Source organism: Sphingomonas sp. GW821-FHT10F09 (genome assembly GCF_058809195.1).
In genome coordinates, this window is the sequence record NZ_JBXASI010000004.1 from 383,266 (window position 1) to 431,032 (window position 47,767).

Genomic DNA, 47,767 nt, shown 5'->3' on the forward strand with positions numbered 1-47,767 from the left:
CCCCAGGTCGCCGAACATGCTGCTGACGAGGTTGGCGCCGCGATCATGGCCGTCCTGGCCCATTTTGGCGACGAGCATGCGCGGCTTGCGGCCAAGGCGGCGTTCGGTCGCAGCGACGCCGTCCGCCAGCCGTTCCCAGCGTATGTCGTCGGCATAGGCGCCGCCATAGATGCCCTTCACCGGCGTCGGCTGCGTCCCGAACCGGCCGAAGACGTCCTCCATCGCGCTGCTGATCTCGCCCAGCGTCGCGCGCGCCCGCGCCGCGTCGACCGCGAGCGCGAGCAGGTTGCCCGAACCGCGCGCGCCCTCGCGCAGCGCATCCAGCGCCGCCCGGCACGCCGCCGCGTCGCGCGTCGCCTTGACCCGCTCGATCCGGCGGATCTGCGCCTCGCGCACCGCGACATTGTCGACGTCGAGGATGTCGATCGGGTCCTCGTCCGCCTTGCGGTACCGGTTGACGCCGACGATCACGTCCTCGCCGCGATCGACGCGTGCGGCGCGTGCGGCGGACGCCTCCTCGATCATCGCCTTGGGCCAGCCCGCGGCGACCGCCTTGGCCATGCCGCCCTCCGCCTGCACCCGTTCGATGATCTCCCACGCGCCATCGACGAGGCTCTGCGTCAGGCTCTCAACATAGTAGGAGCCGCCGAGCGGATCGACGACCTTGGTCATCCCCGTCTCTTCCTGGATCACGATCTGCGTGTTGCGCGCGATTCGGGCGGAGAAATCGGTGGGCAGCGCGATCGCCTCGTCGAGCGCATTGGTGTGCAGCGACTGGGTGCCGCCGAGCATCGCCGCCATCGCCTCGATCGTCGTGCGCATGACGTTGTTGTACGGGTCCTGCTCGGTCAGCGACACGCCCGAGGTCTGGCAATGCGTGCGCAGCATCTTGGACCGCTCGTCCTGCGCGCCCAATTGCGTCATCGCGCGATGCCACAATACCCGCGCCGCACGCAGCTTGGCGATCTCCATGAAGAAGTTCATGCCGATCGCGAAGAAGAACGACAGACGCCCGGCGAATTTGTCGATATCCAGACCCGATGCGACGCCGTATTTCACATATTCCATGCCGTCGGCGATGGTGAAGGCGAGCTCGTGGAGCTGCGTCGCCCCCGCCTCCTGCATGTGATAGCCGCTGATCGAGATGCTGTTGAACTTGGGCATCTCGCGCGACGTATAGCCAAAGATGTCGCTGATGATCCGCATGCTCGGTTCGGGCGGGTAGATATAAGTGTTGCGGACCATGAACTCCTTGAGGATGTCGTTCTGGATGGTCCCGTCGAGCAGCTTGCGGTCGACGCCCTGTTCCTCGCCCGCGACGATGAAGAAGGCAAGGATCGGGATCACCGCGCCGTTCATCGTCATGCTGACGCTCATCTGGTCGAGCGGAATGCCGTCGAACAGGATCTTCATGTCCTCGACGCTGTCGATCGCGACGCCCGCCTTGCCGACGTCGCCGGTGACACGCGGATGGTCGCTGTCATAGCCCCGGTGCGTGGCGAGATCGAACGCGACCGACAGCCCCTTCTGCCCGGCCGCGAGATTCCGGCGGTAGAAGGCGTTCGATTCCTCCGCGGTCGAGAAGCCGGCGTACTGGCGGATCGTCCACGGCCGCCCGGCATACATCGACGCGCGCACGCCGCGGGTGAACGGTGCGAAACCGGGCAGGCCCGGGTCCACCGGCGCGTCCTCGGCGGTGTAGAGCGGCTTGACCGCGATCCCCTCGGGCGTCGCCCAGATGAGATCCTTGCCCTTCACCTCCTTCGCCGCGGCCGCCTGCCAGTCGGCGAGGGTCGGCTGCGGCGTCGGCTCGGGCGTCACGGGCAGGGCGGGCGCGGCGCCGCTGTCCTCGCCTGTGTTGGTTTCAATGATCGCCATCAGGCGTCTCCATCAGTTCGACGAGCACGCCGCCCATGTCCTTCGGATGCACGAACACGATCGGCGTGCCATGCGCCCCGATCCGCGGTTCGCCGAGCACGCGCGCGCCCGTCGCCTTGAGGTCGGCGACCGCGGCGTGGATGTCGGGCACCTCGAAACAGACGTGATGCTGCCCGCCGGCGGGATTGCTGCGCAGGAAGCCGGCGATCGGCGAGGCATCGTCATAGGGTTCGATCAGCTCGATCTGCGTGTTGGGCGTATCGATGAAGCACACCTTCACCCCCTGCGCCGGCAGGTCGAACGGTTCGCCGATGACGGTCGCACCCAGCAGGGTGCGGTAGGTCTCGATCGACTGTGCGATCGACGGCGTTGCGATGCCGACGTGATTGAGGCGGCCGAGGGTCATGCGTGCTCTCCTCCCGTCATTGCGAGCGCAGCGCGGCAACCGAGGGCAACGCGCGGGACTCTGGATTGCTTCGCTGCGCTCGCAATGACGGCACAGGTGGGTGTGTCAGCCATGCATGATCTGCTCGTAAAGGTCGTACCAGCAAGGATTCGTCGCTTCGATCAGCGCGAGCTTTTTCGCGCGCGATCCGGCCTTGATCTGTTTCTCGCGCAGGATCGCCGCCTCCATCGTATCCGCCGCTTCGAACCAGACGAGCAGCTTGCAGCCGTAACGCCTGGTGAAGCCGTCCATCATCCCTTCGCGATGCTCCCACGCTCGCCGCGGCAGGTTCGACGTCACGCCGACGTAGATCGTGCCGTTGCGGCCGCTCGCCATGATGTAAATCGCGGGGTGCATCACCCATGCCCTTCATCGTCATTGCGAGCGCAGCGAAGCAATCCAGAGCGTCCGGTCGTGGGACTCTGGATTGCTTTGCTACGCTCGCAATGACGGTCGGCTCACAACGGAATGTTGTCATGCTTCTTCCACGGATTCTCGAGGCTCTTGCCCTTGAGCTTGCGCAGTCCCAGCGCGATCCGCCGCCGGGTGGAGTGCGGCTGGATCACCTCGTCGATGAAGCCCTTGCTCGCCGCGACGAAGGGGTTGGCGAAGCGTGCCTCATATTCCGCGGTACGCTCGGCGATCTCCTCGGGCGTGCGGCCGCGGAAGATGATCTCGACGGCGCCCTTCGCGCCCATCACCGCGATCTCGGCGGTGGGCCAGGCGTAGTTGAGGTCGCCGCGCAGGTGCTTCGACGCCATCACGTCATAGGCGCCGCCATAGGCCTTGCGGGTGATGACGGTGATCTTGGGCACGGTCGCCTCGGCATAGGCGAACAGCAGCTTCGCGCCATGCTTGATGATGCCGTTATGCTCCTGGCTGGTTCCCGGCAGGAAACCGGGGACGTCGACGAAGGTTACGATGGGAATGTCGAACGCGTCGCAGAAGCGCACGAACCGTGCCGCCTTTTTCGAGGAATTGATGTCGAGTACGCCCGCCAGCACCATCGGCTGGTTGGCGACGAAGCCGACCGTGCGCCCCTCGATCCGGCCGAAGCCGGTGATGATGTTGCCCGCATGCGCCGGCTGCGTCTCGAAGAAATCGCCTTCGTCGACGACCTTCCGGATCAGCTCGTGCATGTCATAGGGCTGGTTGGCGCTCGCCGGCACCAATGTGTCGAGGCTCGGCTCCAGCCGGTCCCACGCGTCCGCGGTCGGGCGTTCCGGTACGGGTTCGCGGTTCGAGGCGGGCAGGAAGTCGATGAAGTCGCGCGCCGCCAGCAACGCCTCGATATCGTTTTCGAACGCATTGTCGGCGACCGACGTCTTGGTGGTGTGCGTCACCGCGCCGCCCAGCGCCTCCTGCGTCACCACCTCGTTGGTCACCGTCTTGACCACGTCGGGGCCAGTGACGAACATGTAGCTCGAATCTTTCACCATGAAGATGAAGTCGGTCATCGCCGGCGAATAGACCGCGCCGCCCGCGCACGGCCCCATGATGAGGCTCAATTGCGGCACGACCCCCGACGCGAGCACGTTGCGCTGGAACACCTCGGCATAGCCGCCGAGGCTGGCGACGCCCTCCTGGATGCGCGCGCCGCCCGAATCGTTGAGGCCGATCACCGGTGCGCCGACCTTCAGCGCGGTGTCCATCACCTTGCAGATCTTCTGCGCGTGGCGTTCGGACAGCGACCCGCCGAAGACGGTGAAATCCTGGCTGAAGACATAGACCAGCCGGCCGTTGATCGTCCCCGATCCGGTGACGACGCCGTCGCCGGGGATGATCTGGTCCGCCATGCCGAAATCGACGCAATTGTGCTCGACGTACATGTCGATCTCTTCGAACGACCCTTCGTCGAGGAGGACGTCGAGGCGTTCGCGTGCGGTCAGCTTGCCCTTGGCGTGCTGCGCGGCGACGCGTTTCTCGCCACCTCCGGCTCGGGCAGCGGTACGACGGCGTTCGAGTTCGTTCAGCGTGGATGACATACAGGCTCCTGCTCGTCTCTCTCGCCCCGTGTAGCCGGATGCCGCAACTGTGGTTTTGCAAAATTGCAACCATGGGGTTTGCAAAGTAGGGCGGGGCAATGGCCGACGCTCCCCGCCCCCGTATCTTCGCCGGCGACCGCGTGCGGGCGCTGCGCGCGCGCCTGTCGCTCAGCCAGACCGCGCTCAGCCGCCGGCTCGGCATCTCGACCAGCTATCTGTCGCAGATCGAAAGCGGCGACCGGCCGATCACCGGCGGCGTGCTGGGGGCGCTCGCCCGCGCCTTTCCGCTCGACTGGGTCGATGTCGCGCCGGAGGACGACAGCGCCGCGCTGATCGGCGCGCTGGAGGCGGGGACCGATCCGTCCGTCCCCGCCGCGCTGCTCGACGAGGACGCCATCCTGCGTGGGCTGAAGCAGCAGCCGCTGGTGACGCGGCGGATGACCGCGCTCCACGCCGCGCTGCGCCGCTCGCAGGAGCAGCTGCGCGTGCTCGACGACCGCGTCGACGCCAGCCAGCCGACGCTGCTGCCGTGGGAGGAGGTGCGCGACTGGTTCCAGGGCAGCGGCAATTACATCGACCCGCTCGACCGCTTCGCCGAAGCGCTGGCCGACGCCCTGCCCGGCACGCGGTCGACCGCGACCCTGCTGACCGAACGGCTGCGCGACGCGCACGGCATCGTGGTGGTCGAGGACGGCAGCGCGCTGCGCGCCTATGACGCCGCCCGCTCCACCCTGCTGATCGACGGGGCGCAGCCGATCGAGACGCGGCATTTCCAGCTCGCCCACCAGCTGATCCGGCTGGAGGCGGATGCGCTGATCGAGGGGATCGTCGCCGCCGCACCGCTGCGCTCGGACGCCGCGCGCGAACTGCTGCGCGTCGGCCTCGCCAATTACGGTGCCGGCGCGTTGCTGATGCCCTATGCCCGCTTCCGCGCCGAGGCCCGCCGGTGCCGCCACGACGTCGATGCGCTGCGCCAGCGGTTCGGCGTCAGCTTCGAACAGATCTGCCACCGCCTGTCGACGCTGCAGCGGCCCGGTGCGCCCGGCATCCCCTTCTTCTTCTGCCGCATCGACATGGCGGGCAACATCACCAAGCGCCATTCCGCCACCCGGCTGCAATTCGCGCAATATGGCGGCGCCTGTCCGCTGTGGGTGGCGCATGAGGCGGTCGCCATCTCCGACCGCATCCTCGTCCAGGTCGCCGAGATGCCCGACGGCGCGCGCTACGTGTCGATGGCGAAGGGGCTGGTGAAGGCGACCGCCAGCTACCGCCGCACGCCGCGCCGCTATGCGGTGGTGCTGGGGTGCGAAGTCGAGCATGCCGGCGACTTCGTCTATGGCGACGGCCTCGACGTGGGGGGCGCGGACAGCGCCACCCCGATCGGTCCGTCCTGCCGCATCTGCCCCCGCCGCGACTGCGACCAGCGCGCCTTCCCCCCGGCGGGCCGCGAATTGCTGATCGACCCCGACCGCCGCACGATCGTACCCTATGCGTTCGAGTGATATACGCGCCGGATGACGATACGAATCGGGATCGGCGGCTGGACCTACGAGCCGTGGCGCGGGACCTTCTATCCCGCCAAATGGCCGCAGAAGCGCGAGCTCGAATATGCCGCGTCGCAGCTGTCGGCGATCGAGATCAACGGCACCTATTATTCGAGCTTCAAGCCCGCCAGCTTCGCCAATTGGGCGGCGGCGGTGCCGGACGGCTTCGTCTTCGCGGTCAAGGCGTCGCGCTATTGCACCAACCGCAAGGTGCTGGCCGAGGCGGGGGACTCGATCGAGCGCTTCGTCGGGCAGGGGATCGTCGAACTGGGCGACAGGCTCGGCCCGATCCTGTGGCAGTTCATGGCGACCAAGAGGTTCGACGCGGACGACATGGCCGCGTTCCTCAAGCTGCTGCCCGCGCAGCACGCCGGCGTGCCGCTGCGCCATGCAGTGCAGGTGCGGCACGAGAGTTTCGCCGATCCCGCCTTCGTCGCAATGGCCCGCGCGGCGAACGTCGCGATCGTCCATGCCGATTCGACCGACCATCCGGCGATCGCCGACGTCACCGCCGACTTCGTCTATGCCCGGCTGGAAGCGGCGGCGGAGGAGAACCCCGCGGGCTACACCGACGCCGCGCTCGACGACTGGGCGAAGGCGGCGCGGACGTGGCAGGCGGGCGGATCACCCGACGGCCTGCCCTATGTCACCCCCGACAGGCCCGCGAAGGCGCAACGCGACACGTTCGTCTTCTTCATCAACGGCGCGAAGGTGCGTGCGCCCCATGGTGCGATGGCGCTGATCGAGCGGGTGTCGGTGTGAAAAGGCCGTACGCGCGTGGCATCTGAAAGCGAACAGCGCGATGCTATTTGCGGAATTCGAGTTTGGTGGTACATTCGCTTAATAAGGAGCAGATCATGTTACTTATTGCGTTGATGGTGGCGGTGTCAGCAGCCTCTGTTCCGGGCCAGGTCGCAGCGCATAGTGCAGACGTTCCTGTAGTTCTTCCTGATGCGTCCTCGGCCGACGATATCATCGTTACCGCTTTACGGATACCGCGCGAAAAACTTCCGACCGGCGTTTATTGGAACTATCAATCGCTGCTTCCGAACAGGATTGCCCGTGAAAACGCACAGATGTTTTTACGGTGTGCGATTGGATCGAATGTCTCGCAATCGGTTCGAACTGTGGTGGACGGTGAACCCAATAGCGCTACCGCGCGCTTTGCTCAGGGTTGGATCAGGGAGAGGCACCGTGGCTGCTACCCGCCGACAGCTTTGGCCGGGTACACGACGACCCCCATGTCCAACACGATCAGCGACGCAGGGCTATCTGTAATGGATCGCGGCGTCATCATTGAGACAGTGCTGAAAACGTATGCTTCCGATGCGGCATTGACGCCGGATCTGACCTCAGATCCAAAAGTGCAAAGTCGATTCCAGTGGCGCGAGGGCTTTCGCAATCGTTTCAGGCTTCCGACCGATCGCGACGCGCTAGTCTATGCGACTTGCCTTGTAAGACAACAACCTGTGCTGGCCACTCGGTTGTTCCGTTCTGAGCCGGGCTCTTTATTGGAGCGTGGGTTGACCCAAGCACTAGTCGTGGAGGGGCGGCAATGCATCGGGCGTGCCAGCCGCGTCACGGTCGACCCTAGCTTGATGCGCGTTTACATCATGGACGCATTTTACCGATGGGTTGTAGCAGCTCGTGGTGTGGACAGCCTTATTCCCGATGCGGGATAAACCGCAGTCGGTTGTCGTGGAAGGTATGTCGCCCACCACGTCCAGACGTCTGCGTTATCCTATGTCGCAGCAAATGCCACGTGCTCGACCGCTGTGTTTCAGGCGCCGGACGATCGTGAAGGACGCTCAGGATACCCCCTCCCCGTCAATCCACCCTGAACAGGCGCAGCGGCGAATCCTTCGGCAGCGGTAGCGGGGTCAGCCACGCCGGCAGCTCGCCATGCGCCAGCTGGTCGTAGAAGCCGCCGGGATCGCGGGCGCGATAATTGGTCGATTCCGAATGGTTCGGACATAGCATCAGCATCGTCGCGCCATGGCGGCGGATGATCGCATGCGCTTCGTCCGCCGACCGGCCGAAGGCGTGCTGGACGTCGAGGATCGCGGCGCCGTTGCGATGATATGGTCCGGCGATCGCATCGTGATGCGTCACGGTGATGAGCCGTGGCCCCAGGTCGACGAAGGTGAAGATCGTCTGCGCCGGATAGCGGTCGAGCGCCTTCAGCACCGTGTAGCGCACGCAATTGCCGGTCGAGCCGTTGACCCGCTTCGTATAGGCGTTGGGCCGGTCGACGGGCAGATATTTGATGATGAGCCCGGCGAACAGGCCGGAGACGAGCAGGAACGCCGCCACCGTGCCGCCGATGCGCACCGGCATCGCGGGGTGGCCGAGCAGCCACGGCAGCACGATCCAGCCGAGCAGCGTCGCGCCCGGCACCGCGAGCAGCTGCGCGGCGGGGCCGGCGCGCACCTGCCACAGCAGCATCAGGCAGGCGAAGGTGACGAACAGCGCCACCGCGGTCCAGCCGATCAGCGCCTTCGTCCCGCGCGCACGCCACGCGCCGAGCAGGACGCCGACGACGCCGACGACCGGCAGCGCCGCGATCGGGAAGCCGAGGCGGAAGGCATGCTTGTAGATCGGCTTGGCCTCGCGGACGTTGTTCAGCCAGTTCTTCTCCAGCTCCGGCGAGACGCCCTCGGGCCGGGCAAGGCATTGCGGGAAGAAATGGACGAAGCCCGCGACGATCACCGCGCCGGCGAGCACCGACAGGCCGAGGCGCAGGTTGCGCGCCGCCGGGTCGAGCCGGGCGAGCAGGAACAGCAGCGCACCCGCCGCGACGCAGACGCTCAGCCATACCGGGGTCAGCGCATCGCAGCGCATCGCATGGTTGGCGTCCGATGCGAACGCCGCGAAGCCGATCGCGCTGCCGCCGCCGAGGCTGAGGGCATAGGCCTGCAACCGCGTCGATTCGACCCGGTCCCAGACCCAGCGCAGCGCGAGGATCGCGCCCGCCATCGCGCAATAGGGCAGCATCTCCAGCCCGATCGACAGGCTGACCGCGCTGGCGAGGCCGACCATCAGCCCGCCGCGTGCGCCCCTGGGATCGCACAGGCCGGCGACGGTCAGGCTCAGCATCGCGAGCTGCCAGCCGTGATGGTCGATCCGTTCGGGCAGGAACATCAGCATCGTCGCCGAGGTGCCGAGCAGGAAGACCAGCGCCAGCGGCCAGGCGCGCGGATCGATCAGCCGCCGCACCGTCGCCGCGACCCCGAGCATCGCGATCGACAGGGGCAGCAGCGGCGCGATCCCGCAGGCGAGCCGTTCCGCCCAGAAGTTGCTGGTGAACAGGCGAAAGAACAGGATCAGCCCGGCGATCGGCAGGTCGACGATGCGGCTCCAGTGGATGTCGAACCCGACCGGCGGATTGAGCCGATAGTTGCGCAGGTCGTACCAGGGCTGGCCCGCCAGCCAGGCGCGCACCTGCATCAGCCGCATATTGTCGTCGGTGTCGCCCAGCGACAGCCAGCGCACCAGGTTCCAGTCGCTCCACACGTACCAGACCGCCACCGCCAGCCAGGCGATCAGGGTCAGCGCGATCCAGTGCCTGTCGATGGCGTCGACGAGGCGACCGCGTGCCGTGGGAGCGGGGGGGAAAGTGTTCAACTGCTGCGACCCTTGAATTACCGTTCCGTTCCCGGCCCATTGCCTTTAGGGCGGGCAGGATGGCGAGGGAAGCACCGGCACGACTGGCAGGATTGCGCGACAGCGGCATGCTCGGGCAGATCGTCCGCTTCGGTATCGCCGGGGGCCTGTCGACGCTGATCTATTCGGCCGTCTACCTGCCGCTGACCATCTGGGTCTTTCCCCGCGAACATGCCGTCTACGCCGTCCCGTTCGCCTTTGCCGTGGCGGTCACCGCCGGCTATGTCCTGCACAGCCGCTGGAGCTTCCGGGACCATGGGTCTGGCAGCCGCGGCCGGCGGCAACAGGCGCAGTTCGTCGGCGTGCAGGCGTCGGGCATGGCGCTGAACGCCGTCATCACCTGGATCGGCACCGCGCTGCTCGGCCTGCCGGCCTGGGCGCCGCTGCTGCCCGCGGTGGCGCTCGCCACCATCTTCACCTTCATCCTCAACCGCTGGCTGGTGTTCGCGTAACTATGGATCGCATCGTCTACGACCGGATGGCCGCGCATGATTCCACCCATTGGTGGTATCGCGCGCGCCGCGACATCCTGAGCGACTATCTGACCCGCTACGGCCGCATGCCGCAGGACGCGCGCATCCTCGAGATCGGCTGCGGCACCGGCCACAACCTGCCGATGCTCGCCGCGTTCGGCGACGTCGATGCGATCGAGATCGATCCCGCCGCGCGGGACATCGCCAGCGCGCGGCTCGGCAAGCCGGTCGGCGATGCGCCCCTGCCCGACCTGCCCGGCGTGCCGCGCGGCAGCTACGATCTCGTCGCGGTGCTCGACGTCGTCGAACATATCGCCGACGACGTCGCCGCGCTGAAGGGGATGGCGAGCCTGCTCAAGCCCGGCGGCAAGATCCTGATCGCGGTGCCGGCGCATCAATGGCTGTGGAGCGCGCACGACGTGGTGAACCACCACCACCGCCGCTATTCCAAGGCGACGCTGACGAAGGCGATCGGGGCGGCGGGGCTGACGCCGCGCAAGCTCACCTATTTCAACTCGCTGCTGTTCCCGCTGGCGGCGGCGGCACGCATCGCGGGGCGGCTGACCGGCCGCGACGACAGCGACGATTCGCCCCCCGCCAAACCCCTCAACGCGCTGTTCGAGACGATCTTCCGCCTCGAACGCCACGCGGTCGGCCGCGTCCCGCTGACGCCCGGCGTCTCGATCGTGACGCTCGCCGAACCGAAATAGGCCGAGCCTCCTCTCCCCGCCGGGGAGAGGGAGGAAGGGTCACTCGGCCGCGCGCCGCTCCTCGGCGTCGGCCACCTCGAACTCGGGCGAGGGTTCGGCGGCGTTGAATCCCAGCGTCGAATGGCCCTTCACCGGCCCGGCGATGTCCGCGACCAGATAGAGCGGCCGCCGCTTCGATTCGATGTACAGTCGCCCGAGATACTCGCCGATCATGCCGAGGACGAACATCTGCACCGCGCTCAGCACGGTCACGACCAGCATCGTCGAGGTCCAGCCCTGCACCGGCGACCCCTCGAAGAACCCCCACAGGATGTAGAAGAGCAGCAGCAGCGACGCGCCGGCGAGGATCACCGAGGCATGGCTGGCGAAGCGCAACGGCGCGGTCGAGAAGCCGGTGACCGCATCGAAGGCGAGGCGCATCATCTTGCCGAGCGGATAATTGGTTTCGCCCGCGTGCCGCTCGGCGCGGTCATAGGGGAAGGGGACCTGGCGGAACCCCACCCAGGCGACCATGCCGCGGATGAAGCGCGCCTGTTCGGGCAGCGACAGCAGCGCGTCGAGCGCGCGGCGGCTCATCAGCCGGAAATCGCCGGTGTCGAGCGGGATCGGCGTATCGGTGACGCGGTCGAGCACGCGATAGAAAGCGGCCGCGGTCGCCTTCTTGAAGATCGTCTCGCCCTGACGCTTGCGGCGCACCGCATAGACGACGTCCGCCGCCTGCGCCGCCATCGTCGCGCGCATGTCGGTGAGCAGTTCGGGCGGATCCTGCAGATCGGCGTCGATGATGAGGATCTGCGCGCCCGAACACAGGTCCAGCCCCGCGGTCAGTGCCAGCTGGTGGCCGTGGTTGCGCGACAGGTTGATCGCCACCAGCCGCGGGTCGGCCGCGGACAGGCGCTGCATCACCGCCCAGCTGTCGTCGCGGCTGCCGTCGTTGATGAGCACGATCTCGTGATCGTCGCCCACCGCCGCCTTCGCCGCCGCCGACACGCGTGCGTGCAGCAGCTCCAGGCACGCAGCCTCGTTGTAGCAGGGAATGACGACGGATAACGCGGGGCGGTACATGGTCCGTCGTCCTTAGCGGGTCGTGCGACCGTCATCCACTCGTAACGTGTCGCCTATCCCAGCAGGCTGCTCAGCACGTCGGGGTGGAAGGCCCAGCCGGCGAAACCGCACAGCGACAGGAACAGCCCGAACGCGGCGAACCCCCAGGCGGCGACCAGCAGCCAGCCGCTTTCGGCCAGCGCCGCGACCGCGCAGATCGAGATGGCGGTGGCGATCGCCGCCTCGCTGGCGTCGAACTGGTCGTCGTGGACATTGAGCGAGTCGTACCGCTCGCCCGCCGCCCGGGCCGCGACGGCAAGGCGCGGTGCCTCGCCGCGATAGCGCGCGTCATCCCGGGCGAGCGGGGCGGAGGGCGATGCGTGCATCGCGGCGAGCTGCAGCTGCGCGATCTCGGTCACGCGCAGCTTGGTGCGCGTCGCCTGATATTCGTTCCACAGGTCGACCGAGCGCGCCTGTGCCTGGTCCATCGCCTGGACGATATTGCCGTCCTTGATGTTGCCCAGCCCCATCGCGACCGACAGGATGACGACGGTGACCGCGACGCGGCGGTTGAGGCGTTTGTCCTTCGCCTCGGCGCTGACCTCGAACTCCATGGCGCCGCCCTTGCCGTCGGGGGCAGGGCGGCGCCAGTGAATTGCCTGTCATGCCGTCGTCAGGATGGCGGGCGGTGGCGCGCGATCCTTATGAAACGCCGATCAGACGTAGTCCTTCAGCTCGTCCCCGGTGATGTGGACGACGTGGAGCACGTTGGTCGATCCCGGCGTGCGGAACGGGACGCCCGCCATCACGATCACGCGGTCGCCCGCCTTGGCGATGCCGGTGCGCAGCGCCATGCGCTTCGCCTTGCCGACCATGTCCTCGAACGACTCGACGTCGCGGGTGTGGACCGCATGCGTGCCCCACAACAGGCCGAGCCGGCGCGCGGTGTCGCGGCTCGGCGTCAGCACCAGGATCGGCACCGACGGCCGCTCGCGCGCGATGCGGCGCGCGGTCGACCCCGATGTGGTGAAGCAGATGATCGCGGTCGCCGACGTCGTCTTGGCGATCTGCTTGGCCGCTTCCGCCAGCGCGTCGGCGGTGGTCGGATCGGGCCGCATCACGGTGAAGTGGACGCGGTCGCCGTGCATCGGGTCGCCTTCGACCGAGATGCCGATCGAATTCATCATCGCGACCGATTCGACCGGCCACGCGCCCGCCGCGCTCTCCGCGGACAGCATGATCGCATCGGCACCGTCGTAGATCGCCGTGGCGACGTCGGACACCTCGGCGCGGGTCGGCGACGGGCTCTGGATCATCGATTCGAGCATCTGCGTCGCGACGACGACGGGGCGGCCGAGCCGGCGCGACGTCTCGACGATCCGCTTCTGCAGCGGCGGCACTGTCTGCGGCGGCAGCTCGACGCCCAGGTCGCCGCGCGCGACCATCACGCCGTCGCACATCTCGACGATCTCCTCGAGCCGGTCGATCGCCGCCGGCTTCTCGATCTTGGCGAGCAGCGCCGCCTTGCCGCCGATCAGCTTGCGCGCCTCGGCCAGATCCTCGGGCCGCTGCACGAACGACAGCGCGATCCAGTCGACGCCCTGTTCGACCGCGAAGGCGAGGTCGCTGCGGTCCTTCTCGGTCAGCGCCGCCATCGGCAGCACGACGTCGGGGACGTTCAGCCCCTTGTTGTTCGACAGCGGGCCGCCGACCTCGACCGTCGTCTCGATCCGCTCGGGGCCGTGATCGGTGACGCGCAAGACCAGCTTGCCGTCGTCAAGCAACAGGCGCGCGCCCGGCTCGATCGCTGCGAAGATTTCCTTGTGCGGCAGCTCGACGCGGGTCGCGTCGCCCGGCGTCGGATCGCGATCGAGCACGAAGGTGCTGCCGCTTTCCAGCACGGTCCGGCCGCCCTCGAACTTGCCGACGCGCAGCTTGGGCCCCTGCAGATCCGCGAGGATCGTGGTCGGGCGCATGAACTCCTTTTCGAGCGCGCGGATCGCCTGGATCACCGCGACCTTGGACTGCTGGTCGCCGTGGCTCATGTTGACGCGGAAGGCGTCCGCGCCCGCCTGGAACAGCGTCGCGATCATCTCGGGTGTATTGCTCGCCGGACCTAGGGTCGCGAGCACACGCACTTTCCGCGAGCGGGGCGCGATGGCAGTGGTCATAGAAAGGGGCTCCTGGGGAATGGCCGCGACCTCCTCTAAACCCTATCTAGGCGCGATCAACCTTCGGAAAGACCTGCATGACCGACAAACTCGATGCCCTGCCCGACGCCGTCGCCGCGCAGGCGTTCCGCCGCCTCGTCCGACATCTGCGCCACCGCACCGATGCGCAGAACGTCGATCTGATGGGGCTGTCGGGCTTCTGCCGCAACTGCCTGTCCGACTGGATCGAGGAGGCGGGCGACCTGTCGAAGGCGGAGGCGCGCGAGACGATCTACGGCATGCCGCAGGCGGACTGGAAGGCGCGCTACCAGACCGAGGCGACGCCCGACCAGCTCGCGCGGATGGAGGAGAGCCTCAAGCGCAACGCGGGGCGCGAAGAGGCGCTGGACGACGCGCTCGACGACAGCTTCCCGGCCAGCGACCCGCCCGCGATGACCGAACCCGGTCGCGGCTAAGGCCGGGGTTGAGCGCGACGTGGTAAACGCCTAGACGCCCGCCCCTACCGGTCGCGACCGGTATCCTTTCAGCGAATCATATGAGGGCCGCGCACCAGCCGCGGCGGGGTGGGACAATGGCGGACGAACGGCAAGAAGGCATGGGCGGCGGTCAGGTCGCAGCGGACGAACTGCGCCTGCTGATCGAGCGCGCCGAACGGCTCGAGGAAGAGAAGAAGGGCATTTCGGACGACATCAAGGACGTGATGGCCGAGGCCAAGGGCCGCGGCTACGACCCCAAGGCGATCCGCAAGATCCTCTCGATCCGCAAGAAGAAGAAGGAAGAATATCAGGAGGAGGAGGCGATCCTCGAGGTGTACATGCAGGCGCTCGGCATGATCTGATCGGCAGGCGGCTTGACCGGTCGTCCGGAGCTGTATTAATCGCATAAGTCACGTTGCGATGGAGCCTGCCCCGATGACCGCCCGTCTTGCCGCCGTCCTGATCGCCGCGACGCTCGCATCGCCCGCGACCGCGCGCGTCGCCGACACCGCGGCGGTGGAGCAGGTCGTCGACCGCTTCAACGCCGCCCGGGCGGCCTTCGACCCCGTCGCGCTCGGCGCCACGCTGGCGCCGGATTACGAGGAAATCTCGCCGGTCGGCGACGTCGACGATCGCGCCGAGGTGCTCGGTTTCTATCGTGCCGACCAGCGCAAGGCCGGACCGGCGATCCAGAGCAGCGAACGCCGCAGCGCGATCCACGGCCCGTTCGGGATCGCGACGGAGCGGCTGTCCTTCACGATGACGCGTCCCGATGGCGCGACGATGACCCGCTCGCTCCGCGCCCGCTATGTCGCGGTGCGCAGCGGCGCCGGCTGGAAGCTGGTGTCGGCGCAATATACCCCGGTGCCGCCGGCGAAATGACGATCGGGTGACGATCCTCGCGCTCTCGCTCGGCTTCGTCGCGATCAATCTGCTGACCGTGTTCGCCTTTGCGCATGACAAGGCGCGGGCCGTCTCCGGTGGCTGGCGGGTGCGCGAATCGACCTTGCTGGGCCTCGCCCTGGTCGGGGGATCGCCGGGCGCACTGTGGGCGCGGCATCGTCTGCGCCACAAGACCCGCAAGCAACCCTTCGCGACCTGTCTCGACCTGATCGCCATGGTCCATGGCGGACTTGCCGTCGGGCTGGCGACGCTGCTGATCCGATAGGTCCGGGCCGATCGTGACCGGCAGGCGGGGGAGGGCTAGGGCTGAATGGCGATTGGCCTAGGCCGCCTCGCTCGCCGCCGTCGTCCACCCCAGTCGCGGGATCGTGATCGAGCGCTTCCCGGACAGGTCGACGCGCGCGACGAACAGTTCGCGGCTCTCGATATAGCCGATCAGGCGGCGCACCCGGCCGAGCGAACTCGTGCCGTACGTCTCCGCCATCGCCGCGTCCGAGGGGCACGGCTCGCCGTTCTTCGCGGCGCGTGCGACCAGCAGGAAGGCGCCGATCATGTCGTCGGGCAGCGAATAGGCGAGTTCCATCGCCTCCGCCCATTGCGGGTCGGTGACGTCGAAGATGCCCGCGCGCGCCGCCGACAGCCGCCGGGTGAAGCCGGGCAGGTCGAGCGGCGGTTTCGCCAGCCCCGCCATCCGGCAGCGCACCTGGAAATCCTGGAACAGCACCGACGGCGGGCGCAGCGCCGAATCGCGGTCCGCGACGATCGCCTCCAGCACGGCGGCGTAAATCGCCTCGACCTCGCCGTCCGACTTGTCGGGCAGCGGCGCGAGCGTCGTCTGCTGCGACACCGGGCGTTCGATCGTGTCGAGCAGTTCGTCCGCCGGCACCCGGCGCGGCCGCGAATCGAAGCTCATCGGCAATTGCGGTGCCTCTTCCGGTGGCGGGGCGAAGATCAGCTGCTGCAGGTTCTCGGCGGGCGCGCTGGGCAGCGGCGTCAGCTTGGGGCTGCCGCTGCGCGCCGAGGTCGCGACCTGGCCGATCTTGACCGTGATCGGCCGCCGCGACACCGCCGGCCCCAGTGCGAGGAAAGTGCCGCGCGCCAGATCGCGGATCGATTCGGCCTGCCGCCGCTCCATGCCGAGCAGGTCGGCGGCGCGCGCCATGTCGATGTCGAGGAAGGTGCGCCCCATCAGGAAGTTCGACGCCTCCGCCGCGACGTTCTTGGCGAGCTTCGCCAGCCGCTGCGTCGCGATCACGCCGGCGAGGCCACGCTTGCGGCCGCGGCACATCAGGTTGGTCATCGCCGACAGCGACGCGCGCCGCACCTCTTCGGCGACCTCGCCGCCCGTCGTCGGGGCGAACAACTGCGCCTCGTCGACCACGACCAGCGCCGGATACCAATGTTCGCGCGGCGCATCGAACAGCGCCGACAGGAAGGCGGCAGCGCAGCGCATCTGCCCTTCCGCCTCCAGCCCTTCCAGGCTCAGCACGACCGAGGCGCGATGTTCGCGCAGCCGCGTCGCGATCCGCGCGATCTCCGGCACCGAATAATCCGCCGCCTCGATCACGACATGGCCGTACGGCCCGGCGAGCGTGACGAAGTCGCCCTCCGGATCGATCACCACCTGTTGCACCTGTCCCGCCGATCCTTCGAGCAGGCGGCGCAGCAGGTGCGACTTGCCCGACCCCGAATTGCCCTGGACGAGCAAGCGGGTGGCGAGCAGTTCTTCGAGGTCCATGGTCACGGGCGCGCCGCGCTCGTCGCTGCCCATGTCTACGCTGACGGTCATTGCCGGCGCGTTTGGCGTATCCGGGGGGGCGGGGGCAAGCGGTTTGCGGCGATTGCCGGTTCGGGACCGCTCCACTACGGCACCGGTCGATCCCTGCCGCCCGAGGAGGCTCCATGTCGCCGATCCCGCTCGCCGATCTCGCCCAGCGCCTGTTGCGCAAGCCCGCGCACGCGCTCGACGCGGAGGAGCGGCGGGTGCTCGACAGCATCGATGCCGGTACGATCGTCAGCCGCGACGCCGCCGACGAGGCGGATGCGCGGGCCAGTTTCGGCGAGCGCCTGTCCGACCGGGTCGCGGCGATCGGCGGCTCGTGGAGCTTCATCATCGCCTTCACCGCGGTGCTGCTCGGCTGGATGCTGCTCAATTCGGACGTGCTGGCGCATTTCGGCGCGGCGTTCGATCCCTTCCCCTACATCTTCCTCAACCTGATGCTCTCGACCGTCGCGGCGATCCAGGCGCCGGTCATCATGATGAGCCAGAACCGCCAGGCGGCGAAGGACCGGCTCGCCGCCAGCCTCGATTACGAGACCAACCTGCGGGCCGAACTCGACATCCTGCGCCTGCACCAGAAGCTCGACGGCGTCGTGCTCGACCGGCTCACCGCGCTGGAGGAAAAGATCGACAGGCTGGCGAACCGCGCGCCCGCGCCCTAAGGACGTGCCATTATTCGCTAGAGGCAGTCATGGCAGGCCATTCCAAGTTCAAGAACATCATGCACCGCAAGGGCGCGCAGGATAAGAAGCGCTCGGGCATGTTCTCCAAGCTTTCCCGCGAAATCACCGTCGCGGCGAAGATGGGTCTTCCCGATCCCGACATGAACCCGCGCCTGCGCGCTGCGGTCAACGCCGCCAAGGCGCAGTCGGTCCCCAAGGACAATATCCAGCGCGCGATCGACAAGGCGTCGAAGGGCGATACCGAGAATTACGAGGAAATCCGCTACGAGGGCTTCGGCCCGGGCGGCGTCAGCCTCATCATCGAGGCGCTGTCCGACAACCGCAACCGCACCGCGACCAACGTCCGCACCGCGGTATCCAAGAACGGCGGCAACCTCGGCGCGAGCGGCTCGGTCAGCCATGCGTTCGATCGCGTCGGCCTCATCAGCTACCCCGCCGCCGCCGGTAACGCCGAAACGGTGTTCGAGGCGGCGCTGGAAGCGGGGGCCGAGGACGTGACCTCGTCCGAGGACGGCCACGAGATCTGGACCGCGGTCGGCGACCTGCACGAAGTCGCCAAGGCGCTCGAGCCGGTGCTCGGCGAACCCGAAGGCGCCAAGCTCGCCTGGCGCCCGCAGACGATGGTGTCGGTCGACGAAGGCGATGCGGCGACCCTGTTCAAGCTGATCGACACGCTCGACGACGACGACGACGTGCAGACCGTGTGGGGCAATTACGAGGTGTCCGACGAGGTGATGGAGAAGCTGGGCTGACGTTTTTGGGTTCACGCGGAGACGCGGAGACGCGGAGGGCTGCGTTTGCGGCTCCTGGCTTCCGCGCGAGCCGGCCTCGGCACCGTTTGGCGATGGTGGATCACGATCGCCGCGGCCACCTCCTCATCGCGTCTTCGCGTCTTCGTGCGTGTTTCTCTTCCTTCGGTCTTGTCCCGAAAGATGAGATTCACGCGAAGGCGCGAAGGCGCGACGAGGTTTTGCGCGCAGAGGCGCGAAGGGCGCAGAGACTGTTGCGGTCCGGGCTGGCGTCGCACCCTTGCAATGGTGTTGTAAGGGCCGCTGGCGCGGCATTACGTCCTCCGCGTTCTCTGCGCCTCTGCGCGCCAAACACCGTCTTCTTCGCGTCTCCGCACCTCCGCGTGAACCCATGATCATCCTCGGCCTCGATCCCGGGCTCGGCACCACCGGGTGGGGCGTCATCCATGCCGACGGCAACCGGTTGCGGCATATCGCCAACGGCCAGATCCGGACCGATCCGTCGATGGCGCTCCCCCGGCGCCTGTCGAACCTGCACGCCGCGCTGATCGACGTGATCCTCGCCGAGCGTCCCGACGGCGCCGCGGTCGAGGAGGTGCTGGGCAACACCAACGCGCAATCCACCCTGAAGCTCGGCCAGGCGCGCGGGGTGGTGCTGCTCGCCGCCGCCGCCAGCGGATTGCACATCGGCGAATATCATCCCTCGACCGTCAAGAAGGCGGTCGTCGGCACCGGCGGCGCGGAAAAGCGCCAGATCCAGGCGATGATGGCCGTGCTGCTGCCCGGCGCGAAGCTGGCCGGGCCCGACGCCGCCGACGCGCTCGCGGTGGCGATCACGCACGCGCATCATCTTGCCTCTGCCCAGGGCATGGCGCGCCGCGCTAGGGTGACCGCATGATCGCACACCTCAAGGGCCGGCTCGATTCGACCGGCATCGACTATGTCGTGATCGACGTCGGCGGCGTCGGCTATTTCGTCGGCGCCTCGGCGCGCACGCTTGCCGCGATCGGCCCGGTCGGCGAGGCGGCGATGCTGCACACCGAGATGCTGGTCGCCGAGGATTCGATCCGCCTCGTCGGCTTCGCCCGCGCGGAGGAGCGCGACTGGTTCCGCCTGCTCACGGGCGTGCAGGGGGTGGGATCGCGCGTCGCGTTGGCGATCCTGTCGGCGCTCGACACGGCCGAGATCGCGCGCGCCGTATCGGCGCAGGACAAGGCGATGGTCGCACGCGCCAACGGCGTCGGCCCCAAGCTCGCCGAGCGGATCGTCCGCGAGCTGAAGGACAAGGTCGGTACCGTCGCATTGGGCCCCGCAGCAGCCGCGCAGGTCATGCCGGCCGGCGCCGCCGCGGATGCGGTGTCGGCGCTGCTCAACCTCGGCTTCCGTCCTGCCGAGGCGGCGAGTGCGGTGGGCGCGGCAGAGGAAGACCTCGGCCCCGCGGCGACGCTCGACGCGCTGGTGCGGCTGGCGCTGCGCAAGGCGGCGAAGTAGCGTCGGCCTCGCTGGACGCTCCGACGAAACGGGACTATATCGGGAACATGGCGCAGCTCACCATCTCGATGCCCGATGCGTTGCAGGAATGGGTGGACACGCGCATCGCGCAAGGGCGCTATGCCGATGCTGCCGATTATTTGCGCGACCTCGTACGGCTCGACCAGCGCTCCGACGACCGGCTTTGGCTGAAGGCGATGATTGACGAGGGACTGGCGTCGGGTGTCCTCGATCAGGACCCGCGCGACGTCGTCGCCGAGATCATTGCCGAAGATCCCGACCTTGCGTGACTAGGTTGCGGACCGCGCCGGCCGCGCGAGAGGATATCCGCGACATCCGGGCGTACAGCAAGGCGCGGTTCGGCGCACGGGTCGCGCGAGACTATCTCGAAGGCCTGAGCGCAACCTTCGGTCGTCTGGCGGAGCGCCCCCATGCGGGGGTAAGCGAAAGCGCACTGGCTATCGGTATGCGCAGCATCGTCTATCGATCCCATCGTATCTATTATCTTCTGGAAGGTGACGATCTGCTCGTGGTCCGTATTCTTCATCACGCGCGGGACGTTTCGGGCGCGTTCGGCACGACCCAATGACCGACGATCGCCTCCTCACCGCCAGCCGCCGTCCCGAGGACGTCGATGCGGCGCTGCGGCCGCGCAGTCTCGACGAATTCGTCGGGCAGCAGGCGGCGCGCGAGAATCTGCGCGTGTTCATCGAGGCGGCGCGGCAGCGCGGCGATGCGCTCGACCATGTCCTGTTCTTCGGCCCGCCGGGGCTCGGCAAGACGACGCTGGCGCAGATCATCGCGCGCGAGATGGGCGTCGGCTTCCGCGCCACGTCCGGCCCGGTGATCGCCAAGTCGGGCGACCTCGCCGCCCTGCTCACCAATCTCGAGGACGGCGACGTGCTGTTCATCGACGAGATCCACCGCCTGCAACCCGCGGTCGAGGAGGTGCTGTACCCGGCGATGGAGGATCGCGCGCTCGACCTGATGATCGGCGAGGGGCCGTCGGCGCGCAGCGTGCGGATCGACCTGCCCAAGTTCACGCTGGTCGGCGCGACGACGCGGCAGGGCTTGCTGACGACGCCGCTGCGCGACCGCTTCGGCATTCCCGTCCGCCTGCAATTCTACACGGTCGAGGAACTGACCCGCGTCGTCACCCGCGCGGCCGGGCTGCTCGATCTCGGCATCGCCCCCGATGGCGCCAGCGAGATCGCCCGTCGCGCGCGCGGCACCCCGCGCATCGCCGGCCGCCTGCTGCGCCGGGTGCGCGACTTCGCCAATGTCGCCGGCACGCCGACCGTCGATCGCATCGCCGCCGACCGCGCGCTCAACCGGCTGGAGGTCGACGCGCTCGGCCTCGACGCGATGGACCGGCGCTACCTCCACATGATCGCGGACATCTACCGCGGCGGGCCGGTGGGCGTCGAAACGCTCGCCGCCGGCCTGTCCGAACCGCGCGACACGATCGAGGAGGTGATCGAACCCTATTTGATCCAGCTCGGCCTCGTCGCGCGCACCGCGCGCGGCCGCGTGCTCAACGCCGGCGGCTGGAAGCATCTCGGCCTCAATCCGCCCGCCGGATCGCAGGACGGCCTGTTCGACGCGCCCTGACCGGACTTTCATACCGCCCCCAACACAATGTTGCGTGGCACCCGGGCCTCGCATCTGTTAGCCCTGCCGCCATGCCCAGTTCGGCCGCCGCCTCCGCCCGCGAAATCCTCACCCGTCTCCACGACGTCATGGCCGGCCGCAACCCGGCGCAGGCGAAGCTGAACGCCGTCGTCGGCATCATCGCCGAGGCGATGGATAGCGAGGTCTGCTCGATCTATCTGCTGCGCGAGGGCGTGCTCGAACTGTTCGCCACCCGCGGGCTCGACCAGGCGGCGGTGCACGTCACCAAGCTGGCGCTGGGCGAGGGCCTGGTCGGTTCGATCGCCGAGGATGTCGAGGTGCTCAACCTCGACGAGGCCGCCAGCCACCCCGATTTCGCCTACAAGCCCGAGACGGGGGAGGAACGCTACCACAGCTTCGCCGGCGTGCCGATCATCCGCCGCGAACGCGCGGTCGGGGTGCTCGCGGTGCAGCACAGCGAGCAGCGCAAATATCAGGACGTCGAGATCGAGGCGTTGCAGACCGTCGCGATGGTCCTGTCCGAACTGATCGCCAACGCCGGGCTGATCGACGCCGCGGGCGCCGGCACCAACCGTCCCCAGTCGACCGCCGCGGTCCGCCTGCCCGGGCAGAAGCTGGTCGAGGGCATGGCCTCGGGCCATGCGGTGTTCCACCAGCCGCGGATCGTCGTCGAACATACCGTCGCCGAGGATACCGATGCGGAGCGCCACCGCGTCTATGCCGCGTTCGACAAGATGCGCGAACAGATCGACCGGATGACGCGAGAGGCGGAATTCGGCGTCGGCGGCGAGCATGAGGAGGTCCTGCAGACCTACAAGATGTTCGCCTATGACGAGGGCTGGGCGCGGCGGATCAACGAGGCGATCGACAGCGGGCTGACCGCCGAGGCGGCGATCGAGCGCGTCCAGCAGCGCACGCGCCAGCGCATGCGCCAGATCGACGATCCGCTGCTCGCCGACCGGATGCACGATCTGGAGGATCTCGCCAACCGGCTGCTCCGCATCGTCTCGGGCCAGATGGGGACGGCGGCGCAGATGGGCTTGCGGCAGGACACGATCCTGATCGCGCGCAATCTCGGCCCCGCCGAACTGCTCGAATATGACAAGCGCCGGCTGAAGGGGGTGATCCTCGAGGAAGGGTCGCTGACCGCGCATGTCACCATCGTCGCGCGGGCGATGGGGGTGCCGGTGCTCGGCCGCGTCCGCGACGTCCGCCGGCTGATCGCGGAGGGCGACCTGCTGCTGCTCGATTCGGTCGCGGGCAACGTCTTCGTCCGCCCGTCGTCGGGAATGGAAGAGGCATTCGAATCGAAACTGGCGCTCCGCCAGAAGCGCAAGGCCGCCTTCGCCGCGCTGCGCGACGTGCCGCCGGTGACGAAGGACGGCCATCGCGTCACCCTGATGGTCAACGCCGGCCTGCGCGACGACGTCGCCGCGCTCGACATCACCGGCGCGGACGGGATCGGCCTGTTCCGCACCGAATTCCAGTTCCTCGTATCGGCGACGCTGCCGCAGCGCGAACGCCAGCAGCGCCTCTACAAGGAGGTGCTGGATGCCGCCGGCGACCGCCCGGTGATCTTCCGCACCGTCGACATCGGTGGTGACAAGGCCTTGCCCTATCTCAACAAGGAGGATGCGGACGAGGAGAATCCGGCGATGGGCTGGCGCGCGTTGCGGCTCGCGCTCGATCGCGACGGCCTGATGAAGGTGCAGGCGCGCGCGCTGATCGAGGCGGCGTCGGGCCGCACGCTCAACGTCATGTTCCCGATGGTGTCGGAGGCGTGGGAGTTCGCCGAGGCGAAGGCGCTGTTCGAGGCGCAGCGGGCGTGGCTCGGCGCGCGCGGCCGCCGCCTGCCGCTCGAGATCCGCTATGGCGCGATGCTCGAGGTGCCGGCGCTCGCCGAACAGCTCGACCTGCTGCTGCCGGAGATCGATTTCCTGTCGGTCGGCACCAACGACCTGACGCAATTCCTGTTCGCCGCCGATCGCGCCAATCCGCGCCTCGCCGAACGCTACGACTGGCTGAGCCCGTCGATCCTGCGCTTCCTGTCGCGGGTGATCGGGCCGTGCCGCGAGGCCGGGGTCGCGCTCGCCGTCTGTGGCGAGATGGGCGGGCGGCCGGTCGAGGCGATGGCGCTGATCGGGCTCGGGATCGACCGCCTGTCGATCACGCCGGCGGCGATCGGCCCGATCAAGGCGATGGTCCGCAGCCTCGATCACGCCGCGCTCACCGCCTTCGTCGCGCAGCTGATCGCGCGTCCGCCACGCGACATGCGCGGGGCGCTGACCGACTGGGCGGTGCAAAGCGGCGTCGATCTGGCCTGAAAGGCCGTCGAACCGGGCGGCGCTCACGTTGACTTGCAGCAAGGCATCGGGGAATGTCGCCGACGTCAGCGATCCGCAGCACTCCCTTGGAGACACGAATGGACGAGGTCGATCCCGGCCAGCCCAACCCGAACACCGTTCCGCCGGCCCGGCCGGGGGAGCGGTTGCGTGATGCGCGCGAGAGCAGGGGACTGAGTCTGGCGGAAGTCGCCGCGCGCACCCGCGTGCCGCAGCGGCATCTGGAGGCGCTGGAGGCGGGCGATTACGCCGCGTTGCCGTCGCCGACCTATGCGATGGGCTTTTCCAAGGCCTATGCCCGCGCGGTCGGCATCGACGAGGTCGTCATCGCGCAGGAGGTGCGGCGCGATCTCGACCGGCTCGGGCCGCGCCGCCCGGAATATGTTCCGTACGAAACCGCCGATCCCGCCCGCGTGCCGTCGCGGGGCGTGGCGATCCTCGGCGTCGGCGTCGCGCTCGCGGTGCTGATCCTCGTCGGCCTGTGGTACGGCACCAGCCTGTTCCAGCCGGGCAGCGGCACGCCCGCCGCCAGCGAGACGGTGGTCGCGCAGACGATCGCCCCGACGCCGACGCCCGCCGCCACCCCGGCGGCGCCGACCGGTGGCCAGGTGGTGCTGACCGCCAGCGACGAGGTGTGGCTGCGCGTCTACGACGCCGACAATGCGACGCTGTATCTCGGCACGATGAAGCCCGGCGAGACGTTCACCGTCCCGGCCGGCGCCAACGATCCGAAGATCAACGTCGGCCGCCCGGACAAGCTCGCGGTGACGCTCAACGGCTCGGCGATCCCGCCGCTCGGCGACGGATCGCGCGCGATCAAGGACGTACGGGTCAGCGGCGAGGCGATCGCCGCGCGGCTCGCCGGCCAGCCCGAGGCCGCCGCCACGCCGGCGGCGGCGACGGCCGAGCGTACCCCGACGCGCGCCGCCTCGACGCGGCCCGCGCGCAGCGAGCGCCGTCCGGCGCTCAGCGAGACGCAGCGTGCCAACCTCCAGTCGTCGCAGGAACCGGCGGCGACGGGCAATTCTTCCGCGCCTTAAGGCTGGCGACAGCTAGGCGGATGCAGCTATGACGGCGCTTCGTAAACCTGACACGCGCCGGGGGGTGCCCAAGACCATGCGTACGATCATCTGGGCGCTCGCCGCCGCCACGTCTCTGGTTCCCGTCGCCGCGGTGGCGCAGAGCAATGTCGAGGGCCGCGTCGGCAAGCTCGAAAGCGAGATGCGCGCGGTGCAGCGCAAGGTCTTTCCGGGCGGCGCCGGCCAGTATCTCCAGCCCGAGATCTCGCGGCCCGATACGCCGCAGGCCGCCGGCGGCAGCCCCGCGACCAGCGCGGTCGCCGACCTGACCAGCCGCGTCACCGCGCTGGAGCAGCAGATGGCGGGGATGACCGACCAGATCGAGCAGACGGGCTACAAGGTCCGCCAGCTGCAGGACCAGTTCGACGCCTACAAGCGCAGCACCGATGCGCGGCTCGCCGGCCTCGCCGCGACGCCGGCGCTGGCGACCACCCCCGCCTCGACGCCGCTCGGCGAGGACGAGGCGGCGGCCGGCGCGACGACGCGCCCGACCCGGACGCCGCCACGCGGCACCGCGACGCCCCGCCCGGTGGCGACGCCCGCGACCGTGGTCGACACCGCGGAGGATAGCGCACCGGTAACCGGCGCCAAGGTCGACAAGCCCGCGACCGGCGACACGCCCGAGGACGAATATCTGTACGGCTATCGCCTGTGGGCGGCGAAGCAATATCCGCAGGCCGAGGCGCAGCTGAAGAAGGTGGTCGCCACCTATCCCAAGCACCGCCGCGCCAGCTATGCGCAGAACCTGCTCGGTCGCGCCTATCTCGACGAGGGCAAGCCGAGCCTCGCGTCGATGGCCTTCTACGACAATTACAAGAAGATGCCCGACGGCGAGCGCGCGCCCGACAGCCTCTATTATCTCGCCCAGGCGCTGATGAAGCTCAACAAGCCGGCCGATGCGTGCAAGGTGTACGGCGAGCTCACCGACGTCTACGGCAGCAAGGTTTCCGGACAGATGAAGGCCGATGTCGAGAAGGGCCGTACCGCCGCCAAGTGCAAGTGAGCCGCTGGCCGCGCAGGCCGACCGGTTCCGCCACGACCTGATCCGCACGCTGGGGCATGAGCCCCGCGGCGCGCTGCTCGTCGCCGTGTCCGGCGGCCCGGACAGCATGGCGATGCTGACGCTCGCCGCCGCCGCCTTCCCGGGCGGCGTCCACGCCGCGACGGTCGATCACCGGCTGCGCGCGGACGCCGCGACGGAGGCGGCGATGGTGGCAGCGCATTGCGTGCGCCTTGCCGTTCCTCATGCGACGCTCGTCCCCGCGCAGCCGATCGCCGGCGCCAGCATCCAGGCGGCGGCGCGCCACGCCCGCTACGCCCTGCTCGCCGACCATGCGCGCGCGATTCCGGCGGAGGCGCTGGCGACCGCGCATCACGTCGACGACCAGGCCGAAACCTTCCTGATGCGCGCCGCGCGCGGATCGGGCATCGCCGGTCTTGCCGGGGTGCGGGCGCGCACGACGATCGGCGCGGTGACGGTGATCCGGCCGCTGCTCGACTGGCGCCGCGCCGAGCTGCGCGCGATCGTCCGTCGGGCGGAGGTGCCGTTCGTCGACGATCCCTCCAACCTCGACCCGGCGCATGACCGCACCCGCTTCCGCCGCCTGCTCGACGCCAACGAATGGCTCGGCCCGCCGCAGATCGCCCGCTCCGCGGCGGCGCTGGCGGAGGCGGACGGCGACGTCCGCGCGATCGTCGACTGGCTGTGGTCCAGCCGCGCGACGATCGCCGGTCCGGTCGTGCGCGTCGACGTCGCCGACCTGCCACGCGAACTCACCCGTCGCCTCGCCCGCCGCGCGATCGGGCTGGTGATCGAGACGGCGGGGATCGCCGCGCCCCGGTGGAGCGAATCGGCGAATATCGAATCGTTGCTCGACGCGGTGGCGGCGGGAAAGCGCGCGACGCAGGCCGGGGTCGTAGTCGGTCCGCAGGGCGGCGCATGGCGCTTCCGCCCCGCCCCGGCGCGCCGTTCGGGCTGATCGACGCCGGGCGTTCGCCAAATCGCCCGGATTCCTCGCCGGGCACCACGAATCCGGGCGTCCGTTCCATTGCCATTAACCCGCATGCGCTTATCTTGGCCGGATGAACGACAACGACAAGCAGCCCCCGAACGGCAGCGGGAACGACGGCGGCAATAACGGCGGCGGCAGCCCTTGGATGAAGAGCCTGCTCATCTGGGTCGGCATCCTGCTCGCGCTCGCGCTGTTCGTGACCATGTTCGACGGCCGCACCAGCGCCGGCGCCGGCAATACGGTCGCCTATTCGAAGTTCCTCGACCAGGTCGACGAAGGCACCGTGAAGGATGTCGCGATCAGCCGCGACGTCATCACCGGCACCTATTCCAGCGGCGACAAGTTCCGGACCTATCCGATCCAGGACCCGACGCTGGTGCCGCACCTGCGCGAAAAGAACGTGACGATCGCGGCCAAGCCCGACGAGGGCACGTCGATGTGGATGCTGCTGCTCTATCAGTCGCTGCCGTTCCTGCTGTTCCTCGGCATCGCCTTCTTCGTGCTCAAGCAGATGCAGAAGAACACCGGTGGCGGTGCCATGGGCTTCGGCAAGAGCCGGGCCCGCATGCTGACGCAGAAGGAAGGCAAGGTCACCTTCGACGACGTCGCCGGCATCGACGAGGCGCGCTCGGAACTGACCGAGATCGTCGACTTCCTCAAGGACCCGACCAAGTTCGCGCGCCTCGGCGGCAAGATCCCGAAGGGCGCGTTGCTGGTCGGTTCGCCTGGCACCGGCAAGACGCTGCTCGCCCGCGCGATTGCGGGTGAGGCGGGCGTGCCGTTCTTCACCATCTCGGGCTCGGACTTCGTCGAGATGTTCGTCGGCGTCGGCGCATCGCGCGTCCGAGACATGTTCGAACAGGCAAAGAAGTCGGCGCCGTGCATCGTCTTCATCGACGAAATCGACGCGGTCGGCCGTCATCGCGGCGCCGGCCTCGGCAACGGCAACGACGAACGCGAACAGACGCTCAACCAGCTGCTGGTCGAGATGGACGGGTTCGAGGCCAACGAGGGCATCATCATCGTCGCGGCGACCAACCGTCCCGACGTGCTCGATCCCGCTTTGCTGCGTCCCGGCCGCTTCGACCGCCAGGTCGTCGTGCCGCGCCCGGATATCGAGGGCCGGATCAAGATCCTCGAAGTCCATATGAAGAAGGTGCCGCTGGCGCCCGACGTCGACGCCCGCGTCATCGCGCGCGGCACGCCGGGCTTCTCCGGTGCCGATCTCGCCAACCTCGTCAACGAGGCGGCACTGACCGGCGCGCGCAAGGGCAAGCGCCTCGTCGCGATGGCCGAGTTCGAGGAAGCCAAGGACAAGGTCATGATGGGCGCCGAGCGCCGGTCCATGGTCATGACCGAGGACGAAAAGCGGATGACCGCCTATCACGAGGCGGGCCACGCGATCGTCTCGATCCACGAACAGGCGTCGGACCCGATCCACAAGGCGACGATCATCCCGCGCGGGCGTGCGCTCGGCATGGTCATGCGTCTGCCGGAACGCGACAGCTACAGCTACCATCGCGACAAGATGTACGCGAACCTCGCGGTGGCGATGGGCGGCCGCGTCGCCGAAGAGATCATCTTCGGCTACGACAAGGTGTCGTCCGGCGCGTCCGGCGATATCCAGTACGCCACCGGTCTCGCCCGCGACATGGTGACCAAATGGGGCATGTCGGACAAGGTCGGTCCGGTCGAATATGCCCAACCGGAGGGCGAATCCTTCCTCGGCTATTCCTCGTCGCAGCCGGTCCGCATGTCGAATGCGACCGCACAGCTGATCGACGACGAGATCAAGGGCATCGTCGAGGGCGGGCTGACCCGCGCCAAGCAGCTGCTGACCGAGCATGTCGACCAGCTTCATCTGCTCGCCGGCGCTCTGCTCGAATATGAGACGCTGTCCGGCGACGAGATCAAGAAGCTGATCGCCGGCGAGGAAATCGGTCGTCCCGATCCCTCGGGCCCCAAGTCGAGCGTGCCGCGCGCCGGCACCTCGATCCCCAAGACCCGTCGTCCGGGCGGCCCGTTCGGCACGCCGGCACCGCTCGGCGCCTGATCCTCTTTCGGCGGCGCGGTTCATCGCGCCGTCAGCCGGATGCGATTAATTGGCGGCATTCCACCCGGAGTGCCGCCGATGTCGCGTAAAGTCCTGATCGCCCCCGCAATCGTCCTCAGCCTGATCTCGCTCGGGATCGCCGCCCCCGCCTCCGCCGCGATGACGGTCGCGACCTTCCTGACCCGGGCGGCACCGTTGCGCGCCAATCCGTTCACCGCGCTGACCAACCCCGATTATCGGGTCCTCAAGGCGGAGGCGGACGCCGCGACCCGGCAGTTGCGGGCCGAGGGCGCGGCGCGCGTCGCCGCGGGCAAGCGCCCGATCGCCTGCATGCCCGATGGCGAAAAGATCGGCATCCTCCAGATGCTCGGCGGCCTCGACGCGCTGTCCCCGGCGGAGAAGCGGCTGCCGCTCAAGGACGGCTATGCGAAGGTGCTGGCCAAGACCTACCCCTGCTGATCTCGCCTGTTGGTCCCCGGCCGGGATAACCCGCTGGACGATCGCCGGAAAACACCCCGGCCTGTCCTGCACCGGCCGGCGCCGCCACACCTGCCAGCGAATGTTTCGCCGAGGCGTTCATGTTGCCCATGGTGCCGCGTCCGTTGTGGTTCAGTCGGTCAGCCCGTGCAGGGTCAGCAGCACGAGGAACAGCAACAGCGCCGTCCAGGCGAAGACGAGCAGGACCGCGGTCCGCCACGCCGCCGATCGCTTGCGCAGCGAATAGGCGCCGCGCAATTGCCGGAACATGTGCACCGGCGGCAGCACATAGACCGCCAGCACCAGCCAGCCCGCGCTCACCCCGACGACGCCCGCCAGCATCAGCGCGATGACCATCAGCATCATGAAGGCGAGGCTGTAGGTGACGAAGATCGCATGATCGTACAGCCCGAACCGCCGCCGCCACAGGAACAGCAGCGCGACGAGCGGCGTCGAGATCGGGATCAGCAGCCAGCTGTATTTGTACGTGCTGGTCTGGAGCTTGTAGAGCGCGAGGCCGGGATTCTTGTTCGCCTTGTCGATGCCGTGATCGAGCGACACCCAGCCGGTCTTGAACGTGGTCAGCTTGAAATCGGTGTCCGATGTGTCGCCCGCCTGCGTCTGCTTCAGCGCATCCCGCGTGGTGCGCAACGCGGTGATCTCGCGGTCGATCTCCACCGTCGGCCTGCCCGCCGCGACCATTTTGGCGCGCTGCCCCTCCGCCTTCTCCAGTGCCGCCTCGGCCTTTTCCACGCCGCGGGCGAAGCCGACCATGTTGCGGCTCATCGATTCGGGCGACACCGCCTCGGCGATGTCCCCGCCCAGCGCGCTGATCGTCGCGAACATCAGGAAGACGGTGAACAGGAACAACGCCAGCGGCGACACGAACCGCGCCCGCTCGCCCGCGATATAGCGGCGGGTCAGGTCGCCCGGCCGCCACAGCAGCATCGGCAGCGTCCGCCAGATCTTGCCCTCGAAATGGAAGACGCCGTGCGCGATCTCATGGCCGATTGCGCCGACCGATCGATGGACGTGCGCCGATTGCCCGCAGGCATGGCAATGCGCCCCGATCAGGCGCGTTCCGCAATTGAGGCACAGGGCCCCATGCGCCTGGCCGGAGCCTTCCCCCGCGTGCGGCTCCACCGACCGGGCGGCGAGCGCACCCGTGATGAAATCCCCTGCTGCTGTGATATCCCCCGACATAAGCGCGAGCCTAGCAATCCTCCGATCATGGCGCGAGAGGCTTTGACGTGGTAATGAATGCCATGGCCGACGCAGACAATCCGACCGAAATGATCGCCGATATGGGCCGCCGCGCCCGCGACGCCGCACGCGCGCTCGCCGGACTGCCGACCGACATCAAGGCGGCGGGCCTGCGCGCCGCGGCCACCCGGTTGCGCGCCGCGGAGGCGGAGATCCTCGCAGCCAACGCCCGCGACATAGCGGCGGGCGCGGCGAGCGGACTGACCGCGGCGCTGCTCGACCGGTTGAAGCTCGACCCGGCGCGGGTTGCGGGCATGGCGGCGGGGGTCGAGGACGTCGCCGGCCTCGCCGATCCGGTCGGCCGGACGATCGACCGGATCGAACGGCCCAATGGCCTGCTGCTGTCGCGCATCCGCGTGCCGATCGGCGTGATCGGCATCGTCTACGAATCGCGGCCGAACGTCACCGCCGACGCCGCGGCGCTGTGCGTCATGGCGGGCAATGCCGCGATCCTGCGCGGCGGGTCGGAGGCGCGGCACAGCAATCGTGCGATCCACGCCGCGCTGGTCGCCGGTTTCGCCGATGCCGGCCTGCCCGCCGACGCGGTGCAACTGGTGCCGATCACCGATCGCGCGGCGGTCGGCGCGATGCTGGCCGCGGAGGGCGCGATCGACCTCATCATCCCGCGTGGCGGCAAGAGCCTCGTCGCCCGCGTCCAGGCCGAGGCGCGGGTGCCGGTGCTCGCGCATCTCGACGGCATCAACCACGTCTATATCGATGCGTCCGCCGATCCCGCGATGGCGGACGCCATCGTCGTCAATGCCAAGATGCGCCGCACCGGTGTCTGCGGGTCGATGGAGACGCTGCTGATCGATCGCGCCTATCCGCAGACGGGCGCATTGGTCGCCGCGCTGGCCGCGGCGGGTTGCGAGGTTCGCGGCGACGCCGCCATCGTCGCGCTCGCCGGCGTCGCCCCGGCGGCGCCCGAGGATTGGGACACCGAATATCTCGACGCCATCGCCTCGGTCGCGCTGGTCGATGGTGTCGACGAGGCCATGGCGCACATCGCCCGTCACGGCTCGCACCACACCGACGCGATCGTCGCTTCGGACGACGCGGTCGCCGAACGCTTCCTCACCGGCGTCGACAGCGCCATCGTACTGTGGAACGCCTCGACCCAGTTCGCCGACGGCGGCGAATTCGGCTTGGGTGCCGAGATCGGCATCGCCACCGGTCGCCTCCATGCACGCGGCCCGGTCGCGCTGGAGGGACTGACGACCTACAAATGGGTCGGCCGCGGAACAGGGCAGGTGCGCAGTTGATTGCCACAATTACAATGTATACATTGTTGAAATGGCACAGACCGCAGTCGTAACCGCACGCATCGACGATGCGCTTGTCCAGCGCATGGATCGCCTCGCCACCGGTTACGATCGCTCCCGTGGCTGGGTGATCGCGCGGGCGTTGGAACGCTATCTGGACGAGGAGCTCGACCTGCTCGATTCACTCGCAGCGGCCGAGGCGGACGTCGAGGCTGGCCGCGTCTTCACCCAGGAGGAGGTGGAGGCCATGTTCGAAGTGCGGAGGCATCGGCGCGACGCTGCATGAAGAGCGTGACATGGACGCAGACGGCCACCGTCGATCTTCGCGAAGCGGAAACGTACCTTGCCCAATATCATGAGGCACTGGGGCGCGACCTGATCGATCGAGCCACCGCTGCGGCGCGTTTTCTGCTCGATTTCCCGGCGTTGGGGTCGCCCATGACCGGACGTTGGCGGAAATGGCGTATTCCGCGTACGCATTACCTGATGATCTATCGTCCGACGCGATCGGGGATCGAGATCGGACGGATCCGCTATGATCGCAGCCATTGGGCCGTCGTACCCGAATGACCACCACCGGCCTGCTCGGCGGCTCGTTCAATCCGGCGCATCGCGGTCATCGCGGCATCACGCTGGCGGCGATCCGCGCGCTCGATCTCGATGAGGCATGGTGGCTGGTGTCGCCCGGCAACCCGCTGAAGGCGGGGGCACGCGACATGGCACCGCTTGCCGCGCGTCTCGCCTCGGCCCGGCGGATGGCGCGCCGTGCGCCGATCCGCGCAAGCGATATCGAGGCGCGGCTGCACACACGCTACACGCTCGACACATTGCGCAAGCTTCAGCGCCGCTACCCGAAGCGGCAGTTCATCTGGTTGATGGGGGCGGACAATCTCGCGCAATTCCACCGCTGGCGCGACTGGCGCGGGATCGCGCGTACGATGCCGATTGCGGTGATCGCCCGTCCGGGGTATGAGCGTCAGGCCCGCGCGAGTGTCGCGATGGGTTGGCTGCGGCGCTTCCAACGGCCCGCATGTCAGGCGAAGCATTGGACGACGTGGAGATTGCCGGCACTCGTGCTGTTGCGCTTCCGCCCCGACCCTACCTCCGCGACCGCGGCCCGAGCGGCCGATCCCGACTGGCACCGGCATTTTCCGGGCCGGCAACCCAGGAGTCACCTTGGCGAGTAACCCCCAGGCCGTTCGACCGGCCGACCCGGCCGAAGTCGAGGCCTTGCACCGGCTTATCATGGCGTCGCTCGACGACGACCAGGCGGAGGAGGTCATCACGATCCCGCTCGCCGGCAAATCCTCGATCGCCGATCACATGGTCATCGCCAGCGGCCGGTCGACGCGCCAGGTCGCGTCGATGGCGCACAAGCTCGCCGAGAAGATCAAGGCGGAATTCGGCCGCAGCGTGCGGATCGAGGGCCTGCAGACCGCCGACTGGGTGCTGATCGACGCGAACGACGTCATCGTCCACCTGTTCCGGCCCGAAGTGCGCACCTTCTACAATCTCGAGCGGATGTGGCAGTTCGGCGATACCGTATCCTCGTCGCTCAAGCCGCTCCCGCCCGCGACCGAGGCCTGACATTCTCCTCCACATCGTGGCGCGCGGACGGATCGGGCGCTCGCCCGAATCGGAGCTGGTCGACCGCTACCTGAAGCGGATCGTCTGGCCGACCCGCGTCACCGAACTCCCCGATACCGGCGGCAAGCTACCCGCGCTCGATCCGCAGACCGTCCGCGTCCTGCTCGACGAAAAGGGCGAGGTGCTGGGATCGATCGACTTCGCGCGCCGGCTGGAACGCTGGCGCGACACCGGCACGCGGGAAATCCGCTTCATGATCGGCGCGGCGGACGGCTTCGGCGACGCCGAGCGGGCGGAGGCGGACCTGCTCCTCTCGTTCGGCCGCGCGACCTGGCCGCATATGCTCGCCCGGGCGATGCTCGCCGAGCAACTGTTCCGCGCGACGGCGATCCTCGCGGGCCATCCCTATCATCGGGAGGGGTGACGGTGGGGGCGGTCCTGTCCTGGACCCGCGACATGCGGCGAGCGGGAAAGACGACGCCGAAGCGTGACGGCACGCGCACCGCGTGCACGGCGCTGGCGCTCCTCGCCCTGACGCTCCCCGCGCAGGGCCAGACGCCGCCAGACCAACGTCAGCGCCTCGCCGCCGCCAAGCGCGACGCCGCGATCGCCACGCGGAAAGCCGCCGACCTCGCCCGCCGCGCCACCGCCGAACGCGACGCCGCCGACAGGGCGCGCGCGGAGGAAGCCGCACTCGCCGCCCGCGTCACCGCCGCCGAGGCGACGCTGGCCGCCGCCCGCGCGCGACAGGCGATCGTCGCCGGCCTGCTCGCCGACCAGCAGCACGCGCTCGGCGTGGCACAGGCGCCGGTCGCGCGCCTGCTCGCCGCGCTGACCGCGCTCGCACGCCGCCCGACGGTGGTCGCGATCGCGCAGCCCGGGTCGGTCGACGATCTCGTCCATGTTCGCGCGGTGCTGGGCGGCGCGCTGCCGATCGTCCGCGAACGGACGCAGGCGGTCCGCCAGCAGATCGCCCGCACCCGTGCGCTGGAGGCGGATGCCGCGCTCGCCGCGGTGGCATTGCGGGACAGCCGCGCGCGGCTGGAGGCGGATCGCACCGCGCTCGCGCTGCTGGCGGCGACGCATCGCCGCCGCAGTCAGGCGCTGGGTCGCAACGCGATGAGCGAATCGGACCGGGCGCTGGCGCTCGGCGAGCGCGCGCGGGATCTGGTCGACCTGCTCGACAGCGGCGATGCGGCGCGGGCGACCGCGGCCGGTCTCGCGACGCTGCCCGGTCCGTTGCCGAGGCCGCTCGCGCCCGGAACGGTCGCGCCGCGCCGCTCGGCGGGCGTCTACCGGTTGCCGGTGCGGGGCCGGCTGGTCACCGGGCTGGACGAAATCTCCGATTCGGGCGTGCGGTCGCGCGGGCTGACCTTCGCGGTCGCGGCGGCGGCGCCCGTCGTCGCGCCGGCGACCGGCGTCATCCGTTATGCCCGCGCGTTCCGCGGCTATGGCGTCATCGTCATCATCGACCATGCCGACGGCTGGACGACGCTCGTCACCGGGCTCGGGCGGGCCGGCGTCGCGCGCGGGCAGCGCGTGGCGGCGGGGGAGCCGATCGGCGTGGCGGGCGGGGGCGAGGATCCGCACGTGACGGTCGAACTGCGCCGTCGCGGCCGGCCGATGGACATCGCCGCGCTACTCGGCTGAGCGGGAACGGGACCCCTCGTCGGGTCAGCCTGCATTCAGCGTCGCTGCGCTTTGCTCCGCGTCGATAAAGAGGCTAAACCCCCAGAGTTTTCCCGCCTTCAGGATGTTCGATGGCCCGTCCGCTGCTTACCGCGACCGCAATCCTCGGCTCGCTGTCCCTGATCCCGCTCGCGACGCAGGCGATGGCCGCGGTGGACACCGATACCTATCGCGAATTCGACCAGTTCCTCGACGTCTTTAACCGGATCAAGGCGGACTATGTCGACAAGGTCGACGACCAGAAGCTCATCAAGGGCGCGATCCAGGGCATGCTGTCCAGTCTCGACCCGCATTCGAGCTATGTCGACGCGCTCGACTACGACAATCTGCGCATCCAGACCGAGGGCAATTACGGCGGCCTCGGCCTCACCGTCCAGATGGAGGACGGCGCGGTCAAGGTGGTGGCGCCGCAGGAGGATACCCCCGCCTATCGCGCCGGCGTGAAGTCGGGCGACTATATCACGCATATCGACGGCAAGCTGATCTACGGCGAGACGCTGGACGAGGCGATCGGACTGATGCGCGGCAAGCCCGGCACCAAAATCAGCCTGACGCTGGTCCGCCCCGGCCAGGACAAGCCGGTCGAGGTGACGATGAATCGCGAGATCATCATCCAGAAGCCGGTGAAATGGGAAGTCCGCGGCGACGTCGGCTACATCAACATCAACACCTTCTCCGAAAGCACCGGTGCCGACACCCGCGCCGCGATCATGGCGATCGACAAGAGCCTCGGCCATCGGCCTTTGGGCTATGTCGTCGACCTGCGCGACAATGGCGGCGGGTTGCTGACGCAGGCGATCGCAGTCAGCGACGCTTTCCTGGACCACGGCGAGATCGTCTCGCAGCGGGGCCGCGAGAAGGCGGATATCGAGCGCTATTTCGCCAAGTCGGGCGACGATGCGCATGGATTGCCGGTGGTCGTGCTGACCAATCCCGGCACGGCGTCGGCATCCGAGATCGTCGCCGGCGCGCTGCAGGATCACCACCGCGCGCTGGTGATGGGCGAGCGCAGCTTCGGCAAGGGATCGGTACAGACCCTGCTGCAGCTCGGCCCGCAGACCGCGCTGCGGCTGACCACCGCGCGTTACTATACGCCGTCGGGACGCAGCGTGCAGGAGGGCGGGATCGAACCCGACATCCGCGTGCCGCAGATCAGCGACCCCGATTTCAAGACCCGCCCGGTCTTCCGCGAAGCCGACCTGCGCCGCCACCTCATCAACGAGGTCAAGGCGGACAACAAGGTGCTCGAGGAAGACACCAAGGACGATCCGCGCTTCGCGATGACGCCCGACCAGCTCAAGAAACAGGGCATCGAGGACTTCCAGCTTTACTATGCGCTGAAGACGGTCGCCCGCCTGGGTGGTGCGGCACAGGTCGCCGCCGCGACGAAGCCGAAGGTCAAGTGAGCCGCCCGCTGACCGCTGCCGAGCGCCGCGCGCGCTGGCTGGCGCTGCTGCTTCCCGCTGCGCTGCTGGCCGGCGCGTGGGGATCGCAGCTGATCGGGCATCTCTTTCCCTGCGAGATGTGCCACTGGCAGCGCTGGCCGCATTATGCCGCGCTGCCCTTCGCATTGCTGGCGTTCGTCGTGCCGCAGCGGAGCATCGCCAAGGCGTTCGTCATCCTCGCCGCGCTGCTGATCGCCGTGTCGGGCGCGATCGGCGTCGCGCATGCCGGCGTCGAATATCATTGGTGGAACGGCTTCACCGCCTGCACCCAGACGGTGGACCTGCGCGGCCTCGGTCCTGAAGCGCGGCTGGACGCGCTGATGCGCGCGCCGGTGGTCCGCTGCGACGTGGCGCAATGGTCGCTGGCCGGAATTTCGCTCGCCGGGTTCAACGCGATCCTTTCGCTCGGCGGCGCGGGTCTTATCTTGTGGTGGATGAGGACATCCCGATGAGCCGCTGGAAACCGGGCGACCGGCGCGAACCGACGCAGGCGATGATCCGCGTCGATCAGGCCGGCGAATATGGCGCGACGCGCATCTATGCCGGGCAGCTGGCGGTGTTCGGCGACCGGCACCCCGCCGCGCGTGCGATCCATCACATGGCGGCGCAGGAGGAACGGCATCGCGCCTTTTTCGATGCGATGATCGTCCGGCGCGGCGTCCGCCCGACGCTCTTCCAGCCGTTCTGGGACAAGGCCGGCTTCGCGCTCGGCGCGATCACCGCGGCGATCGGCCCCAATGCCGCGATGGCCTGCACCGCGGCGGTGGAGACGGAGATCGACAAACATTATCAGGCGCAGCGCGACGAACTCGGCAGCAGCGACCCCGAACTGTCCGACGCGATCGCCGATTTCCAGGCGGAAGAGCTGGAACATCGCGACCACGCACTCGCCAATGGTGCGGAGCAGGCGGTCGGCTATCCGGTGCTCAGCGGCCTCATCCGGCTGGGCTGCAAGGTCGCGATCGCGGCTGCGAAGAGGATTTGAGAGGAGTGACGATGCGTACGATCATCGCGACCGCGCTGATGCTGACGGCCGGCCCCGTGCTGGCCCAGCAACCGGTTCCGCATGCGACCCCGCAGGCGGCGCAGGTCACCCAGACGCCGGCGTTGCCCGGCGCGGCCAAACCCGTCGTCATCGGCAGCCAGGGCGAGGTCGCCAAGCGCGCGCCGGTCAACGGCGTGCTCGTCCTCTACGGCAACGAACGCTGTCCGACCAACAATGACGGCGACGAGATCGTCATCTGCGAACGCCGCAGCGCGCGCGAGCAATATCGCGTTCCCAAGGAATTACGCGAATTCGCGGTGACGCCGCAGAACGAAAGCTGGGCGGCGCGTGCGCAGGGCACGCTCGACGCGGGCGTCGGCGCGAACAGCACCGGCAGCTGCTCCACCGTCGGGGCGGGCGGCCAGACCGGCTGCTTCCTCCAGAACGCCCGCGCTGCGCGCAAGGAGAACAAGGCGCGCAAGGTCGAGGAAGCGCGCGTCCCCTGACGCTTGCATGCCGGACCCGATACGATAGCGTGAGCCGACGGGGACACGGATCGGGGGATCGATGGCGACGGTGATGACAGGGTCCGCGGCGGCGACGAAGCCGATCGCGGTCGATGGCTATGAACGCGGGCTCGCTGTGGCGGCAACGGTGCTGATCGTCGCCGTCGTCGCCGCGCTGCTGCGGGGGCACGCGCACTGGCATGCGGTACCACCGTTCGTCTGGGCGCATATCGCCACGATTTTGGTCGCGCTCGTGCTGACCCCGGTCATTTTGTTTGGCCGTCGCGGCGACCGGCGCCACCGGGTGCTCGGGACGATCTGGGTGATCGCGATGCTGCTGACCGCGGCGCTGTCGTTCGGGATCCGCCTCAGCCGGGCGGGCGGGTTCGGCCCGATCCATATCCTGTCGGTCTGGGTGCTGATCCAGGCGCCGATCCTGTGGCATACCGCCCGCACGCATCAGGTCGCGCGGCATCGGCGCAGCGTGCGCGGGCTCGTCACCGGCGCGTTGCTGATCGCGGGCTTCTTCACCTTCCCGTTCGACCGGCTGCTCGGCCAATGGCTGTTCGGCTGACCCCATGCGGGCCGTCCGTATCATGCTGTTCGCGCTGGTGTGGTTCAGCTGCGCGTGGTTCGGATCATGGGAGCTCAATCCCAACACCTCTACCCGCATGTTTGCGGCGGTCAGCCTGGTCGAGGACGGCGACGCGACGATCGACGAATTCGCGCCGCTGACGATCGACAAGGCGGTGTTCGACGGTCACGCCTATCTCGACAAGGCGCCGGGCATGACGCTGATGGCACTGCCGGCTGTGTGGCTGGCTAACGTAGCGAGCGGAGAGCGCAGCGCCGACTTCGGCGCGGCGCCGGCGGGACCTGCGTTCGAACGATTCCTGCGCTTGCGGACGCGGCTTGCGGTGGCGACCGGCCCCGCGATACTGACGGCGCTGGCGGCGGTCCTGCTGTTCGACATGGTGCTGGGCCTGACCGGCAGCGCAGGCGCAGGTCTGTTTGCAGCGTTGGGCTATGCGCTGGGTACGCCGATCTGGGGCTGGTCGACGACCCTGCTCGGCCATGCGGTCGTCGCCGATTGCTACGCCATTGCGCTATGGGCGATCTGGCGTGGTACTCAAGAGCGCGGAGGCGGCTTTGGTCATGCGCTGGTTGCGGGCGCCAGCCTCGGTTGGGCGGTGGTGGTCGAGCATCAGGCAGTGCTCGCCGGCGCTGTGATCGCGTTCTGGGCGCTATGGCGCGTCCGCCGGCAACCCGATAGCTGGCGCCTTGTCATTGCCGCACTGGCCGCTGGCTTCGCAGCCGTGGTGCCGCTTGGGCTGTACAACATACTCGCATTCGGTACGCCGTTTCGTGTGGGCTATTCTGGCGTCGTCGGATGGGAGGGGATGCATCAGGGCCTGTTCGGACTGGGGACGCCACGTCCACATGCCCTCTACTCGATCCTGTTCAGCTTTCGACTGGGATTGATCTGGGTGGCACCCGTATTGGTGATGGCACCGATCGGCCTGTCGTTCTGGCTGCGCGACGCGCGGATGCGCGACGTCGCACTGGTGGCCGCGCTAAGCGCGTCCATCGTTTTGCTGGTCAACGCGGCCTATGTCTATTGGACCGGCGGCAACACCACCGGGCCGCGCTTCGCGATGCCTGCCGTCGCGCCTCTGGCGCTGGGGCTGGGGGCGGAGTGGATGCGCGCTAAACGCCGCGGCGCGCGTGTGGCGATGACGCTGGTGCTGGCGCTCTCGATTGCCATCAATGCGGCCATCACCGCGGCGGACATCTTCGCGCCGCCGCTTACCGCATTTCCGGTGTGGCAATCGGTAATTGCGGGCAGTTTCGCCGACGGCAATCTGCATGCGGTAGCGAATGAATGGTTCGGCTGGACGTCTTGGGCGGGATTCACATGGTGGGTGGCGATCGCCCTGCCGACCATGGCGTGGCTGGTTGACCGGGTGCGCACCCCTCAGGCGTGAGGCGCGCGCTTCAACCCGCGGACGCGGTGCCAGATGTAGAAGGCGACGAGGGCGACGAGGACGACGCCGATCAGCAGGTCCGCCTGATGAAAGGCGGCCTTGACGCGGGGGTCGCTGTTCCATTTGTCGCCGAGTTTCATGCCGACCCAGGCGAGGCCGAAGCACCACGGCCAGCTGCCGATGAAGGTATAGACATGGAACGGCACCAGTCGCATGCGGGCGACGCCGGCGGGGAAGGCGATGAAGCTGCGGATCACCGGCAGCAGGCGGCCGATCAGCACCGCCGCCGAGCCCCAGCGCGCGAAGAAGCGGTCCGCCGCGTCGAGTTCGCCCGGCCCGATCAGCACGTAGCGGCCCCAGCGTTCGGCCATCGGCCGGCCGCCGCGCTTGCCCACTTCATAGGCGACGATCGAGCCGAGGTTGCAGCCGATCGCGCCGGCGGTCGCCGCCAGATACAGGTCGAACCGGCCGGTCGAAACCAGATAGCCGGCGAACGGCATGATGATCTCGGACGGCAGCGGGATGCATGCGCTCTCGATCGCCATCAGGATGGCAATGCCGACATAGCCGCCGCTGGAGATCACCCAGATGGTGAAGGTGGCGAGGACGCCCAGGATCTTCTCGAACATGGGCGTGGGGCTTGGCCGATCCCGCGCCGTTAGGGAAGGGGGAAGAGGGGGAGAAGGGAACCGGGGCGCCGCGTCGGACGCTCTTGCCGCCATGACCGATCTGACCTTCACCGATGGCCGCACCATGCCCCGCCTGGGGCTCGGTACCTGGAAACTTCCCGACGGACAGGCGGCCGGCGTCGTCCGCCGCGCGCTCGACCTCGGCTATCGCCTGATCGATACCGCCGCCATTTACGGGAACGAGCGCGGCGTCGGCGACGGGGTGCAGGGCGCCAGCGACGCGTTCGTCACCACCAAATTGTGGAACGACCGGCAGGGCGACCCCGCCGCCGCGCTGGACGAAAGCCTGTCGCTGCTCGGACTGGAGGCGGTCGACCTCTACCTGATGCACTGGCCGGTGCCGGGCCAGGACCTCTATGTCGATGCGTGGAAGGCGATGATCGACCTGCGCGAGGCGGGCAAGACCCGATCGATCGGCGTATCGAACTTCCTGCCCGAGCATCTCGACGCGATCATCGAAGCGACCGGCGTGACGCCGGTGCTCAACCAGATCGAGCTGCACCCGCGCTACCAGCGCCATGAGGAGCGGGCCTATCATGCGGCGCACGACATCGTGACGCAGTCGTGGAGCCCGCTGGGGCAGGGCGGCGACCTGTTGCGCGATCCGGCGATCGTCGCGGTGGCGGAAAAGCACCGGCGGTCGGCGGCGCAGGTGGTGATCGCCTGGCATCTGGCGCACGGTTTCTCGGTGATTCCGAAGGCGGCCGACCCCGAACATATGAGCGACAATTTCGCCGCGCTGGATCTGACGCTGGACGCGGACGACGTCGCGGCGATCGACACACTCGATCGCGGCGAGCGGATGGGGGAGGATGCCCGCGCGATGTGATGCGCGGGCGACAAGGACAACATGAACACCTTAAGGAAAACGATCCGGGTTTATCGTTTCCGTTCTGGTGATGATGAGAAAGAGCCCGCGATTTGGGGGAGCGGGTAGCGGGCCGGATGCGTGTAGGACAGCCGGGCGCCATTCCTCCCGTCATTCGAGAGGGTTGCGTGAACAGCCGTCCAACACGGGTTCTGTTCTTCCCGCGATAGGAAGGAACGGATCAGGTCAGCGCGTTCTTCGCGAGCTTCAGGTCTTCGACGAACCGCGCGAATTCGTCCTGCTTCTGCGCTTCGTCGGGCAGGCGCAGCAGATAGCTGGGGTGGACGGTGATCCATGCCTCGCCGCCCTCGGGCAGCGACACCGGCCGACCGCGTTCGCGACCGATCGTGACGGTGCGGCCGAGCAACGATCGGGCGGCGGTGGCGCCGAGCGCAACCGTCACCTGCGGGCGGATCAGCATCCGTTCCTGTTCGATCCACCAGCGACACGCGGTGATCTCGCCGGTGTCGGGCTTGGCGTGGATGCGGCGCTTGCCGCGCTGTTCGTATTTGAAATGCTTGACCGCGTTGGTGACGTAGACGCGGGCGCGATCGATCTCCGCCGCGGCGATCGCACGGTTGAACACCTGCCCCGCCGGGCCGACGAAGGGGGTGCCGGCAAGGTCCTCCTGATCGCCCGGCTGTTCGCCGACGAACATCATCGCGGCATCGACCGGGCCTTCGCCGAAGACGGTCTGCGTCGCGTGCCGGTAGAGGTGGCAACGGGTGCAGGTCGCGGCCTCGTCGCGCAGCGCCTCCCAGGCCGCCTGCGCATTGCCGCCGATGCCGGAGGCCGCCTTGTCGCGGGCGGTGTCGATCATGCCGCTCTCCCGTGCCTGTGCGCCCGCGATCAACTGGCCGACCAAAGCGGTTTCGGGCATGTTCTTCCAGTATTTGCGCGGCATTTCCTTGAGCATCGCGCCGATCTTCACCCGCGCGGGGTTGAAGATGCTGGCGTAATAGGTCTTCCACACCTCTTCGGTGGGGTCGCCCTCGGGCGCGTCCGCCTTGCTCGCGCCGGGACCCTCCGACAGCGCCTTGCCGTCCCAGTGGAGCGACACATCCGGCGTCAGGATCGACCAGCGCATGCTGGCGAAGCGGTTGACGAAGAAGGCGGCATTGGCGCGGACGATATGATGCTCGGGCTCGAACCAGGCGACGTAGCGGCTGGTGCCGTCGTCGTCCTGCATCTCGCGAAAGCGGAGGAAAGCGCGCATCTTGTGGATATCGCGGCGGACGTTCTTGGCGATCACCTCCAGCCGGCGGACCAGCGGATCGGCCTGATCCTCCATCAATTTCGGTTCGCGGCGCAGCCGGCAGAGCGCGGTGTAGAGCAGGGCGAAGCGTTCGGGATCGTCGGCCATGACGACGCTGCGGGCGAGATCGATAAAGGCGCGGGGGACGGAAAAGGGGCTCGGGGCCTGCGTCGCGGGTGCGTCGTTGGGTGGTGCGGTGGCGAACAGGTCTTCCGGCGTGTCGCCGACCTGCCAGACCACATCGTCGGGCGGCACCTGCTCGGCGGCAAGCGCGCGGGCGGTGTCGCGCCATGCGTCGAAATCGTCGGGGGCGGGAAGGACGGCTATGCGCATGGGTCAGGGCGTTCGTCCGATCGAGGGGTGCCGGAAGCGGTCATTCCCGCCCACTCCGCTCCCCGGCGAAGGCCGGGGCCCAGTTGCGCCGACCGTCGTGATGATCGGAGCCTTTGCCATCCGGGAAGGTCGCCCAACTCGGCCCCGGCCTTCGCCGGGGAACAGGGTGAGTCGAAAAGGCGGTGGTCATGTCTGGCGCCACGCCTTCATCCCGTCAGTCGCGCTCGTCGCCGCCGGGCGGGTTGGCCTTGGCGATCTTCAATTCCTCCGGCTTACGCTCTTCATAGATGGTCGCGAGTTCGTTCTCGGTCTTGTCGTCGAGTTCCTCGGCGGCGGCGGGGAACATCTCTTCCTCTTCCTCGGTGATGTGATGTTCGTAGCGGCGGCGCATGTGGAAGAACTTCTCGCTCCACGCGTCCGACCCGAAGTCCTCGTCGGCCATCTCGCCGAGCAGGTCGTCGACCTCCTTGTGCTCGCTGACCGAATGGCGGGCGTCGTCGCGCAGCTCGGGATCGCGCAGCATCGTCGCATAGAGCGATTCCTCCTCGGCGGCGGCGTGGCTCTGGATTTCGAGGCGGAAGGCCTCGAACAGCTTCTGGCGCTTGGCGCCGTCGCCCTGCAGTTCCGCGAGCTCTTTGAGCATCGCGCGCTGCTTGTCGTGGTCCCGCTTCAGGTCCGCGTAAATCTGTGCCAGCGCCATGATGGACTCTCCTTCGCCGCTCCAACCGGCGACGGGCGCGGGCGTTTCACCCGCGAGTCATTCTCACGCGGCGAACAGCTCGAACTGCTGTGCCTTGGGCGCGACCAGGGGGCGCAGTTCGGCGCGATCGGTCAGCGCGACCGGGCGCCAGTCCTCCGCGACGATGAAGGGACGCATCTTGGCGATGCTGACCGTCAGCCGCGCGACATCGTCGAGGCGCAGCCGGCGCCAGCGGCGGCTGGCGAGGATGCGGTTCACCGCCTTCACCCCCAGCCCCGGCACGCGCAACAGCATCTCGCGCGGCGCGCGGTTGACGTCGACCGGGAAGCTCTCGCGGAACTTGAGCGCCCAGGCGAGCTTGGGATCGATATCGAGCGGCAGCATGCCGGTGGCGTCGTCCGCCGCGGCGACGACCTCGTGCGGGCTATAGTCGTAGAAGCGCATCAGCCAGTCGGACTGGTAGAGCCGGTGCTCGCGCATCAGCGGCGGGCGTTGCAGCGGCAGCACCGTGCTGGCGTCGGGAATCGGGCTGAACGCGCTGTAATAGACGCGGCGCAGGCCGAACCGGTCGTAGAGCGTCGAGGCGCGGGTGACAATCTCGCCATCGGTGGCGGCATCCGCGCCGACGATCATCTGCGTCGACTGGCCGGCAGGCGCGAAGCGGGGCGCGGACTTGTACTTCTTGCGCGCATCGCCGTTGTCGAGAATCGCGCTCTTCACGTCCTTCATCGCGCCCTCGATCCGCGCGCCGTCCTTTTCGGGGGCAAGGCGCTTCAGGCCGCTGACGGTCGGCAGCTCGACGTTGATCGACACGCGATCGGCATAGAGCCCGGCCTGATGGACCAGCTCCGGATCGGCATCGGGGATCGTCTTGAGATGGATGTATCCGCGGAAATGATGGTCCTCGCGCAAGGATCGCGCGACCTCGACCATCTGCTCCATCGTATAGTTCGAGGACTTGATGATCCCCGACGACAGGAACAGCCCCTCGATATAATTGCGCTTGTAGAAGGCGATGGTGAGGTTGACGACCTCCGCCGCGGTGAAGCGCGCGCGGCGGACGTTGCTGCTCTTGCGGTTGATGCAATAATGGCAGTCGAAGATGCAGCTGTTGGTCAGCAGGATCTTGAGCAGGCTGATGCAGCGCCCGTCCGGCGCATAGGCGTGACAAATGCCCATGCCCTCGGTCGAACCCAGCCCCTTGCCGTCGCGGCTGTCGCGTTTCGCCGTGCCGGACGAGGCGCAGGAGGCATCGTATTTGGCGGCGTCGGCGAGGATCGCGAGCTTTTCACGGGTGTCGAGCTGCGCCATCCGTTCGATATACGTTCTTGTTCAGTCACCTACAAGGTCACTCCGCGACCAGCCGCGTCGCCGCGCCCAGATCGACCGACACCAGCCGGCTGACGCCGCGCTCCACCATCGTCACGCCGAACAGGCGGTGCATGCGGCTCATCGTCACCGCATTGTGGGTGACGATCAGATAGCGCGTGTCGGTTTCGCGCGTCATCCGGTCGAGCAGGCCGCAGAAGCGTTCGATATTGGCATCGTCCAGCGGCGCATCGACCTCGTCGAGGACGCAGATCGGCGCGGGATTGGTGAGGAACAGCGCGAAGATCAGCGCGACGGCGGTCAGCGCCTGTTCGCCCCCGGACAGCAGGGTGAGCGATTGCAGCCGCTTGCCGGGCGGCTGCGCCATGATCTCCAGCCCCGCCTCGAGCGGATCGTCGGCATCGACCAGTTCCAGATGCGCCTGCCCGCCGTCGAACAACGTGGTGAACAGCCGGCGGAAATGGCCGTCGACCGCTTCGAACGCCGCGAGCAGGCGCTGGCGCCCCTCGCGGTTGAGCGTGCCGATCGAGCCGCGCAGCCGGGCGACCGCCTGGCCGAGCTCGTCGCGTTCGGCGGCATTGCTTTTGCCGGCCGATTCGAGTTCGGCGAGCTCGGTGGCGGCGACGAGGTTGACCGGGCCGATGCGTTCGCGGTCGGCGGACAGGCGTTCGTGCGCCTGCGCCTCCTCGCCCGGCGTGCGGACCGTGGCGGTATCGAAGCCGAGCCGTTCGGGCAGCACCGGCGCGGGGCAGGCGAAGCGTTCGCCCGACAGCCGGCCCATCTCGACCCGGCGAAGGTCCTGGTTCTCGAGCCGTGCCGCCGCGCCGGCGCGCTGTTCGCGGGCATGGGCGAGCGCTTCGGTGGTGCGGCGGTGGTCGTCGCCGGCGCGGGCGAGGGCGCGATCGGCGTCGCGTTCGGCACCGGCCTGCGTATCCGCGTCCGCACGCGCGGCCTGGTGGTCCGCCTCCTGCGCGACGATCGCGGCGTCGAGTGCGGCGGGGCGGTCGGCGATTGCCTGCGCCTCCGTGGCGAGCGCGGCGTCGCGCCGGTCCATGTCGGCGATGCGCTTCGCCGCCTCGCCGGCGCGGGCGCGCCAGCTGCGACCATCGGCCTGCGCCGCGGCGAGCCGTTCGCGATTCGCCTGCACCGCGCGGTCGAGCGTCGCGCGGCGTTCGCGTGCCTCCGCCACTGCGGTGCGGCGCCGGTCGGCGTCGTGCGAGCAGGTCGCGACCGCGGCGGCGGCGTCGGGGCGTGCGGCGTGCAGCGCGTTCAGGCGGTTGAGCCGTTCGAGGCGTTCCGCGGCGGCGGCGCCGTTGCCGCTGGCGACGAAGCCGTCCCAGCGCCGCAAGCGGCCGTCGCGCGTGACCAGCCGCTGGCCGGCGGCGAGCGGCTGGCCGCGATCCTCGGCGACGAAGGTCTGCGCGAGGCGGCGGGCGAGCGCGGCGGGCGCCTCGACCTGCGTGGCGAGCGGCACGGCATCGGCGGGCGGCGCGGGGTCGCCCGGCTGCGGGGCGGCGCCGGTCCAGGCGGCGATGCCGGCTTCCAGATCGTCGCCGAGTGCGGCGGCCAGCGCGCGTTCGTAGCCGGCGGCGGGGACGAGATGGTCGAGCAGGCGGTCGCGGCCGCTGCGCTGCGTCGCCTTGGTGAGCGCGGCGATCTCGCTGTCGAGCGCGGCAAGATCGGCGCGGGCGGTGGCGCGCGTGCTCTCGGCGGCGTCGCGGCCGGCGATGGCGGCGCGTTCGGCGGCATCGGCATCCGCCAGCGTCGCGCGGGCGGTGTCCGCGCTCGTCAACGCAGCGCGACGGCGGGCGGCGGCGTCGTCGCGGGCGGCGGCGAGCGGCGCTGCGTCGCCCAGCGCGGCGATCCCCTGCGCGATCTGCGCAGCGTCGCGGCCGGCGCGATCGGCGCGGCCCTGCGCGGCGGCGAGCGCGGCGTTGGCGACACGGGCCTCCGCCGCCTCGCTCGCCTGTCGGCTCAACGCCCGGGCGAGTGCGACCTCGGCATCGCGCGCGTGCCGCTCGGCCTCGGCGAGCGTTGCGTCGAGGCGCGGGCTGTCCTCGGCGGCGGTCAGGATCGCGCGGTCGAGCGCTTTCACCTCCTCGCCGAGGCGGGCGAGCGCGTCGGCGGCATCCGCGGCGAGCGTGCCTTCGCGTGCGCGATCCGCGGCGATGCCGCGACGCGCCTCGGCAAGGTCGGCGACCCGGCGCGCGGCGGCGCTGCGCTCGGTCCGCAGCGTGGCGAGCGCATGGCCGGCCGCGCCGGCACGGTCGCGGGCGGCGAG

Annotated in this window: 51 protein-coding genes (1 of these 51 cut by a window edge); 36 read left to right on the forward strand and 15 right to left on the reverse strand. The window is 68.7% G+C overall.

All coding sequences use genetic code 11. From position 1 onward, the window contains the following. The 4 genes from scpA to AC1RTO_RS14785 all read right to left on the reverse strand — a co-directional run. A protein-coding gene (gene scpA, locus AC1RTO_RS14770; protein ID WP_493161546.1) for a methylmalonyl-CoA mutase crosses the window boundary here: on the reverse strand, window positions 1–1,878 show its 5' portion. Its footprint begins 327 nt before the window's first position; the window shows 1,878 of its 2,205 coding nt (coding positions 1–1,878); its start codon is at window positions 1,876–1,878; the stop codon falls past the left edge of the window. Then, window positions 1,865–2,284, reverse strand: a complete 420-nt coding sequence (gene mce, locus AC1RTO_RS14775) for a methylmalonyl-CoA epimerase (protein WP_493161547.1) — start codon at window positions 2,282–2,284, stop codon at window positions 1,865–1,867. The genes scpA and mce overlap by 14 nt, the downstream gene beginning before the upstream one ends. Before the next feature lie 105 nt (window positions 2,285–2,389). Then, a complete protein-coding gene (locus AC1RTO_RS14780) occupies window positions 2,390–2,680 on the reverse strand; it encodes a GIY-YIG nuclease family protein (RefSeq protein WP_493161548.1) in 291 nt (96 codons plus the stop codon). Between the two features lie 101 nt (window positions 2,681–2,781). Further along, window positions 2,782–4,308 (reverse strand): acyl-CoA carboxylase subunit beta, encoded by a 1,527-nt coding sequence (locus AC1RTO_RS14785; protein ID WP_493161549.1) that lies wholly within the window; start codon window positions 4,306–4,308, stop codon window positions 2,782–2,784. A 98-nt stretch (window positions 4,309–4,406) separates the two neighbouring features. Here AC1RTO_RS14785 and AC1RTO_RS14790 point away from each other — a divergent pair, with 98 nt between their 5' ends. The 3 genes from AC1RTO_RS14790 to AC1RTO_RS14800 all read left to right on the forward strand — a co-directional run bounded on the left by AC1RTO_RS14790 (window position 4,407) and on the right by AC1RTO_RS14800 (window position 7,534). Next, window positions 4,407–5,810 (forward strand): helix-turn-helix domain-containing protein, encoded by a 1,404-nt coding sequence (locus AC1RTO_RS14790; protein ID WP_493161550.1) that lies wholly within the window; start codon window positions 4,407–4,409, stop codon window positions 5,808–5,810. Window positions 5,811–5,822: 12 nt separating this feature from the next. Beyond that, window positions 5,823–6,614, forward strand: coding sequence for a DUF72 domain-containing protein (locus AC1RTO_RS14795; protein ID WP_493161551.1), 792 nt, complete (start codon window positions 5,823–5,825; stop codon window positions 6,612–6,614). Between the two features lie 95 nt (window positions 6,615–6,709). Then, the gene (locus AC1RTO_RS14800; protein ID WP_493161552.1) at window positions 6,710–7,534 is read left to right on the forward strand and encodes a hypothetical protein; all 825 of its coding nucleotides are present in this window, start codon (window positions 6,710–6,712) and stop codon (window positions 7,532–7,534) included. A gap of 145 nt (window positions 7,535–7,679) precedes the next feature. Here the strand turns inward: AC1RTO_RS14800 and AC1RTO_RS14805 are convergent, their stop codons facing one another. After that, window positions 7,680–9,476, reverse strand: coding sequence for an AcrB/AcrD/AcrF family protein (locus AC1RTO_RS14805; protein ID WP_493161553.1), 1,797 nt, complete (start codon window positions 9,474–9,476; stop codon window positions 7,680–7,682). Between the two features lie 59 nt (window positions 9,477–9,535). Here AC1RTO_RS14805 and AC1RTO_RS14810 point away from each other — a divergent pair, with 59 nt between their 5' ends. Together AC1RTO_RS14810 and AC1RTO_RS14815 are read left to right on the forward strand one after the other, a co-directional pair. Beyond that, window positions 9,536–9,967: a GtrA family protein gene (locus AC1RTO_RS14810; protein ID WP_493161554.1), complete on the forward strand. Its 432-nt coding sequence runs from the start codon at window positions 9,536–9,538 to the stop codon at window positions 9,965–9,967. A 2-nt stretch (window positions 9,968–9,969) separates the two neighbouring features. Beyond that, entirely contained in the window at window positions 9,970–10,698 is a 729-nt protein-coding gene (locus tag AC1RTO_RS14815; protein WP_493161555.1) for a class I SAM-dependent methyltransferase, read from the forward strand. A 39-nt stretch (window positions 10,699–10,737) separates the two neighbouring features. Here the strand turns inward: AC1RTO_RS14815 and AC1RTO_RS14820 are convergent, their stop codons facing one another. The 3 genes from AC1RTO_RS14820 to pyk form a co-directional block, all read right to left on the reverse strand. Continuing rightward, on the reverse strand, window positions 10,738–11,763 hold the full coding sequence (locus AC1RTO_RS14820; RefSeq protein WP_493161556.1) for a glycosyltransferase family 2 protein: 1,026 nt from the start codon (window positions 11,761–11,763) through the stop codon (window positions 10,738–10,740). A 53-nt stretch (window positions 11,764–11,816) separates the two neighbouring features. Then, the gene (locus AC1RTO_RS14825; RefSeq protein WP_493161557.1) at window positions 11,817–12,356 is read right to left on the reverse strand and encodes a DUF4337 domain-containing protein; all 540 of its coding nucleotides are present in this window, start codon (window positions 12,354–12,356) and stop codon (window positions 11,817–11,819) included. Window positions 12,357–12,458: 102 nt separating this feature from the next. After that, on the reverse strand, window positions 12,459–13,913 hold the full coding sequence (gene pyk / locus AC1RTO_RS14830) for a pyruvate kinase (protein WP_493161558.1): 1,455 nt from the start codon (window positions 13,911–13,913) through the stop codon (window positions 12,459–12,461). A 77-nt stretch (window positions 13,914–13,990) separates the two neighbouring features. Here pyk and AC1RTO_RS14835 point away from each other — a divergent pair, with 77 nt between their 5' ends. The 4 genes from AC1RTO_RS14835 to AC1RTO_RS14850 all read left to right on the forward strand — a co-directional run bounded on the left by AC1RTO_RS14835 (window position 13,991) and on the right by AC1RTO_RS14850 (window position 15,557). Further along, complete coding sequence (locus AC1RTO_RS14835) at window positions 13,991–14,368, forward strand: DUF1244 domain-containing protein (RefSeq protein WP_493161559.1); 378 nt, start codon at window positions 13,991–13,993, stop codon at window positions 14,366–14,368. Window positions 14,369–14,484: 116 nt separating this feature from the next. Beyond that, the gene (locus AC1RTO_RS14840; protein WP_230631800.1) at window positions 14,485–14,751 is read left to right on the forward strand and encodes a DUF2312 domain-containing protein; all 267 of its coding nucleotides are present in this window, start codon (window positions 14,485–14,487) and stop codon (window positions 14,749–14,751) included. Between the two features lie 73 nt (window positions 14,752–14,824). Next, window positions 14,825–15,271, forward strand: coding sequence for a nuclear transport factor 2 family protein (locus AC1RTO_RS14845; protein ID WP_493161560.1), 447 nt, complete (start codon window positions 14,825–14,827; stop codon window positions 15,269–15,271). Window positions 15,272–15,278: 7 nt separating this feature from the next. Next, a complete protein-coding gene (locus AC1RTO_RS14850; protein ID WP_493161561.1) occupies window positions 15,279–15,557 on the forward strand; it encodes a DUF1294 domain-containing protein in 279 nt (92 codons plus the stop codon). A 57-nt stretch (window positions 15,558–15,614) separates the two neighbouring features. Here the strand turns inward: AC1RTO_RS14850 and AC1RTO_RS14855 are convergent, their stop codons facing one another. Further along, entirely contained in the window at window positions 15,615–17,081 is a 1,467-nt protein-coding gene (locus tag AC1RTO_RS14855) for an ATP-binding protein (protein ID WP_493161562.1), read from the reverse strand. A 113-nt stretch (window positions 17,082–17,194) separates the two neighbouring features. Here AC1RTO_RS14855 and AC1RTO_RS14860 point away from each other — a divergent pair, with 113 nt between their 5' ends. The 13 genes from AC1RTO_RS14860 (at window position 17,195) to AC1RTO_RS14920 (ending at window position 29,572) form a co-directional block, all read left to right on the forward strand. Continuing rightward, window positions 17,195–17,734: a DUF1003 domain-containing protein gene (locus AC1RTO_RS14860; protein WP_493161563.1), complete on the forward strand. Its 540-nt coding sequence runs from the start codon at window positions 17,195–17,197 to the stop codon at window positions 17,732–17,734. A gap of 29 nt (window positions 17,735–17,763) precedes the next feature. Further along, entirely contained in the window at window positions 17,764–18,507 is a 744-nt protein-coding gene (locus AC1RTO_RS14865) for a YebC/PmpR family DNA-binding transcriptional regulator (RefSeq protein ID WP_493161564.1), read from the forward strand. Window positions 18,508–18,895: 388 nt separating this feature from the next. Then, window positions 18,896–19,402, forward strand: a complete 507-nt coding sequence (ruvC, locus tag AC1RTO_RS14870; RefSeq protein ID WP_493161565.1) for a crossover junction endodeoxyribonuclease RuvC — start codon at window positions 18,896–18,898, stop codon at window positions 19,400–19,402. Then, window positions 19,399–19,995, forward strand: coding sequence for a Holliday junction branch migration protein RuvA (ruvA, locus tag AC1RTO_RS14875; protein WP_493161566.1), 597 nt, complete (start codon window positions 19,399–19,401; stop codon window positions 19,993–19,995). Before ruvC ends, ruvA begins: the two co-directional genes overlap by 4 nt. Window positions 19,996–20,042: 47 nt before the next feature. Then, the gene (locus tag AC1RTO_RS14880; RefSeq protein ID WP_493161567.1) at window positions 20,043–20,285 is read left to right on the forward strand and encodes a type II toxin-antitoxin system ParD family antitoxin; all 243 of its coding nucleotides are present in this window, start codon (window positions 20,043–20,045) and stop codon (window positions 20,283–20,285) included. 5 nt (window positions 20,286–20,290) lie between these two features. Beyond that, entirely contained in the window at window positions 20,291–20,584 is a 294-nt protein-coding gene (locus AC1RTO_RS14885) for a type II toxin-antitoxin system RelE/ParE family toxin (RefSeq protein ID WP_493161568.1), read from the forward strand. Beyond that, window positions 20,581–21,606, forward strand: a complete 1,026-nt coding sequence (ruvB, locus tag AC1RTO_RS14890) for a Holliday junction branch migration DNA helicase RuvB (RefSeq protein ID WP_493161569.1) — start codon at window positions 20,581–20,583, stop codon at window positions 21,604–21,606. Before AC1RTO_RS14885 ends, ruvB begins: the two co-directional genes overlap by 4 nt. A 71-nt stretch (window positions 21,607–21,677) precedes the next feature. Then, window positions 21,678–23,951, forward strand: coding sequence for a phosphoenolpyruvate--protein phosphotransferase (ptsP, locus tag AC1RTO_RS14895; RefSeq protein WP_493161570.1), 2,274 nt, complete (start codon window positions 21,678–21,680; stop codon window positions 23,949–23,951). A 98-nt stretch (window positions 23,952–24,049) separates the two neighbouring features. Continuing rightward, window positions 24,050–25,009, forward strand: coding sequence for a helix-turn-helix domain-containing protein (locus AC1RTO_RS14900; protein ID WP_493161571.1), 960 nt, complete (start codon window positions 24,050–24,052; stop codon window positions 25,007–25,009). 76 nt (window positions 25,010–25,085) lie between these two features. Beyond that, window positions 25,086–26,051, forward strand: a complete 966-nt coding sequence (locus tag AC1RTO_RS14905) for a hypothetical protein (RefSeq protein ID WP_493161572.1) — start codon at window positions 25,086–25,088, stop codon at window positions 26,049–26,051. Continuing rightward, complete coding sequence (gene tilS, locus AC1RTO_RS14910; protein WP_493161573.1) at window positions 26,014–27,027, forward strand: tRNA lysidine(34) synthetase TilS; 1,014 nt, start codon at window positions 26,014–26,016, stop codon at window positions 27,025–27,027. Before AC1RTO_RS14905 ends, tilS begins: the two co-directional genes overlap by 38 nt. Window positions 27,028–27,130: 103 nt before the next feature. Beyond that, window positions 27,131–29,113 carry an ATP-dependent zinc metalloprotease FtsH gene (gene ftsH, locus AC1RTO_RS14915; protein ID WP_493161574.1) on the forward strand — a complete coding sequence of 661 codons (1,983 nt, stop codon included), beginning with the start codon at window positions 27,131–27,133 and terminating at the stop codon, window positions 29,111–29,113. 78 nt (window positions 29,114–29,191) lie between these two features. Next, window positions 29,192–29,572 (forward strand): hypothetical protein, encoded by a 381-nt coding sequence (locus AC1RTO_RS14920; RefSeq protein WP_493161575.1) that lies wholly within the window; start codon window positions 29,192–29,194, stop codon window positions 29,570–29,572. A 150-nt stretch (window positions 29,573–29,722) separates the two neighbouring features. Here the strand turns inward: AC1RTO_RS14920 and AC1RTO_RS14925 are convergent, their stop codons facing one another. Further along, on the reverse strand, window positions 29,723–30,793 hold the full coding sequence (locus AC1RTO_RS14925; protein WP_493161576.1) for a DUF3667 domain-containing protein: 1,071 nt from the start codon (window positions 30,791–30,793) through the stop codon (window positions 29,723–29,725). A gap of 62 nt (window positions 30,794–30,855) precedes the next feature. On the opposite strand from AC1RTO_RS14925, the gene AC1RTO_RS14930 reads away from it, so the two are divergent. From AC1RTO_RS14930 to AC1RTO_RS14990, 13 genes are all read left to right on the forward strand, one after another. After that, a complete protein-coding gene (locus AC1RTO_RS14930; RefSeq protein WP_493161577.1) occupies window positions 30,856–32,115 on the forward strand; it encodes a glutamate-5-semialdehyde dehydrogenase in 1,260 nt (419 codons plus the stop codon). 31 nt (window positions 32,116–32,146) lie between these two features. After that, on the forward strand, window positions 32,147–32,401 hold the full coding sequence (locus AC1RTO_RS14935) for a CopG family ribbon-helix-helix protein (protein ID WP_493161578.1): 255 nt from the start codon (window positions 32,147–32,149) through the stop codon (window positions 32,399–32,401). Beyond that, entirely contained in the window at window positions 32,398–32,685 is a 288-nt protein-coding gene (locus tag AC1RTO_RS14940) for a type II toxin-antitoxin system RelE/ParE family toxin (RefSeq protein WP_493161579.1), read from the forward strand. Before AC1RTO_RS14935 ends, AC1RTO_RS14940 begins: the two co-directional genes overlap by 4 nt. Next, complete coding sequence (locus tag AC1RTO_RS14945) at window positions 32,682–33,302, forward strand: nicotinate-nucleotide adenylyltransferase (protein WP_493161580.1); 621 nt, start codon at window positions 32,682–32,684, stop codon at window positions 33,300–33,302. The genes AC1RTO_RS14940 and AC1RTO_RS14945 overlap by 4 nt, the downstream gene beginning before the upstream one ends. Then, window positions 33,292–33,702 (forward strand): ribosome silencing factor, encoded by a 411-nt coding sequence (gene rsfS, locus AC1RTO_RS14950; RefSeq protein WP_493161581.1) that lies wholly within the window; start codon window positions 33,292–33,294, stop codon window positions 33,700–33,702. Before AC1RTO_RS14945 ends, rsfS begins: the two co-directional genes overlap by 11 nt. A 1-nt stretch (window position 33,703) precedes the next feature. Then, window positions 33,704–34,126 carry a 23S rRNA (pseudouridine(1915)-N(3))-methyltransferase RlmH gene (locus AC1RTO_RS14955; RefSeq protein WP_293872644.1) on the forward strand — a complete coding sequence of 141 codons (423 nt, stop codon included), beginning with the start codon at window positions 33,704–33,706 and terminating at the stop codon, window positions 34,124–34,126. Between the two features lie 32 nt (window positions 34,127–34,158). Further along, window positions 34,159–35,352, forward strand: coding sequence for a murein hydrolase activator EnvC family protein (locus AC1RTO_RS14960; RefSeq protein WP_493161582.1), 1,194 nt, complete (start codon window positions 34,159–34,161; stop codon window positions 35,350–35,352). 110 nt (window positions 35,353–35,462) lie between these two features. Continuing rightward, window positions 35,463–36,797 carry a S41 family peptidase gene (locus AC1RTO_RS14965; RefSeq protein ID WP_493161583.1) on the forward strand — a complete coding sequence of 445 codons (1,335 nt, stop codon included), beginning with the start codon at window positions 35,463–35,465 and terminating at the stop codon, window positions 36,795–36,797. After that, complete coding sequence (locus AC1RTO_RS14970) at window positions 36,794–37,288, forward strand: disulfide bond formation protein B (RefSeq protein WP_293872587.1); 495 nt, start codon at window positions 36,794–36,796, stop codon at window positions 37,286–37,288. The genes AC1RTO_RS14965 and AC1RTO_RS14970 overlap by 4 nt, the downstream gene beginning before the upstream one ends. Next, the gene (locus tag AC1RTO_RS14975; RefSeq protein ID WP_493161584.1) at window positions 37,285–37,821 is read left to right on the forward strand and encodes a demethoxyubiquinone hydroxylase family protein; all 537 of its coding nucleotides are present in this window, start codon (window positions 37,285–37,287) and stop codon (window positions 37,819–37,821) included. Before AC1RTO_RS14970 ends, AC1RTO_RS14975 begins: the two co-directional genes overlap by 4 nt. 11 nt (window positions 37,822–37,832) lie before the next feature. Next, on the forward strand, window positions 37,833–38,327 hold the full coding sequence (locus AC1RTO_RS14980; RefSeq protein WP_493161585.1) for a hypothetical protein: 495 nt from the start codon (window positions 37,833–37,835) through the stop codon (window positions 38,325–38,327). Window positions 38,328–38,400: 73 nt separating this feature from the next. Next, the gene (locus AC1RTO_RS14985; protein ID WP_493161586.1) at window positions 38,401–38,901 is read left to right on the forward strand and encodes a DUF2306 domain-containing protein; all 501 of its coding nucleotides are present in this window, start codon (window positions 38,401–38,403) and stop codon (window positions 38,899–38,901) included. A 22-nt stretch (window positions 38,902–38,923) separates the two neighbouring features. Then, complete coding sequence (locus AC1RTO_RS14990; RefSeq protein ID WP_493161587.1) at window positions 38,924–40,312, forward strand: hypothetical protein; 1,389 nt, start codon at window positions 38,924–38,926, stop codon at window positions 40,310–40,312. Here AC1RTO_RS14990 and AC1RTO_RS14995 read toward each other — a convergent pair. Beyond that, on the reverse strand, window positions 40,303–40,941 hold the full coding sequence (locus tag AC1RTO_RS14995) for a DedA family protein (RefSeq protein WP_493161588.1): 639 nt from the start codon (window positions 40,939–40,941) through the stop codon (window positions 40,303–40,305). The two genes, AC1RTO_RS14990 and AC1RTO_RS14995, sit on opposite strands and share 10 nt — an antisense overlap. Before the next feature lie 91 nt (window positions 40,942–41,032). Between AC1RTO_RS14995 and AC1RTO_RS15000 the strand changes: the two genes are divergently transcribed. Then, entirely contained in the window at window positions 41,033–41,830 is a 798-nt protein-coding gene (locus AC1RTO_RS15000; protein ID WP_493161589.1) for an aldo/keto reductase, read from the forward strand. A gap of 220 nt (window positions 41,831–42,050) precedes the next feature. Here the strand turns inward: AC1RTO_RS15000 and AC1RTO_RS15005 are convergent, their stop codons facing one another. The 4 genes from AC1RTO_RS15005 to AC1RTO_RS15020 form a co-directional block, all read right to left on the reverse strand. After that, window positions 42,051–43,457, reverse strand: a complete 1,407-nt coding sequence (locus tag AC1RTO_RS15005; RefSeq protein WP_493161590.1) for a UdgX family uracil-DNA binding protein — start codon at window positions 43,455–43,457, stop codon at window positions 42,051–42,053. Between the two features lie 214 nt (window positions 43,458–43,671). After that, a complete protein-coding gene (locus AC1RTO_RS15010; protein ID WP_493161591.1) occupies window positions 43,672–44,157 on the reverse strand; it encodes a hemerythrin domain-containing protein in 486 nt (161 codons plus the stop codon). Between the two features lie 63 nt (window positions 44,158–44,220). After that, the gene (locus tag AC1RTO_RS15015) at window positions 44,221–45,468 is read right to left on the reverse strand and encodes a putative DNA modification/repair radical SAM protein (protein WP_493161592.1); all 1,248 of its coding nucleotides are present in this window, start codon (window positions 45,466–45,468) and stop codon (window positions 44,221–44,223) included. Window positions 45,469–45,505: 37 nt separating this feature from the next. Then, a partial coding sequence (locus AC1RTO_RS15020; RefSeq protein ID WP_493161593.1) for a coiled-coil domain-containing protein occupies window positions 45,506–47,767 on the reverse strand: 2,262 nt, incomplete at its 5' end.

Bases quoted from the DNA above. Each gene is read 5' to 3' on its own strand.
- AC1RTO_RS14800 (WP_493161552.1), top strand. From the start codon at position 6,710: ATGTTACTTATTGCGTTGATGGTGGCGGTGTCAGCAGCCTCTGTTCCG.
- AC1RTO_RS14945 (WP_493161580.1), top strand. From the start codon at position 32,682: ATGACCACCACCGGCCTGCTCGGCGGCTCGTTCAATCCGGCGCATCGC.
- AC1RTO_RS15000 (WP_493161589.1), top strand. From the start codon at position 41,033: ATGACCGATCTGACCTTCACCGATGGCCGCACCATGCCCCGCCTGGGG.
- AC1RTO_RS14990 (WP_493161587.1), top strand. From the start codon at position 38,924: ATGCTGTTCGCGCTGGTGTGGTTCAGCTGCGCGTGGTTCGGATCATGG.
- AC1RTO_RS14795 (WP_493161551.1), top strand. From the start codon at position 5,823: ATGACGATACGAATCGGGATCGGCGGCTGGACCTACGAGCCGTGGCGC.
- AC1RTO_RS14905 (WP_493161572.1), top strand. From the start codon at position 25,086: ATGCGTACGATCATCTGGGCGCTCGCCGCCGCCACGTCTCTGGTTCCC.
- AC1RTO_RS14935 (WP_493161578.1), top strand. From the start codon at position 32,147: ATGGCACAGACCGCAGTCGTAACCGCACGCATCGACGATGCGCTTGTC.
- AC1RTO_RS14860 (WP_493161563.1), top strand. From the start codon at position 17,195: ATGTCGCCGATCCCGCTCGCCGATCTCGCCCAGCGCCTGTTGCGCAAG.
- AC1RTO_RS14925 (WP_493161576.1), bottom strand. From the start codon at position 30,793: ATGTCGGGGGATATCACAGCAGCAGGGGATTTCATCACGGGTGCGCTC.
- ruvA (WP_493161566.1), top strand. From the start codon at position 19,399: ATGATCGCACACCTCAAGGGCCGGCTCGATTCGACCGGCATCGACTAT.
- ftsH (WP_493161574.1), top strand. From the start codon at position 27,131: ATGAACGACAACGACAAGCAGCCCCCGAACGGCAGCGGGAACGACGGC.
- AC1RTO_RS14980 (WP_493161585.1), top strand. From the start codon at position 37,833: ATGCGTACGATCATCGCGACCGCGCTGATGCTGACGGCCGGCCCCGTG.
- mce (WP_493161547.1), bottom strand. From the start codon at position 2,284: ATGACCCTCGGCCGCCTCAATCACGTCGGCATCGCAACGCCGTCGATC.
- AC1RTO_RS14810 (WP_493161554.1), top strand. From the start codon at position 9,536: ATGGCGAGGGAAGCACCGGCACGACTGGCAGGATTGCGCGACAGCGGC.
- pyk (WP_493161558.1), bottom strand. From the start codon at position 13,913: ATGACCACTGCCATCGCGCCCCGCTCGCGGAAAGTGCGTGTGCTCGCG.
- ruvB (WP_493161569.1), top strand. From the start codon at position 20,581: ATGACCGACGATCGCCTCCTCACCGCCAGCCGCCGTCCCGAGGACGTC.
- AC1RTO_RS14930 (WP_493161577.1), top strand. From the start codon at position 30,856: ATGGCCGACGCAGACAATCCGACCGAAATGATCGCCGATATGGGCCGC.
- AC1RTO_RS14840 (WP_230631800.1), top strand. From the start codon at position 14,485: ATGGCGGACGAACGGCAAGAAGGCATGGGCGGCGGTCAGGTCGCAGCG.
- AC1RTO_RS14880 (WP_493161567.1), top strand. From the start codon at position 20,043: ATGGCGCAGCTCACCATCTCGATGCCCGATGCGTTGCAGGAATGGGTG.
- AC1RTO_RS14845 (WP_493161560.1), top strand. From the start codon at position 14,825: ATGACCGCCCGTCTTGCCGCCGTCCTGATCGCCGCGACGCTCGCATCG.
- AC1RTO_RS15015 (WP_493161592.1), bottom strand. From the start codon at position 45,468: ATGGCGCAGCTCGACACCCGTGAAAAGCTCGCGATCCTCGCCGACGCC.
- AC1RTO_RS14900 (WP_493161571.1), top strand. From the start codon at position 24,050: ATGGACGAGGTCGATCCCGGCCAGCCCAACCCGAACACCGTTCCGCCG.
- AC1RTO_RS14995 (WP_493161588.1), bottom strand. From the start codon at position 40,941: ATGTTCGAGAAGATCCTGGGCGTCCTCGCCACCTTCACCATCTGGGTG.
- ruvC (WP_493161565.1), top strand. From the start codon at position 18,896: ATGATCATCCTCGGCCTCGATCCCGGGCTCGGCACCACCGGGTGGGGC.
- AC1RTO_RS14965 (WP_493161583.1), top strand. From the start codon at position 35,463: ATGGCCCGTCCGCTGCTTACCGCGACCGCAATCCTCGGCTCGCTGTCC.
- AC1RTO_RS14825 (WP_493161557.1), bottom strand. From the start codon at position 12,356: ATGGAGTTCGAGGTCAGCGCCGAGGCGAAGGACAAACGCCTCAACCGC.
- AC1RTO_RS14855 (WP_493161562.1), bottom strand. From the start codon at position 17,081: ATGACCGTCAGCGTAGACATGGGCAGCGACGAGCGCGGCGCGCCCGTG.
- AC1RTO_RS14835 (WP_493161559.1), top strand. From the start codon at position 13,991: ATGACCGACAAACTCGATGCCCTGCCCGACGCCGTCGCCGCGCAGGCG.
- AC1RTO_RS14865 (WP_493161564.1), top strand. From the start codon at position 17,764: ATGGCAGGCCATTCCAAGTTCAAGAACATCATGCACCGCAAGGGCGCG.
- AC1RTO_RS14940 (WP_493161579.1), top strand. From the start codon at position 32,398: ATGAAGAGCGTGACATGGACGCAGACGGCCACCGTCGATCTTCGCGAA.
- AC1RTO_RS14820 (WP_493161556.1), bottom strand. From the start codon at position 11,763: ATGTACCGCCCCGCGTTATCCGTCGTCATTCCCTGCTACAACGAGGCT.
- AC1RTO_RS14975 (WP_493161584.1), top strand. From the start codon at position 37,285: ATGAGCCGCTGGAAACCGGGCGACCGGCGCGAACCGACGCAGGCGATG.
- AC1RTO_RS14960 (WP_493161582.1), top strand. From the start codon at position 34,159: ATGCGGCGAGCGGGAAAGACGACGCCGAAGCGTGACGGCACGCGCACC.
- AC1RTO_RS14780 (WP_493161548.1), bottom strand. From the start codon at position 2,680: ATGCACCCCGCGATTTACATCATGGCGAGCGGCCGCAACGGCACGATC.
- AC1RTO_RS14785 (WP_493161549.1), bottom strand. From the start codon at position 4,308: ATGTCATCCACGCTGAACGAACTCGAACGCCGTCGTACCGCTGCCCGA.
- AC1RTO_RS14985 (WP_493161586.1), top strand. From the start codon at position 38,401: ATGACAGGGTCCGCGGCGGCGACGAAGCCGATCGCGGTCGATGGCTAT.
- AC1RTO_RS15005 (WP_493161590.1), bottom strand. From the start codon at position 43,457: ATGCGCATAGCCGTCCTTCCCGCCCCCGACGATTTCGACGCATGGCGC.
- ptsP (WP_493161570.1), top strand. From the start codon at position 21,678: ATGCCCAGTTCGGCCGCCGCCTCCGCCCGCGAAATCCTCACCCGTCTC.
- AC1RTO_RS14815 (WP_493161555.1), top strand. From the start codon at position 9,970: ATGGATCGCATCGTCTACGACCGGATGGCCGCGCATGATTCCACCCAT.
- AC1RTO_RS15010 (WP_493161591.1), bottom strand. From the start codon at position 44,157: ATGGCGCTGGCACAGATTTACGCGGACCTGAAGCGGGACCACGACAAG.
- AC1RTO_RS14920 (WP_493161575.1), top strand. From the start codon at position 29,192: ATGTCGCGTAAAGTCCTGATCGCCCCCGCAATCGTCCTCAGCCTGATC.
- tilS (WP_493161573.1), top strand. From the start codon at position 26,014: ATGTCGAGAAGGGCCGTACCGCCGCCAAGTGCAAGTGAGCCGCTGGCC.
- AC1RTO_RS14790 (WP_493161550.1), top strand. From the start codon at position 4,407: ATGGCCGACGCTCCCCGCCCCCGTATCTTCGCCGGCGACCGCGTGCGG.